This window comes from Beggiatoa leptomitoformis (assembly GCF_001305575.3).
GTDB classification, from domain to species: domain Bacteria; phylum Pseudomonadota; class Gammaproteobacteria; order Beggiatoales; family Beggiatoaceae; genus Beggiatoa; species Beggiatoa leptomitoformis.
Genome location: NZ_CP012373.2, coordinates 3,863,991 through 3,921,661, shown reverse-complemented (window position 1 = coordinate 3,921,661; position 57,671 = coordinate 3,863,991). Strand labels below are relative to the sequence as shown.

Genomic DNA, 57,671 nt, shown 5'->3' with positions numbered 1-57,671 from the left:
TTTTAAAATTTCGTGTTTATGGTAAATCGTTTCATCTATTTCTTCGTCTAAGCTGTCTTTTATCAGTTCTAACCATTGGCGATAGGGTTCGGGGGTGTTTTCATTAACATGTTTTGGCGAAATATAGAGAATGCGGTGATGAATTTTATTCAAGGCTTTTTTAGTAAAGCAATCAATAGGGTCAAAGTTGATTTCTGCCATCGCAACATCTTCTTTTGTGCCAGAGGTGGAAACAACGATGGTAAAAACAGTTAAGTTTGGAGAATAATTTTTTGCATTTTCCACTTGTTGTAATAGTGCCGCACAGTGGTAGTGTAAAAAACGGTCGTAATGGTCGGGATAACGCCGATGTTGAATATCGACGATGACACGATTTTCTAAATCTTCGGCGTGTAAGTCAAAACGCGAATCGACATTCCCTATCGGTTTTTCATATTTCTTTTCTGTTTCGACTTTGTCTATTTTTAAATCAATGCCCAGAAAATCTTTTACAAAGGCTTTAAACACTTCTACATCGCAAAAAGCTTTTTTAAAAATCACTTCGTAACGTAATGAGGCGACTTGCATGGTTTTTTCTCCATTAATCGGTTAAAAAAAGTTGCCGAGAAATCCCCGTGGTTTGTTCTATTAATTCAACTGGCAATCCTTGGGCTAGTAAGTTCTTGGCTATTTCTAGTTTCCCTTTTTCAATCCCTTTTTCAATTCCCTTTTCAATTCCGATTTCGATACCTTCGTCACGTCCTTCTTGTCGTCCTTTCTCCTGCCCTTTTTTGAAGTCTTCCGCTTTCTCTTTCTCGCGTAATTCTGCTTCTGAGTATTCATCTTTCATCCGTGCGCGGTCTTGCGGGGTTAAGCCGTCACGTTTGATTAAATCCACCACTTTTAAAATTTCGTGTTTATGGTAAATCGTTTCATCTATTTCTTCGTCTAAGCTGTCTTTTATCAGTTCTAACCATTGGCGATAGGGTTCGGGGGTGTTTTCATTAACATGTTTTGGCGAAATATAGAGAATACGGTGATGAATTTTATTCAAGGCTTTTTTAGTAAAGCAATCAATAGGGTCAAAGTTGATTTCTGCCATCGCAACATCTTCTTTTGTGCCAGAGGTGGAAACAACGATGGTAAAAACAGTTAAGTTTGGAGAATAATTTTTTGCATTTTCCACTTGTTGTAATAGTGCTGCACAGTGGTAGTGTAAAAAACGGTCATAATGGTCGGGATAACGCCGATGTTGAATATCAACGATGACGCGGTTTTCTAAATCTTCGGCGTGTAAGTCAAAACGCGAATCGACATTCCCTATCGGTTTTTCATATTTCTTTTCTGTTTCGACTTTATCTATCTTTAAATCAATCCCAAGAAAATCTTTTACAAAGGCTTTAAACACTTCTACATCGCAAAAGGCTTTTTTAAAAATCACTTCGTAACGTAATGAGGCGACTTGCATGGTTTTTTTCCTGTTGTCTGAACCACAATTACTTAATTATCTCAATTTTCATCATTATAAAAAATATTCTTTAAAATTTAGAAAATTAAGTTAATTGTGTAAATTGCGGTTCAGACAAAAAAGTATAAAGTGTAAAGAATCCTAGGGGAAAATAAGAACAACACGAAAACTTAAAGTGTAGTAATTAATCGTAGGTGCAATATTGTCACGGTTAGCAGAACGAGTGTAATCAGTACCGTACTCGTCAGCATAATCCGAACTCTATTATCTGCTGAACAATTTTGCCCTATACCAATAAAAGTGAAAATATCACCCTGATAATTTTAATCTATTTATAAAACTCAGCAAGTACAAACAAATAAGGATAGTGCTAAAAAAGAAGATGCAGAGATATGTTAAGCATATTTACGCAACATAATGCACTCTCAAATATTACATTCTAAACACACCAAACTGGGTTTTTTCTATGGGTGCATTCAGGCAGGCGGATAATCCTAAACCAAGTACCATGCGGGTATCTGTGGGGTCTATCACACCATCATCCCATAATCGCGCACTGGCATAATAAGGATGTCCTTGTGTTTCATACTGTGTGCGGATGGGGTCTTTAAAGCTTTGTTCTTCCGCGCTGGACCATGTTTTACCGTTGGCTTCCATATTGTCGCGACGAACTTGTGCTAACACATTAGCGGCTTGTTCGCCGCCCATGACTGAAATACGCGCATTAGGCCACATCCATAAAAAACGTGGACTATATGCCCGTCCGCACATGCCGTAATTGCCTGCACCAAAACTGCCGCCAATTAATACAGTTAATTTAGGTACTTGTGCGCAAGCGACGGCAGTGACCATTTTCGCGCCATCTTTGGCTATACCACCCGATTCGTATTTTTTCCCGACCATAAACCCTGTGATATTTTGTAAAAATATTAAGGGGATGCCACGTTGGCTACATAATTCAATAAAATGCGCGCCTTTTTGCGCTGATTCGGAAAATAAAATGCCATTATTCGCCACAATTCCAACAGGATAACCCCATAAATGGGCAAAGCCACACACAAGGGTTGCGCCATAAAGTTGTTTAAATTCGTCAAATTCTGAGCCATCAACTAAACGGGCGATAATTTCCCGAATATCAAATGGTTTACGAGGGTCTTTGGGAATAACGCCATAAATCTCTTGGGGGTCATATAAAGGTGGAATGACAGGACGTATGGCGAGCATTGGTTTTTTAACGCGATTTAAGTTACCAACAATTTGGCGGGCGATGGCGAGCGCGTGGCGGTCATCATGGGCATAATGGTCGGTTACGCCCGAGGTGCGACAGTGAACATCTGCACCGCCTAATTCTTCTGCACTGACAATTTCGCCAGTTGCTGCTTTTACTAAAGGAGGGCCTCCTAAAAATATTGTCCCTTGATTTTTAACGATAATGCTTTCGTCCGACATCGCGGGAACATACGCACCGCCTGCCGTACATGAACCCATAACAACGGCAATTTGGGGAATACCGCGTGCAGATAAAGTCGCTTGATTGAAGAAAATACGTCCGAAATCGTCTTTATCGGGAAAAACTTCATCTTGATGGGGTAAAAATGCACCGCCTGAATCGACGAGATATAGACAGGGTAACTGATTTTCTGTCGCAATTTCTTGGGCGCGTAAGTGTTTTTTAACTGTTAAGGGGTAGTATGTACCACCTTTAACGGTCGCATCATTCGCTACAATCATGCACTCGCACCCCATAATACGCCCAATGCCTGTAATAATGCCCGCAGCAGGAACATCATCATCGTAAACAGCATACGCGGCGAGTTGTGATAGTTCTAAAAAGGGTGAGCCAACATCAAGCAGGGCGCGTACGCGCTCACGGGGGAGCAGTTTTCCGCGTTCTAGGTGTTTTGCACGGGCGCGTTCACCACCGCCTTGTGTCACAACGGTAATTTTTGCGCGTAAATCTTGCACTAGCCCTTGCATGGCAAGGACATTTTCATGATAGCCTGCGGAACGGGTATCAATGGTTGTTTTTAATATGCTCATACATTGCCTTTGGTGGAGTTTTATGGATTTATTCGTGCGAATAGATTCGCATCTGTTTATCTAAAAAGCTTTTTATTTTTTAAAGCGGGTTAGTTTTGATTCAAATAAAAGCTGTGTGCTGATATGGCTTATTTTATCTGGGTTGACCGCGCTGGCGATACCTACGAATTATCAGGTATTTTATAATACAATTGTTTAAATCCATTTGCTGCTCTATTACCTTAACTTTTTGCCTTATGAATACTCTCGCCCCCACTATATTGCCATTTGCATTTGCAAAACGACATGGTGTTATTTTAAAACAGTTAATTGCTGAACAGGCTTATTTATATTGCCGTCCTGATTTTAGTTTACAAACATTAAATGAAGTACGACGATTTTTGGCGCGTCCTGTGCAACTAGAGACAATATCCAGTGAACAATTCGATATTTTATTGACGCGTCATTATGAGCAACAAGCCAATCAGTCTATGCAGATGATGGAGGGTATTGGTGATGAATTAGACTTGTTTCAGGTTGCACAGCAGTTGTCCTCAGAACCTGAGGATTTGTTAGAAAGCAGTGATGATGCGCCAATTATTCGATTAATTAATGCGTTATTATCTGAAGCAATTAAAGAAAATGCGTCAGATATTCATATTGAACCGTTTGAAAGTCGCTTAGTGGTACGGTTTCGTGTTGATGGTGTATTACGTGAGGTTTTACAGCCTAGACGAGTACTTGCACCGTTATTAGTCTCACGAATTAAGGTGATGGCAAAGTTGGACATTGCCGAAAAACGGTTGCCACAAGATGGGCGGATTTCTTTGCGTATTGCGGGGCGAGCGGTCGATGTGCGGGTCTCAACGATTCCTAGTGGACATGGTGAGCGGGTGGTATTGCGTTTGTTAGACAAACAGGCAGGACGATTAAATTTACAAGATATTGGTATGCCTGATGATATGTTAAGTCGTTTACAAGCACAGTTGATAAAACCGCATGGAATTATTTTAGTCACAGGCCCAACAGGCTCTGGCAAGACCACTAGTTTGTATGCAATGTTGAATTATTTAAATGACCATAGTCGTAATATTATGACGGTTGAAGACCCCATTGAATATTATTTGGATGGCATCGGACAAACACAAGTTAATACAAAGGTTAATATGACTTTTGCACGCGGATTGCGAGCAATTTTACGTCAAGACCCTGATGTTGTAATGGTTGGGGAAATTCGGGATGCAGAAACCGCCCAAATTGCGGTACAGGCAAGTTTAACAGGGCATTTAGTGTTATCCACTTTGCATACAAATACTGCTATTGGGGCGGTAACGCGCTTGCGTGATATGGGGATTGAACCGTTTTTGTTGTCCTCCAGTTTGTTGTCGGTGATGTCGCAACGCTTAGTGCGCTTGCTTTGTCCCGCGTGTAAAACGCCTTATTTAGCAAGTCTGACAGAAAAAGAGGCATTACAACGGGCAAATTTACCCCCCGATTTGACCTTGTATGCGGCAAATGGGTGTAAATCGTGCAACCATATTGGTTATAAAGGACGTACAGGTATTTATGAATTAATTGACGTGGATGGTTCGTTACGGACGATGATTCATGATCAAATAGGACAACATGAACTTGAAGCGTATGCGCATCAGCGACAAAGTAGTATGTTGCAGAATGGCACGCAACAGGTATTAGCAGGTGATAGTACGATTGAGGAATTATTACGAGTGACACGCGAGGGTTAGCGGATATAAGTGGATAAGAACTACTTATGTATTTATGGCAATGCCAATTTGTTTGTAGTGAGCCTATAAACATTCCCCTGTTTACGGGGGAATTTGGCGGAACATCTGCTTTATCCGTATTTGCTTATTACTATTTATTTTTAAACCGTTGATTTAAATTAATTATATTCAGATAGACTGTGTCGTATCGGGGAAGAATGATTGTGGCGATTAAAATTACTGAAAAATTACGTAATCGTTTAAAAGGCTTGGAAGTAGAGCAACAACGTCAAACTGTTGATTTAAAAAAATTACATGATTTTGAACGTATTGTGCATGATTTTGAAGCAGTACTGAATACAATTGATAAGTTTCAGGTAGATGCAATTGAAGAGATTGATTATGCATCATTACGTGATACGGATGAAATTAGCCGATTAGAAGCCCAGTTGCATAAATTCGAAGATGACTATGAAGCTGATGATTATAATGAAGAACGATATTTTGAAGAGATTAAGAAACTAAAACGCCAACTTTTAAAAGAGGATATACCCGCATCAATGGAGGCTAAAACGAATGAGGATGAACAATATGTTGCAGAGTTAAGCAAACTAAAATCGCGTTTATCCGATGAAACGTTAGAGAAAAAGATTGCTAAACCTGTAGTAACGGCAAAAGCTGCGCCTACCGTTACTAAAAAGCCTGTAACCGTGAATAAACCCGCCACTACAGTTGCTAAACCCGCCGCCACTCATGCAAATGCGACCGTTCGCGCAACGCCTGCACCTGTCAATAATATGGCTTATGTGATTTGCTTAATGTTTAACAAAGATCATCCTAAAGAATGGTCTGATGAGGCAGGTGGTGGATGGCGAGATACTGGATTGGGTATGCGTTATACCGATCAAGAACAAGTTAAAAAAGTATATAGAAAATTAAAACAACAATGGCCTGATTATCCTTTGCGCGTTATTAGACGTTAAATAATGTCGTATTTGGTTTCTGCACATAAATATTGTTCAATATCACTGAGTGGGCGAGGGCGGGAAAAGAGAAATCCTTGCACATGATGACAACCCGCCATTTTTAAAATAGAAAGTTGTTGTTGCGTTTCTACCCCTTCGGCGATGGTTTTTAAATTAAAGGCTTCTCCTAATGCAATAATTGCTTGTGCTATTTGGTGTGAGCGAGGGTCATTTTCTAAATCGCGAATAAAACTTTTATCTATTTTAAGGGCATCAATGGGAAATTTTTGTAAATAGCTCAGTGATGAATAGCCTGTTCCAAAATCATCTATATATAATTGAACTTCCAACTCTTTCAGTTCTTGCAATGTTTTCAGTGTTTCCTCTGGGTTATACATCATGGCACTTTCTGTGATTTCTAAACGGCAACTACGCGGGGAAATGCCCGCTCGTTCAATAATATCTTGAATCTCACGTACTAAACGCGGTTGTTTAAATTGGATAGGGGATACATTGATATTAATCCCTAAATTGGCATGTTGTGGATAACGTTGCTGCCATTGATAGAGCTGTACACAAGCCGTGCTAAAAACCCAGCGTCCTAATTCTTGAATTAATCCCGTTTCTTCAGCAAGGGGAATAAATTCATCGGGTGAAATTAACCCACGTTGTGGATGTTGCCAACGAATCAGGGCTTCTAATCCAACGGTGTGTTGTTTCTCTAGTGCAATAATGGGTTGATAATAAATACATAATTCGTTACGTTCAAAGGCTTTACGTAGGTCTGACTCCATGCGCATGATATGAACAATGTGTGTGTGCATACCCTGCTGAAAAAACGCATATTTCCCCAACCCTTGTTTTTTAGCGGCATACATAGCCGTGTCCGCATCGCGCAAAATCTCATTTGGACAGGTGTAATGTGATGCACTGAGGGCAATGCCAATACTTGCCGTTGTTATGAATATTTCCCCTTCTAATTCATAAGGCTGATTAAGTTGTTGCTGTACTTGTTCTATATAGGTTTCCAACGTCTCCAAATCGGGGATTTCTTCTATTAGCAAGGCAAATTCATCTCCCCCAAAACGTGCAATCATGGCAGTAAACTGTTGTATTGTCGTTGCTAATCGCTCAGCCATCTGTTTAAGCAGTTTATCCCCCATTAAATGCCCCATACTGTCATTGACGATTTTAAATCGGTCTAAATCAATAAAAAGTACGGCAAAGGGGATGTGATTGGCAGCAGAAAATTTATCCTGTTGTTGCTGTAGTACATAGGCAAGCCGTTCGGTAAATGCGTTGCGATTATAAAGCCCTGTAAGCAAGTCATGAGAGGCGGCATAGCGTAACTCTTCTTCTTGTTTTTTCCGCTCGGTAATATTTTCTATAATACCTTCATAATGTTGTAACTCGCCTGTCGCATTATAAACGGCTTTGGTGGTTTCACTAACCCAGACAATTTGTTTGGTAATGCAAATAGCTTGATACTCATAGTCTTTTACTTCACCTTGCTGAGTAAGGTGTATAATATATTCATTATAATCAGATGGATGTAGAAAAAAATTGTTTTTGCGATAATGTACTTGTGTGTCACCATTTACTGCTTGTGGTAAATCAAATAGACGGGCAAATGCTGGATTAATGCTTAAAAAATCGCCATCAGGGGTACATTGAAAAATACCTTCAATGGCATTTTCAAAAATAGCGCGGAACTTTTGTTCTGCGGCAATCAAAGCTGTAGTCATTTGTTCACGAACGAGCATTTCTTCATGCAGGGTTTGATTAACAGCAATTAATTTTTGTGTTCGTTGACTTACTAATATTTCTGTTTGCGCACTGTGGTTAAGCACAACGTACAAATAACGGGTTAAACCGATTGTAAATAATATGCCCATGAATAAAACCATCCACGCATAAGCGTAGTAAATGCTTGTTCCAGCAAGAAGATGGTGTAATTCAATGCGCCATTGTTGCCCTTCAAATTCTATAGGAACACTGAGAATAGTATTCTTTTCATTTTGTAAGGTCTTATCTTGTGCATACCAATCGGGGGCATAAATGATATTTTGTGGATTGGGTGAACGAGTGTCACGTATAACAAGAAAAACTTCATAGCGTTGTTTGGCAGGACGAAGCAGAACATCAATAAAAGTATTGAGTTGTAATATCGCCGTAAAAAAACCAATGGGTTTTAGTGCTTCGGTATAAATAGGTAGAAAAACATGTAGCTGTTTCTCTGCCCCATGTGGCATTTGAAAAGAGAGTAATACACTACTGCTGTGTAAAAAATTGAATGAATAAACTGTGTTTACATCAAAACCAATGAGTGTTTTAAAACGTTCTTTGGGTTCAGCAAAGAGAATCGGATAGTAATCTACCTGCGTTGGTGTAATAACCGCTTGTTGTTGGTTGTTATATTGCCAAAAAGAAGTCGTTAGTTGTTGTTCTATCTCGGCACGTTGCCCCTCTTTAATGTAGGGAGACCATGTAAAACCAACTATCCAATCCGTTAAAAGCTCTTGATTAACCAGTAAGGCAAAGTCTTCATGTTCTATTTTTTGTTTTATCGAATATAACCCGCGCAAAGAGCCGAGTAGCTGATCTACTGTTAATGAGGCTTGACGTAATAAACGAATATAGTGATCAAGTAGAGCCTCTTTTTCTTGCATAACTTGCTGTTCTTCCCATTTTTGTGTGTGATTAAAAGCAAAGAAAGACAAACCACAGCCAAGAATGGCAACGAATATTAAGGTTAGATAAGATTTTTTAAGCAAGAAAGTGGGCATAATGTATTTAAATAAATAGCACTGTTTAACGATATGATGAGTGTGTTAAGCAAGTTTCTTTCCATGACGATGTATAAGCCTTTTTTAACATTTATCATTGAAAAAAACGGCATTATTAATCACACAATGGCACATATACATAGTCCGTCTTCTAGCGCATACCCATCCAGCACCTTTATTGCTCAAATAAACAGTAAACTCCTGACAGAATATCAGTTCTCTTATAACCCGTTAAAAATATTTACTATTCTGAGAAAATTCTTTAAAGTAGAGCAATTATCTATGTTATGTGGAGCTAACCAGAATCTGTATCAGCCGAAAAACCAAAACTTACAAACTATCTAGCACACGACGTGCGCGAGTTGAAACACTTTAAGTTATGCTTTTTTATATACCTTGTTTTCCAACTGACTTGATGACAATGGTTGACCTTGCCAAATAAATACCTGCCTCGCACCAGCAGATAAAGCGGCTTCTCTCAAGATTCGTTCTTCAATTTCACAAAGCCCACCCTCTGAATTAAAAATTTGGTGCATGATTATTATGGGCGAAAGACGAAAAAACGATTTTGGATAAACTTCATAGATTCCTTGTTTAAGAGCCTTCTCTGCAACTATAAAATGAGCGATTGCAAGCCTTTGATTTGAGAAAAAACCCTGTATTTTTGCGGTTCTTCCGCTTTGCACATGCAGAAACCTAAATAAGTCTTTTTCTATCTGAATGTAAATAGTTTGCTCAGAAAACAACCTCGATTACTCCTTTAGCATAACGTCTAAGTTCAGCCGTACCCTGCTACCGCCACGAAACCTCAAATTGCCGCAAAACCGCCCAGTGGCAAAGTATTAGGCTGGAACACAACATTAGCTTGTTGCAAGTAACATAACGTCATTTAGTTACTTGAAAATAAATCATTATATTCTAGCAAGTATTAACTTGTTAGACTCTTTACTTGTTATTTTATATGAGTTTCTTATTTGGATAGTGCAAAAAAGCAGTGATATTAAAATTAAGAAAACTGAAAAAGTAAAAGAGTCCCTAATATGCTAAATTGCCCTAGCTACAACGTGACACATATCGTGAAATACGGAAAAATTTTAAGCAAGAAAGTAGGCATAATGTATTTAAATAAATAGCACTGTTTAACGATATGATGAGTGTGTTAAACAAGTTTCTTTCCATGACGATATATAGCCCTTTTTTAACATTTATCGTTCTATCTTGATTGAAAAAAACGGCATTATTAATCACATTACACTTTATTGCTTATGATGATGTGAAAAATATGTTTTATAAGACTAAAAGATTAATTAAAGGAAATAATTTTATGTCTGATGTTACTTTATTAAATAATCGTTTAGCTACGTTAGAAAAAACGCAATTGTGTTTATTAATAAATCAATTAGTTGAAAAATATCCGTTATTACAATCTGTTATTATTAAACAATTGGATACGTGGCAAGGGGAACAAGTACAAGAATCGCCACAATTGCCAGCCCATATTGATGTTCGTGCAGTCCAACAATTAGCCAGTCATGGCGGTGATTTAAGCGCATTATTAGCCACGATTCCGCATTATTTAGACACGCAACAAGGGCAGACTGCATTAGCTGTGTTAGAAGCGGTTACACTTGGCACGTTGGATATTGCAATTACAACTTTTCATAAAATTTCACAAGATAAAGCCAACCATACCGATTTTATCGCACAGGCAAATTATATTCGTTTGTTATCAGCCGTTAGCGAATTATGGGCAGACAGTTTTCTAAAAACCACGTTATCGGCGAAAAGTCGTCAAGCATGGCAAAATAAATTAACAGGTTGGCAAACACAATTGGTGCATTATATGGTTTATGTATTTGATACTGCTATTGATGCGCTTCGCTTTGGTTGGGATTATCCGCCGTTGCAACAGATTTTACAGGGTGAAACCACAACCCTTTTGTGGCAAGAGACAGAATTGGATATGTGGGATGAATCAACGACAGAGGAAACTAATCAACCTTATGATGCTGATGCGTTGATTAGTCGTTATTTGCGCATTTTAAAAGAAAAGGGAAATTATCAATCTTATCTATATCTTGCACAAGCAGATGGGCGGGATTATGAGCGGGTGATGATGTTGTTGCAATTAAATCGCGTAGCAGAAGCAATACAGCATTATCGTGAGGGATTGTATAACACAACGGAGATTGAACAATTGCGTGCAGCTTTTGCAGCAGTGGGCGAGACTATTTGACTAAATAAACTATTGTAGGCGCAATTTTATTCTCAATAAGAATTGTACGACCAAACGGAATAAGTATGCACCTACAAATTGTAAGCATTGAATTATCAGATTGTTTTTAAAGCTGTTTCAATAACGTTGCCAACAGAGAACGCACGTTTAAAATACCAACGCCAAGATTTGCCTCAATGTCTGCCATTGTTATTTCTTTTAATCCTCGTCCTGCCGCAGGATTGACAACAACAGCACAACTGGCGTAACACAAGGCGAGTTCTCGCGCTAACGCGGCTTCTGGCATACCTGTCATACCAACGATATCACAACCATCCCGTTCCATACGGTCAATTTCCGCACTGCTTTCTAAACGCGGTCCTTGTGTCGCGCCATAAACCCCTTGTGTATGTACTTTACATGCCAGTGATTGTGTAGCGGTTAATAATTGTTGCCGCAGTTGTTCACAATAAGGTTCGGTGAAATCAATATGGGTTACATGAGATAAATCGTCAGCAAAAAAAGTGTGTTCCCGTCCATAGGTGTAGTCAATCAGTTGATGTGGAATAACAATATCTGTTGCCTGCATTGCCTTATGAATAGAACCAACCGCCGCAACCGCAATAACCGCTTCTACCCCTAATTCTTTAAGTGTCCAAATATTTGCCCGATAATTAATTTTATGCGGTGGAATGTTATGCCGTGCGCCATGACGGGGTAGAAAGATAATTTTTTTACCTGCATAAATACCATGAATAATCGGGCTAGAGGCTTCCCCGTAAGGGGTGGACAACACTTGTCGATGGGTAATTTCTAAGCCCTCTAAAGCGGTTAAACCTGTGCCACCAATAATTGCAAGTTTTGTCATAATCCTTTTACCGCATAAATGCCTGAGGCGTTGCGTAACTGTTCTTTATAGTCCATTCCATAGCCAAAAATATAACGGTCTGGCGATTGTAATCCAACAAAATCAGCTTGTTGTAACCCTGTGCGCGAACGTTGTTTATCCACTAAAACAGCCGTTAATACTTGTTTTGCACCCGCCTGTTGACAATAAGCAATCAACGCTGACAATGTAACCCCTTCATCTAACACATCATCTATTAACAACACCGTTCTATCTTGCAATGAATGCTCAGGGGTTTTTAACCAATGTAGCTCATCCCCGCCTTGTGTTGCACCACGATAACGGGTGGCATGAATATAATCGGCCTCTAACAAAAAGGTTAAACGCGGTAATAGCTGCCCTCCCAATACCATACCGCCCAACATCACGGTTAAACATAAGGGATATTCATTTGCCAACTGTTGATTGATTTTTTTTGCCATTTCATCAATGGCACAATTAACGTCATCTGTTGAATAAAGTAAATCGGCTTCAGCAAGCACTTGTTTAATAGTTGAAAGGTCGGTCACACTCAAGATGATTTATCCTTGTTACGTTTAACAGTTTCATGCGGAGAGTCAGGCAAAGTGTTTATAACTTGACTAATCGCAAGCGATAAATTCTGGCTCTGTTGTTCAATACTTTCACTGATTTCATTAATTTGGTCGTCTAACTGTGTTAGTCTCGCGCGTTGCGAATACAACTCCACATTAGTATCTTGATTCTGCAATGCAATCTGTTTACTTAATGATTGAATATCGCGAATATGTCTATTCATCTGCTCATCAATCTTCCTGCGTTGCGCTTCGAGTTGTTCGGTAAGGTAATTTAGATGATATTCAACCATGCTGTCATCACCGTTGTTTGCATCCTCAGCCATTACAGTGATTCCTCCCATTATCAACGTTTGAATAACAGTATAAACCATCTATAAAATCATGCGGTCAGAAAGTCGCACCGCAGATTATGTTGATATTGACCTTTCTACACATACCTTAATGAAGGTGTGGCAAGCAAATCGACGCAACATAATCGGTTAAATAGATAGTAGAATAATAAACCTAATACTTATAATATATTGCACAATACTGCGCCAATGCAGCATTGAACCAAAGATAAGAAATTATACCTTTCCCCTTCCCTATTGACCATCTCTCGACTATAATTTTGAATTTTTCATTAACTTGTAGGCACTATTGCGTACTGCTCTTAAGGTGACAGAATAGCTATGGTTACAATCCGTTTATCCCGTGGTGGCTCTAAGAAACGTCCTTTTTATCATGTTGTCGTAACTGACTCACGCAGCCGCCGTGATGGTAATTACTTAGAAAGTATTGGCTTTTACAACCCCGTTGCAAAAGAAAAACAAGAAAGTATCCGTTTAGATGTTTCACGGATTAATTACTGGTTAAGTGTTGGCGCACAACCCTCTGAAGTTGTTGCTAAACTTATCAAAGATAACGCTAAGAATACAACCCCAGCGGCTTGCTAATAATGACATCACAGACGCGCGTGATGCTAGGACGCATTAACGGTCTGTATGGCGTTAGAGGCTGGGTTAAAGTGTATTCCTACACAGACCCGCTGGCTAATATCCTTACCTACACGCCTTGGCAAATTTGTCAACAAGGACAATGGCGTGAAGTTATCGTAGAAGATGGTAAAGAACACGGAAAAGGCATTGTAGCCAAACTGGTTGGTTATGATGACCGTGATCAGTCAATACACTTGTTAGGGGCTGATATCGCTATCGCCCAAACACAATTACATCTTTTAGAAAAGGATGAATATTACTGGTCTGACCTCATCGGTTTAAGCGTTATAAACCAAGAGGGAGTGTGTTTTGGAATAGTTGATTACCTTTTAGAAACAGGTGCACACGATGTACTGGTTATAAAAGGTGAACAAGAACGCCTTATTCCTTTTGTGTTGAACGTATTCATTAAAGCCATTGACTTACAAAATCGCACGATACAGGTTGAATGGGACACGGATTTTTAGTTCGTGCTACAAAAACAGTGACTAACGTGCAAATTGGTGTTATCACCCTGTTTCCTGAAATGTTTACCGCGCTAACCTGTGGTGGCATTACGGCGCGGGCTGTGCAAAATGGCTTATTGCGCCTTGCTTACTGGAATCCGCGTGATTTTGCTGATAACAAGCATCGACATGTAGATGACCGCCCCTACGGCGGCGGACCGGGCATGGTGATGCAAGTTCATCCATTACGAACAGCTATACAAACGGCAAAACACGAATTAGGTGAGAATACACGTGTTCTATACCTATCCCCGCAAGGACGACGACTAGACCAAGCAGGTGTGCAATACCTCTCACAATTCTCAAACCTCCTGTTGATTGCAGGACGTTATGAAGGCATTGATGAACGGGTTATTGAACGCGATGTTGATGAAGAATGGTCTATTGGTGATTACGTGTTAAGTGGTGGTGAACTAGCCGCAATGGTCATAATTGATGCCCTGACCCGTTGGCTACCGGGCGCGTTAGGACATGCCGATTCAGCAACAGAAGACTCCTTCTACGCGGGTCTGCTTGACTGTCCGCACTACACGCGCCCAGAAGTCATAGACACACAAAACGTTCCAACGGTATTACTAAATGGTCATCACGCTGACATTGCACGGTGGCGACACAAACAAGCCCTAGGACGTACTTGGTTAAAACGACCAGATTTACTTGCTAAACTCAATTTACAGCCTGAACAACAGGTGTTATTGAATGAATTTATTACTGAATATGACGGGAAAATAAAATGAATCCAATCATTGCAATGTTAGAAAATGAACAACTAAAACAAAATATCCCCTCCTTTGTTGCAGGCGATACAGTTATTGTCCAAGTAAAAGTAAAAGAAGGCGACCGTGAACGGTTACAAGCCTTTGAGGGCGTGGTTATTGCTAAACGTAATCGTGGCATGAACTCCGCATTCACCGTCCGTAAAATTTCCCACGGCGAAGGCGTAGAACGGGTTTTCCAAACCCACAGCCCCTTAGTTGCAGGCATTGAAGTCAAACGTAGAGGCGATGTACGTCGCGCCAAACTTTACTACATGCGCAACTTACGTGGTAAAGCTGCACGTATCAAAGAAAAAATCATTTCTAAGCGTGATAACAACAGCGCAGTTGCCCAAGCATAACCAACGCATTAACCAAATAACTTATCTAAACAGATTTAGTTATTTGCCTCTCGCGCCACTAAATATTGGTGCAGACTGCCAGTTTATCCGTATAACTGGCAGTTCTATCCCCCGCATAACACCGCTTGCCCCTTTTCCATCCGCAAGCTACCTTCAAATTGTCTATACTGATTACCTAAACGAATAGGACAGCAAAATGCCATCCTTTGATATTGTTTCTACAGTCGATATGCACGAATTATCAAACGCAGTTGACCAAACAAACCGCGAAATTGTCGCCCGTTTTGACTTTAAAGGCTCTGATGCCAATATAGAACAAACCGACGAATCACTCATCCTACATGCCGAAACTGAATTCCAACTTCAACAAATAGCCGACATCTTACACATTAAACTTGCGAAACGTGGGATTGATCTGGCCGCGTTAGACCCAAAAGAGGCAGAAATACAAAATCGTCGCGCTCGTCAGACATGGCTTATTAAACAAGGTATTCCTAGCGAACTAGCAAAAAAAATAGTTAAACTGATTAAAGATAAAAAAATCAAGGTACAAGCTGCTATACAAGGCGACGAGGTTCGTGTGACAGGCAAAAAAAGAGATGATTTACAAGAAGCCATCAGCCTTCTGAAAAGTCAAAATTTAGAACAACCCTTACAATTTACCAACTTTCGTGATTAAAACTATTGAGGTCTATCGTTATGCGTATTCGTTTTATATTGGCACTCCTTGCACTTTCTGCCAATAGTTGGGCAACCAGTGAATTAGCAACTCCAAGCACCAGCACAACGGCTGAACCCATTGCCATCCAACCCATGCAAGACCCTGTTGTAACCCCCGCAACACCTGCCGCCCCCCTTGAACAACACGCAGAGAAAAAAACAGACGCGACCATACCACCTGTTTTGCGTGAAGCACTCAAACGCCTTATCGGCGCAGAAAAACTAGACCAAGTTAAACTTGCACCCGCCCCCATAAAAAATATGTATGAAGTTACGGTCGGCTCAGAAGTTATTTATATCAGTGAAGACGGTGGTCACGTCATTGTCGGCGATATTCGTGATACAAAAACAGGCACAAATCTCACTGAACAAAAACGCAACAACCTACGTGCAACAGCTATTAACAGCCTTGATGAAAAAGACATGATTATCTTTACCCCTAAAGGTAAAACCCTCTTTACCATCAACGTATTTACCGATGTAGATTGCGGCTATTGCAGAAAATTACATCAAGAAGTTCCCAAACTTAACGAACTAGGTATCAAAGTACGTTATTTAGCATTCCCCCGCGCAGGCGTTGGCTCAGAAACGTATCAAACCATGGTCAGTGTTTGGTGTGCTGACGACAAAAATGCAGCCCTGACTGCTGCCAAAAACCAACAATCCGTAAAACCCGCACAATGCGACAACCCCATTGCCAAAGAATATGAACTTGGACAACAACTCGGCGTTAATGGCACACCTGCCCTTGTTCTCTCCGATGGCGAGCTTCTGCCGGGTTACGTTCCCGCTGACCGCTTAGTTGCCTACCTCATGCAAAAATCCGTACCCAGTTTAAGTAAAGCAAGCAGTAACTAAACCAACCTAAATGCGGCAAAATTTTACAAATAAATGCTGTAAATAAAACAGAGACCTGACAAGTTTTAAAAACCTGTCAGGTTTTTTTGCGTAGGGTACATGACGCTTAATCATATATTTTCATAGCATAATTTACTATAGTAACCGTATTTTAAAAAGAGAATAAGAAATGACCTATTCAATAGATTTCCGTAAAAAAGTATTATAAAGTGAAACAAGAAGAAAATCTCACCCTAGCAGCGGTAGCGAAACGCTTTCAAATAGCCATCGCAAGCGTCGTCAGGTGGAGCAAAGTATTGGAAGCCAAAGGGACACGTAACAGACCAACTAAAATAGATATGGAAGCCTTAAGACAAGATGTGGCGTTATATCCCGATGCTTACCATTATGAACGCGCAGCCCGTTTTGGGATTACGGAAGGCGGGATTCGCCATGCGTTAAAACGTCTAGGGATTAGCCGTAAAAAAAACCCTCAAACACCCCAAAGCCAACCCCGAAGCACGGCAAGTCTTTCAAGATAAAATGAACCGTTATAAACAATCTAATAGGCAAATTGTTTTCATCGATGAAAGTGGTTTTGCCCATGATATGCCACGCCGTTTTGGTTATGCACCTATCGGCAAACGTTGCTTTGGCACGCAAGACTGGAATGCAAAGGGACGTACCAATGTCATCGGGGCTTTGCTCAATTTTTGTTTATTAACGGTCTCTTTAGTTTCTGGCACGATTAATTCCGATGTCTTTTTCGCTTGGATAACCCAAGACTTACTTCCCAAACTCCCTCAGAATTCTGTGATTGTGATGGATAACGCCACTTTTCATAAACGTAGTGACATTCAGCAGGCTATTTTAGACGCTGGGCATCTCTTGGAATATTTACCGCCTTATTCGCCTGATTTAAATCCTATTGAGCATAAATGGGCTCAAGCTAAGACTCTCCGTAAACAACAACATTGTTCTATTGATGAGCTCTTTTTACTGAATTCTATTTAATCTTTTTATAGTACTGTTGCTATATTTCAAGGCGTTATAGTAAACGTATTATAAAAAGAGGATAAAAAATGACCTCTTCACTAGACTTCCGTCGTAAAGTGCTAGCAACTATAGCAAACGTACCATAAAGTGATTTAAATTTAGGATTAGCAGTCCTCACAGGACTGCTAATCCTCCGTATCGTTTTATAGTGCGTTTACTATACTTACCGCGTCATTTCTGACCACTTAGGCAGTCCGCGTTTAATTGTTGATGTGCAAATAGGCACAATCGCGCAACGCTTAGATTACGATGCGTTTGGCAATATCCTTGAAGATACAAACCCAGAGTTTCAACCATTTGGATTTGCAGGATGAATAAAATATTTCAAGCTGACTTTATTTGGATACCTCATTCTCTAGGTGGTTATAGAGGCCCACCATATGAAGGTATGCGTACAAATATACGCTGGCAAAAACACATTGAAGATTTTTTGCAATGTCTAAGAGATGTTCAGTGGGAAGAAATTAATTTCGATCCCAATATTTTACTTGGGAGTGCTACTGGTAAATTGATTAATTCTGTTCCAGCAGAGTGGTTAAAAGAAGGAGAATACATTGAGATTCTTAATGGTTATCATGTTCTAGCAGTAGGTCGAATTACAAGTAGGATACGTTAGGTGCGTCTTTTCACACCATAACGCCGATTGAACTATGCCGATAGCACACGCCTTATTCAAACAGATGACACAATTCTAACTCAAACGACTAATCCCGACCTTCGTTTTGGAATGCTCGCACCATTAAGTAAACCAACTGATAAAATGGTGTAACCCCACCTACACCATTTTAATCCCATGTGCCTCATACTCTTTGCCTACAATACTCATCCGCTTTACCCCCTTATTGTCGCAGCTAACCGTGACGAATTTCATGCACGTCCCACTGCACCCGCCCACTTTTGGGAAAGCTCCCCACAACTGCTTGCAGGACGTGATTTACAAAGTGGTGGAACATGGGTGGGCATCACCCAACAAGGACGCTTTGCCGCTGTTACCAACTACCGTGAACCCCAACAAACCCCTATAAACCCCAAATTTTCCCGTGGCGCGCTGGTCAGCAACTATCTACACAGCCAACAATCTACACCAACCTACCTACAAATCTGTCAACAACAATCCGCTGACTATCAAGGGTTTAATCTCATTGCTGGCAACATACAACAAGACCTGTACTACTACAGCAATCGACAAACCAGCCCACAAAAATTAATGGCAGGTATCTATGGACTCAGCAACCAATTCCTTGATACCCCATGGGTTAAAGTGCAAAAAGGCAAAGCACATTTACAATCCCTCATGCATCATGACTTTCAACTCACAGAACTGCTTGCCCTTCTTTCTGACAAAACCCTTGCAGAAGATGCACAACTCCCACAAACAGGCGTAAGTTTGGCATGGGAACGCCTACTCTCCCCCCTATTTATCACTAGCCCCGACTACGGCACACGGAGTTCAACCGTTTTACGTGTCAACACCAATGGCGCAGTAGAATTCTGCGAACAACGTTTTAATCCAATGGGCGACATTGATGGCACAACAACATACCGCTTTACACTGACAAGATGAGACTGTAACGGTGTTAGAGTAGAAGCAATCTATGCAATAATATTCTTTTCAGCGCGACGACAATTAACATGGAACTAGAAGTTATAAAACGATTACCTAAAACCCCCACCAATAAACCCCCCATTGTTTTTATACATGGTGCTTTTATTGGTGCGATTTGTTGGGATGTCCACTTCCTCTCCTACTTTGCCAAACAAGGCTATCCTGCGTATGCCGTGAGCCTACGAGGACATGGAAAAAGTGGCGGAAATTTGCGTAGTGCAGGAATTAATGATTATATTGAAGATGTTAAAAGTGTTACAGCCACATTAGAACAAGCCCCGATTATTGTAGGACACTCTATGGGTGGGATGGTTGCACAAAAGTATATGGAAAAACATCCTTGCCGTGCAGTAATACTCATGAACTCCGTATCACCTAACGGAATAGGCAGTTCCGCATTTTACATGTCATTGACTGACCCATTACTATTTCAACAATTTGGTGTTTTACAAAACTTTGGGACACATTTTGTTAACCCTGTTGCCATGAAACGCGCGCTTTTCTCCCCAGAAATGCCCGACAAAAAAGTCGAAGAATATTTCATGTACATGCAAAATGAATCACATCAAGCTGTTTTAGACATGATGAATTTAGACATGCCCCCACATCGTCCCGACAATGTACCCATGTTAGTATTGGGTGCGGAAAACGATGTATTTTTTCCCCCTGCAATAGTCCATTGGACAGCGTCATCCCATCGCGCCGATGTTCACGTTTTCCCAAAAACAGCACATGGCATGATGCTAGAACTGCATTGGCAAACCATCGCCGATTACATGTTAGATTGGTTGGGTAAAAAGCTAAAATAGAAAAACGATTGAATCTCTGTTTTTTAAAAACAGGGTTCAATCGCTAAGAAAGATAATGATGACTAATTTTATTAGACGTAAAAATAAGTTAGCATACTTAACTTATATACATCGATAATACGGCTTAAAACCGCTAAAAACTTAACCCAACTTCCTTTTCAGTAACTCATTCACCTGTGCAGGATTCGCTTTGCCTTTTGAGACTTTCATCACCTGTCCAACAAAAAAGGCGAATAATTTTTCTTTACCTGCTCGATAATCCGCTAGCTCTTTCGGATTTGCCGCAATAACCGCGTCAATAATCGGTTCAATTGCACCTGAATCCGTTACTTGTTTTAAACCTTGCGTTTCAATGATTTTATCCGCATTACCATCACACTCTCCCGCCCACATGGCTTCAAAGACCTGTTTGGCAATTTTGCCAGAAATTGTATTATCCGCAATTCGATTTAACAATACAGCTAAATATGCAGGGGAAACAGGCGATTGTGTAATATCTAAGTTATGTTTATTTAACACCGCAGAGAGTTCACCCATAACCCAGTTAGCACACATTTTCGCGTCAGTATTTGAGGCTTGCACAGTTTCTTCAAAATAATCAGCTAGCTCTCGTGAACTGGTTAAAATATCCGCATCGTACAAAGATAAGCCGTATTGACTGACAAAACGCTGTTTTTTCTCTTCAGGTAATTCAGGGAGTGTCGCTTTTAAGTCTTCTAAAAACGCTTTATCGACTACGACAGGAAGTAAATCAGGGTCGGGGAAGTAGCGGTAATCATTGGCTTCTTCTTTAGAACGCATAGGGCGCGTTTCGTTTTTATCAGGGTCGTACAAGCGGGTTTCTTGCGTGACTTTACCACCGCTTTCAATCAATTCAATTTGCCGTTCTACTTCGTAATTAATCGCTTTTTCAATAAAACGGAAGGAATTCAGGTTTTTCAGCTCAGCACGTGTGCCATAAGTGCTTGTGCCTGTTGGGCGGACGGAAACATTCGCATCGCAACGGAATGAGCCTTCTTGCATATTACCATCGCAAATATCTAGGTATCTGACGATAGAGTGAATTTTCTTCATATAGGCAACGGCTTCTTTTGCCGAACGCATGTCAGGTTCGGAAACGATTTCAATTAAGGGCGTGCCTGCACGATTTAAATCGATACCACTTAAGCCATGAAAATCTTCATGTAATGATTTACCTGCGTCCTCTTCTAAGTGGGCGCGGGTGATGCGGATGGTTTTTTCTTGCCCCTCTGTTTCAATATTGATGTGTCCTGCCTTGACGATGGGGAGTTCGTATTGGCTAATTTGGTAGCCTTTGGGTAAATCGGGATAAAAGTAGTTTTTACGTGCAAAAACAGAGCGTTCTGCAATTTCTGCATCTACCGCTAATCCGAACTTTATTGCCATTTTTACAGCTTCTTCATTCAGTACGGGTAAAACCCCCGGTAAGCCTAAATCAACCGCGCAGGCTTGGGTATTCGGTTCTGCACCGTAAGCAGTAGAAGCACCTGAAAATATTTTACTTTTTGTGGCGAGCTGGGCGTGAATTTCTAAACCAATAACGACTTCCCACGACATAAATCAATCCTCATTTAACAAATATTTTTACTGGGTATTTTTTGGAATAATGTCATTGAAACATGCTTACTTGATTGTCGCAAGTCAGTATAGTGAGGGTTTTACAGCTTATTAAAAAGAGTATCGACGCGATTAATCGCGTTTTTATCGGTGGTGTGAATGGTTCACATGATGGGTAGCAAGTCGTTTTTTCGTTTTTGTGTTATTGCAGGTACTTAGGTATTAACGGGCAGGTGTATTTTTTTCTACCCACCTACGGCTATCATTTTGTAATGTTTCTTGTTTCCAGAATGGTGCGCTTGCTTTGAGTGTTTCAATTAAAAACTGACAGGCGGCAAAAGCGGCTGCACGATGGGCTGACCATGCCGCCGTAAGGACAATCGTCTCTCCGGGTAAAATCTCACCAACACGATGAATAATAAGGGTATCTAGTATTGTGAAATCTGCATGGGCTTGGATGCTGATTTTTTGCAAGTATTTTTCTGTCATTTGGGGATAGTGTTCTAAAAACATGGATTTTACGTCGTCCCCTTCGTTGTAATCACGCATAGTGCCAACAAATACCGCGACAGCACCGCATTTGCCGTGTATGGTTTGCAATTGCTGTTCATACGTTTGCAGAGCTGTCCATGCGTTGAATATCTGGTTAGTTAATTCAACTTTTAATTGCGCACTCATTGAGTTATCCCCCTGTAACCGGTGGAAAAAAAGCCACTTCATCGCCTTCTTTCACGCAGGTTTCTGGGCTAACATATTCAAGATTGATGGCAATTAATGCGTGTGTGGGTAGCGGGTCGTTACAAACTTGCGCCCAAACATCGCTAGCGGTCAACGTATGAACAATGTCCAGTTGCACTTCTTTTTTGCCAACAAGTTGGCGTAAACTGGCGAAAAATTTAACCGTAATTGACATAAAAATATAACGTCCTTTGGTAAATAATTGGATAATGACTGATTGATTTTATCAATAACGGTGGTAGTCGTGTTGTTCTCGCATCCGTTCAAGACGGCGTTTTTCTCTCTTGATGGGGTCAGTTTCTCGCCATTGTTGCAATTGTGCTTCCCATGCTTGGCGGTCAAACTCTTCTGTTTCGCGGTTTATTCTGGCGGTTTCCGCCCGTTGTTTTCTGTCAACATTCCACTGCTCATAAAGGTCGGTAGGTGTCGCGCTGGATGATTCAATGGGGGCTTGGTGCAGGGATAAAAAGCGTTGTTTTGCCTGCATTGCACCCCATGACGATTGGCTGTCTGCGTCTGTGGGTTGTTGCGTGATGGCGGGAGATGAATGTTCTGACCGTTTTGTTGTGCGTGTTTGCCACCACTGGGTGTCTTGTTGCTGTTCTTGTTCGCGTGATTGATTATAGTTTTTATTTCTATCGTCTATTTGCCTAAACCAGTCGTTAGCCGTTTCATCTGCTCTCATGCCTTGCGAGGCACGCGGGAGATTTGTAGGCGAATAGGGGGTGCAGGCGGTGATAAATAGTAATGCTGTAATAATCGTACCGTGACAAAAAGACAGTAACATGTTGTAGTATCCTGCGTTTATTGATAGGCAATAAATCAATTTAAAAAGGTCGTTAGTTTATTAATGGTTTCTATCGCCTATATAATGGCTAAGTGCGATAATTATCGATTGAATTGTTTGTACTACATTATGTTAGTAAATGGCTTATAACTTGCTAAACCGACTATAAAACAAATTAACACGATTGCTTGTTTATTAATGATAGATGAGAGCGGGGGAGAATAAGAACAATGCTTACTCTACCGGGCTACCGGATTGACGATAAAATTTATGAAGGGACACAATCAATTGCTTACCGTGCAACGCGGGTGAGTGATGCGATGCCTGTTGTGTTAAAGCTTTTAAAATCAGATTACCCAAGTCCGACAGAATTAGCACAGTATCAACGTGAATATGACATTTTAAATCGATTACAAAAAAGCGCGCCTTCTTCAGAAAGTAATGTGATTCGTGTCTATGCGTTAGAAAAATATAAAAATACGCTGGTGATGGTGTTAGAAGATATTGCGGGTCTTTCCTTAAAAGAGTGGTTACGTCATCGTGAATTAAACATAACAACCTTTTTGTTTCTAGCGATTAAAATCACGCAAGCTATTGGTGAAATTCACGCCGAACATGTTATTCACAAAGACATTAACCCCAGTAACATTGTTTACAATCCTGCTTCTGGTGAATTAAAGCTCATAGACTTTGGCATTGCCAGTGTACTGCCTCGAGAAAATCCCTCATTAAAAAGTATCGAAAAATTAGAAGGAACGCTCCATTACTTATCCCCTGAACAAACGGGGCGGATGAGTCGTCCGCTGGATTATCGGACAGATTTTTACTCATTTGGTATTACCCTTTATGAAATGTTAGTGGGGCGATTACCGTTTGAAACCAGCGACCCGTTAGAGCTGGTACATTGTCATATTGCCAAACAACCTGCATTGCCACAGACCATCAGAGTAGATGTCCCGCCAATTTTATCCGCTATCATCTTCTGTTTATTAGAAAAAAATGCCGAGTTGCGCTATCAAAGTGCTTACGGCTTGCAAATGGATTTAACCCACTGTTTTGAACAATCAATCCGTGAACAACCCATTGAATTATTTATATTAAGACAAAATGATATTACCACAATTTTACAAATTCCAGATAAATTATATGGTAATAGCCGTGCTGTTATAGAACTACTGGATGCCTTTGAGCGGGTGAGTCAGGGTTGCACGGAAATGGTGTTAGTCTCAGGAGATGAGGGCATTGGTAAAACAACGGTTGTTCGGGAATTGTATAAACCTGTTTTGCAACAACAAGGACATTTTATCACAGGTAAATTTGGACAATTTCAAAGCACTACCCCTTACACGGCCATTTTAGATGTTTTTGGTGAATTAGTTCGTCAAGTCTTAACAGAAAGTGAAGCACAACTAGCCAAATGGAAAAAACGCTTATTAAGTGCTTTAGGCAGCAATGGACAATTGATTATTGATGTTATTCCAGAAGTTGCATTAATTATTGGCGAACAAGCGAATGCTGAACAAAATTTAGGTTTTTTAGAGGCTCAAAACCGATTTAACCGCGTGTTTTTGAGTTTTATGAAAGTATTTTGTCAACCATCACACCCCCTAGCCATTGTGCTGGACGATTTGCAATGGGCAGACAGTGCTTCATTAAAACTCCTCTCCATGTTGTTACGAGATGAAGAAACCCGTTATTTATTAGTGATTGGTGTTTACCGTCAGCACGAAGTGGACGAGTTACACCCACTGACATTAACGTTAGACGAATTACGTAAATCGATGACGATTACCCTGCAAATCACTTTGCAACCCTTAGATTTAGAAGCTATTACTCAATTATTAATCGATACTCTCCACGCCAAACGACAACAAATTCACCCCCTTGCTGAAGTTATATTACATAAAACTGATGGAAATCCATTATTTATCCAACAGTTCATTAAAACACTGTATGAAGAAAATTTACTCAACTTACATTTTCAACTACAAGAAAATGGACAACGACAACCACAGTGGCAATGGAATTTAGAAGCGATTGAAGAAGCCAGTATTACGGATAATGTGGCAGACTTATTAATTCATAAACTACAAAAATTACCTGAAGATACCCAATACTTGCTCTCTATTGCCGCCTGTTTGGGTAATCCATTTGATATACAAATTGTTGCGGATGTCTATGACAAATCAGTGATTGAAACGACACAAGAACTATTACCCGCCTTAGAAGCAAATCTTATCGCTCCCCTCCCTGATTCCGATGGCAATGTGTTTCGTTTTCTGCATAACCGTGTGCAAGAAACGGCTTATAATCTTTTGAATGAAATCAATAAGCAAAAAAATCATTTAAAAATTGGACGGTTACTAAATCAAAAAATTGGAGAAAACAAATCCATTGATGAATTGTTCGAAATCACCAACCATTTTAACTTAGGCATTCCCCTTGTCACTGAAACCAGTGATAAAATTCTAATTGCTAACTTAAACCTAGCCGCAGCACGTAAAGCAAAAGCCGCTGCAGCTTACGAATCCGCTTTTCGCTATCTTAGTGCGGCACTCAACCTATTTACCGTTCAATATTGGCAAACAGATTACGCCCTTATTTTAGCCGTCACTACTGAAGGGGCAGAAGTTGCCTACTACATTGGTGATGCCGATGAAATGGAACGATTAGCATTGCGTGTATTACGCAATGCCCGAAGTTTACTAGATAAAATCCGTATTTATGAAGTCCGTATTCAAGCTGCTCGCGCTCAAGGACGGTTTCGCGATGCCTTAAATATTGCCCGCCATGCCCTACGTAAATTGGGCATTCGTCTGCCAGATAACCCCAGTCGTTGGCATATTTGGTTAGGCGAGTTACGCATGAAATTTGCGTTAACCTCAGGCGATATGCCTAGCCTTTTAGAACTGCCCGAGATGACTAACCCCGAAAAACTCGCGGCAATGCAGATTTTAAATCACGCAACTTCTGCCGCGTATGCTGCCCAACCCAATTTAATGCCCCTAATCACTTTCCGCTTGATTCAATTATCGGTAGATTTTGGCAATACCCCTGTTTCAGCGTATGCCTACGCAACTTACGGACAACGGCTATGTGGCACGGGATTTATTGAAAGCGGTTATCAATTCGGTGAATTGGCGGTGCAATTAAGTGAACGCCTCAACAATCGTGAATTTCGAACCAAAACTTTTTTCATCGTCAACGCCTTCATTCGGCATTGGCGCAACCCTGTTCGCAGTATTTTAAACCCCTTGCGGGATGTGTGGCGACTTGGGTTAGAAATGGGCGAATTTGATTTTGCAAGCCTCAGCATGTTTGCCCGTCTTGCCTATGCCGCCCTGATTGGTGAACCCTTAGAAAATTTAGAAAAAGAAATGACCGCGTATAGCCAAGAAATTCGGCAACTACGCCAAGCAGCGGCTGTTAATTTAATTGAAATTTATCATCAAACTATCTTAAACCTACGGGGACAATCCCCAGAAAATCCTAGTCAACTGGTCGGCACGGCATACAATGAAGAAGAGTCGATAGTTATGTATAAAAAACATAACAATCGTACCGCTTTGTATCATAACTATTTCAACAAGGCTATTTTAGCTTATTACTTTCAAGAACCTTACAAAGCAAGGGACTATATTAATTGTGCAGCACAATATTTAAATGGCACGATTGGTTCAATACCATTTGCTTTTTTTCATTTTTATGAATCATTAATACTCTTAAGTATTTATCCACAAGTTACACCCCGTGAACAAAAACACATTTTACGCACAGTAGATAAAAATCAGAAAAAACTACAACTATGGGCAACTTTTTCACCAGATAACCAACAACATAAATATTACTTGGTTGCCGCAGAACGGGAACGTGCCTTAAAACATGATAAAGAAGCCCGTGAATATTACGACCAAGCAATTCATCTTGCGCATGAACAAGGCTATTTAAACGAAGAAGCCATTGCTTGCGAATTAGCAGGACAATTTTATTTACAGCGCGGTTTAGTTAAATACGCATACGCCTGTTTACGTGATGCCCATTACGCCTATATCCGCTGGGGAGCCATAGCAAAGGCCAAAGAATTAGAAATTCGCCACAGCAATTTATTTTCGCAACGAGACAGTTCCGCCCAAACAACAACCATTACAACCTTAATAACCCAACAAGGGCTACCCAACATGCTAGATTTTGCTAGCATTTTAAAAGCCTCGCAAGCCACCACTAGCGAATTAGACTTAGGCAAATTGCTCAAAAAACTCATGCAAATTGTCTTAGAAAATGCAGGCGCGCAACGTAGCTTATTAGTGCTAGAACAAAATGGACATTGGGTTATTGAAGCCGAAGGTGCATTGAATGCAGAACATGTCGAAATTTTACAAGATTTACCTTTAGAAAACGCCGCATTATCGCTGCCTATCACCCTCGTTAATTATGTCATTCGCGTACAAGATTGTGTCGTATTAAACGATGCGTGCAATATGGGCAAGTTTACCCGCGACCCCTATGTTGCCAGCCAACAAATTAAATCCATCTTATGTATGCCCATGTTAAATAAGGGTAAACTAAGCGGTATTTTATACCTAGAAAACAATCTTGCGACCAGTGTATTCACCCCAGAACGGGTAGAAATCCTAAGTCTATTATCTAATCAAATGGCCATCTCTTTAGATAATGCGCGTTTATATAAAACATTAGGCGAAAATGAAGAACGATTACGGATTATTACCGAAACCACACCGATAGCCCTATCCATCAGCCGTGCAGAAGATGGACTCATTTTATACGCAAATCCTCGCATTGAATCTATTTTCGGCTTACCACCCAGTACCCTGATTAATCAATATCGTACGCTTGATTTTTATCGCAACCCTGATGACCGCGAAAAAGTGGTGGGCGCATTCCGACGTTTTGGCTCAGTCAGCAATTATGAAATTGAATTTCGTAATGTTTACAACCAATCCGTATGGGTCGCGCTTTTTGTGCATCCTATTCGCTTTGTTAATCAAAACGTACTTCTCAGCGCGTACTATGACATCACCGACATTAAAAATGCCGAAGTAGAACGTCAAGGCTTTACCCGTGCATTACAAGAAAGTGAAGAACGTTTCCGCGTGATTGCTGAAACCATGCCCGTGCCTATTTTTATCATCAAACCCGAATCAGGCATGATTTTGTATGCGAATCCACAAAGTAGCCAAACCTTTGGATATAGCATTCCCGATTTAGTGGAACGCACGATAGGCGAATTGTACCGCTACACAACAGACCAGCAAAAATATGTCTCTTTATACAAACAAAATAAAGGCAAAGTAAAAGATTATGAAGTTGAACTACTCAAAGCCGACGGCTCGCCCGTTTGGGTAGCGATTTCAACCCAACAAGCAACCTATGCAGATGAACGCGTCATTCTCACCGCATTACATGATATTACCGACCGTAAACGCGCAGAACAAGAACACATGCGCCTAATTAAAACCTTACAACACAACGAACAATTAGCCTCAGAAAATGCGCGTATGGGGGCAGAATTATCCGTTTCTCGCCAACTACAACGCATGTTATTACCGACAGAGACAGAATTAACCCAAGTGAGAGGCCTAGACGTTGCCGCCTTTATGGAACCTGCCGACGAAGTAGGGGGGGATTACTATGATATTTTACAATGTGCAGAACATACTCTTATTGGAATTGGTGATGTAACAGGACATGGGTTAGAAAGTGGCGTGATTATGCTCATGATACAAATGGCCGTTCGCACCTTACTAGAAACACAACTAGCCACCCCAGAAGCCTTTTTACCCATTATTAACCGTGCGGTTTATGCCAATATTCAACGAATGGGTTCAGACAAAAGTTTAACCTTAAGCCTCATTGATTGTTATCCCTCCCCCCTAGATAGTTCATTAACCGTTTTACGCATGACAGGACAACACGAAGAAATACTCGTTGTACGACAAGATGGACAAGTTGAACGTATTAATACAACCGCTTTGGGTTTTCCCATAGGATTAGAAGAAGAGATTAACGACTTGATTAACTATCAAGAAGTTATATTACAAGTAGGGGATGGTATTGTGCTTTATACTGACGGCATAACTGAAGCCTTAAATCCTGAAAAACACCAATACGGCGTAAAACGTTTATGTGATGTAGTCAGTCATTTTTGGTCAAAATCGGTAGCAGAAATTAACCATGCTGTTATCGCCGATGTGCGAGCGCATCTCAGTGGGGATAAATTAAAAGATGATATTACACTGCTGGTTTTAAAAAAACGGCACTAATGCTAGTGCCTGCCTGAACCAGAATTAGCTGAACTACTAGAATGTAATTGATGAGGATGAAAAACACTATTAACATTAAGGGTATAAATCTACCTGTTTACCATCAACTCCAATCGGGTCTGTCATTATCCACCGCCCGATTTCCGCCTCATAATCCCGCGTCCCAAACTGCGTCAGTTTTGTATCTTTAGCATTACCAATGAAAGAAACAATAGCCACTATGTGGTTTTGCAATTTCTTAGAGAATGATAAAGTTTTACCAATCGACTAACTTGCTGTTTCAATGCATTGTTAAGACGTTTGCTAACCCTCTTTGACGCTTCCAAAAAACTCGCATAACGCACTGCGCATTAAAGATAAACCACTGAAATGGGTTTCCATAATATTGCTATACCACTCGTATCACGTTTTCCAACCAAAAAGCCTACTATTTCTCTAACCATATTTAAAGAAAATAAAGTTTCTTAAGCAAAAACCATTTATGTTAGTAAACATAGACAAATTATTGACAATAGTTATTTTATTTTTAAATTTTTCTGCTGTTTGAGAATTCATGGTTTACAAATTAGGATAAAAAAACACTATCACTTTACAATAAAGTAAAAAGTTGTCTAATTTATTGTAAATTGATATTTTTTATATTTTATTATACTTTACGTAGTGCTATTTAAAAATGGCATTAATACTCTTACTTGGTTCAACTTTAGTACCAGTTCTAGTTGTCAATGTAGTTCAAGCGGTAACTTCAGTTGTCAAAATAAGTAACAACAACATACTTTTCCTTTAGTTTTTGGGTATTTCTCGTTACCAATTTTTTGGTAACGGGATATCGTGAGGTGTCTTATGTTCAGGATTCAAACAAAGAATGACCTTCGTTATATTTTTTTAAAACTGCTCATCCTAACTTTATGGCTAGTAGGATTTTTACTCCAACCCAGTTTTGCTACGGACAGTTTAACAGTTGGTAATGTCAAATTTAGCAATATTCGTACTTCTATTCCCAGTGGAAGCACTGTTGCTAATGGGCAAAAAATCACAATTCATTTTAATTACGAGGTTACAGATTCTAATTGTAGCAGTTTTTGGATTCGGCTTCTTACTGATGGACTGGCAGTTTACGACGAAAGTTCCCCTCTAATGTGTGGTAGTGGTGATTACTCTTGGTCTTTCATGCTGACAAATAATTCCAGTGTTAATGGTTTCTATTTTGCGAAAAGAGACGACACTTTTACTTGGTCAGAAAAAACGGGAATAATATTTCCTGTTACATATGTCTGTTGTTCTACAACCCTAGCTCTAGAGAATCTAACATTTGTTACAATACCAAACCTAGTTGCTAATGAAGCAAAAGCATTTTCAATTCCCATTGAAGCAGAAACTATAAGTCAATCTGTAAACCTTGAGGTTTCAGCATCCATTTTTAATTTTGAAACAACTACTATCAATATAGATAATATTATTAATATTAGTGCATTAGCCATCAAAATTAGATTAATGCTAAATATTATAGACACAATATTTTCAGGAGTCGGCGGAATAGATACTTCTGCCTTTGTTCGAGTGGTATTAATTGATAACGAGACAAAAAGGGAGTATCTGGTATATCAAAAGAGTTATCAGGAATTAACAGAAGAAGAAAAATTTAACTGGTTGTCAGATTATTTAGTTTTTAACGCTGTTTGCCAAGAGAGTTGTGTTTTACCAAAAACAATTCACACTTTTTCACTACGTCTTGAAGCGAAAAGTGCTGTACTTAGCATTCCTGAGATTTACTACGTTAATACCCCGTTATCTTCTAGTACAGAAACAGTAATAAAACAACAAAATACTGTTATTGTCCAAAAGCTTAACGAACAACAAGATATTGGATGGATTGCCGGGGAAACCGCTGTTTCTAATTTAACTTATGCAGAAAAAAAACATTTAACTGGTGCATTAGCTGATGATGAAACTGAAGTTGGAGAACTTAATTTGCAGGGTTTTGAATATTACCGAGGTGGTATATTTGATTTAAAATCTAAAAACCCAAATGATACACGCAATTTGAGAAAAACTCGGCGACAAAGTGCTTTGGTCGACAGTTTTGATTGGCGGAATAGACATGGAGAAAATTGGGTTACTGCTGTAAAGGATCAAGGTAATTGTGGAAGTTGTTGGGCCTTTGCTGATACAGGCACTTTAGAAGCAGTTACCAACCTTTATTTTAATCAACAGCTAAGTTTGGATTTATCTGAGCAAGATGTATTGTCTTGTAATCCTGAAATCGAGTTTACAGATGAAAACGGAAAACTTGTAAAAAGAAAACTAGGTTCTTGCAACGGCGGACCAATGTTTACTATTCCTCAGAAATATCTCACTTTAGGTATTGTTGACGAGAATGCCTTCCCTTATAAAGCAACAGATTTACTAGCCTGCTCTGATAAACAATCTATTTTTAGTGAAAAAGTTAGTATAAATAAAGCAGGTTCATATTTTGATTTAAGTGAAGATAATGAAGATGATATAAAGAAATTGCTCATCGAAAAAGGTCCTTTAGTCGCGGCTGTTTGGAGTCTTAGTCATGCCATGATATTAGTTGGTTTCGAAACTGATTTAGATGGAAGAACTATTTGGATTTTTAAAAATAGTTGGAGTGGAGGTTGGGGAGGAGCTGGAGCTATGGGCGATATTGTCAATGAGAAGACAGGGAAAATATCGCATTGGGGTAAATATAAATCCGAAGGCTCTGCTGAAAATGGTTTTGCTTATATCAAACTAGAACCTAAAAACTTAAGTGTCATGGCTATCGAACCACCAATTAATAGTCTTGCTAAAGCACGCCAGATTGTTTGTGTTGATAAAGATAATGATAATTATTGCAACTGGGGAATATCTGAGGAAAAACCCTCAACTTGTCCATTATCTTGTAAAGCTGAGAAAGATTGCGATGATTCTGACGCTAATTTAGGAACTTTCAACGCAAAATACGAATGTGAAGTAACTGGTGAAACACCAGCTAAACCGCCAATTGCCAGTTTTAGTTTATCCCCAAATAAGGGCGCAAGTCCTTTAACAACAACACTAGATGCAAGTGATTCAAGCGATTCTGATGGTTCTATCGTTTCCTACTCGTGGAAATACTCACCGTTAGATGATGATAGTGAAGAAACTTCTATCACAACATCAAATAGTCCAATAGTGACACATACTTTTACAAATATTGGTCAATATGTTGTTACTCTGACGGTAAAAGACTCTCAAGGTTTAGAAAGTGTTTTTAAAAAAGTAGTAAGTATTACATCTGTTCGTTCTTCCTCAAGTTACCCCAACTTAGGCAAGAGCTTCAGCTTTACGAGTGCAGGACAAGCTTCTATCGCAAATGCAATATTTTCTGGTGGACTAATTACAGTAAATAATACAACGCCAAGAAAGGAATCAACCATTACACTGGCTGATACAATAAATATTTCAGGAGAAATCAACGTAGCACCCGAACACACCAACCAAAAAGCGGATATTGTTGTTGTTGGTTTTTATGCCCGTGAAGGACACTTAAAAAACGACGATCCTAGCCTAGAAAACTGCGACCCTGCTATTTTGAATGAAACACCACGAGCAGACAGTGCATTTAATGCAAATAGTGGCTATTACACTCGTACTAAAAAAAGTGCAGGGGAAACTGAAACAGGGGACAATTGGTATTGCTCTTGGGTAACAGACGCGCTAAAAGATAAAATGACGATTGATAGCAAATGGTGTAAGCCTTCAGTGGCGGAAACAGACCCACGAGCAACGCCGACAACCCCGCAGGAATATTGGCAGGCATGGAAAGGGGGATTAGCTGATTTAATTCAAAATCCTTTGGAAACGGTTGATGCATTACCTGCAACGCAACCCGTTACCTTATATGCAGGTCAGTTCGATGCAGTGGGACACTTATGCTTATATTTTGGCTATCGCTTGCATAATTCAGGGTTATTAGTCTTCAATGGTGAAACACCTATCCTAGTTCGTGTTCGTCAATAGGTTTGTTAAGTCTTGCTTTAAGGTAGAGGTATTGTGATTGCCTCTACCATTATTTATCTCACACGCTATCTATTCATTTATCCACAGTTAGTGCGAGATAACCCGCAAATGTTTGTAATAAATAGTCAGTTTTTTTCCAATAAGTAAACTTTCTAAATGCTCTCCCCTTAAAAAGCCTTGTGTAATAGTTTGTTATAGAAATTTTATTTTGAGTGAATCATTACAACAAATCACTACTTCTTTAACACTACCAAAACTCAAATGCCTAACCCATCCCGTATTGACTGATACAATCAAAAATTAAAACTGTCATCAACATGTCATACACAAAATAGACAATAATGGTTGCTTTAAAACTTACCACAGGAGTTGTATTTGATGAAAAAATTACTTACGGCAGCATTATTTAGCGTTAGTTGCGTAATTGCTGCACCCGTATCTGCTATAGATGATTTGCATGAGTACAAAGGTGGTGCCAGTGGCGTTTCTGGTAATCTGTCCAGCGTTGGCTCAGACACCATGAACAACCTCATGACCCTGTGGGCAGAAGAATTTAAAAAATTCTACCCCAACGTAAATATTCAAATACAAGGTGCTGGTTCTTCCACCGCGCCCCCTGCTTTAACAGAAGGTACGGCACATACAGGCCCAATGAGCCGTTCTATGAAGCCTGGCGAAATTGAAGCGTTTGAAAAGAAATTTGGTTATCCCCCAACTGAAGTTCGCGTAGCTATCGATGCACTCGCTGTTTATGTGCATAAAGACAACCCTCTTGATGGTTTGACCATACAACAAGTTGACGCGATTTTCTCCTCAACTAGAAAATGTGGTGGTGCAGAAGACATCATTAAATGGGGTCAAGTTGGTTTAAAAGGCTCTTTAGCCGAACAATCCATACAATTATTTGGTCGTAACTCCGTTTCTGGCACGTATGGCTATTTTAAAGAACACGCCTTATGTAAAGGCGACTTTAAAAACAATGTGAATGAACAACCGGGTTCTGCTTCTGTTGTCCAATCCATCAGTGCTTCTTTAAATGGCATTGGTTACTCAGGCATTGGTTATTTGACCTCTGGCGTAAAAGTGCTTGCTATTTCTCCTAAAACTGGCGCATCAACCGTACCTGCCTTAGTTGGCGATGGTGCAGACAAATACAAGAACGTCATCAGCGGCACATATCCGTTATCCCGTTTCTTATACGTTTATGTCAACAAAGACCCAAGCAAGCCTTTATCTCCACTGGTTAAAGAGTTTTTAACCATGATGTTGAGCAAAGAAGGTCAAGCCGTGGTACAAAAAGATGGTTATGTTCCATTACCTATCTCTGTTGTAGAAAAAGAGTTAGCAAAGTTAAAGTAAGCTAGACGCTTGTCTAATCAAACAAAAACCCCGCCCTTGTGCGGGGTTTTTATTTGTGTAAATAATGATGAATCGAGTTGCAGCATGTTTGATGTTTTATAATTATAATTCAACGCTAAACTCCTTCATTAGAAAAACACCATGCGCGTCAAAGACAAATACATTAACCCTTTTACCGATTTTGGGTTTAAAAAACTTTTTGGAAGTGAACCCAATAAAGATTTACTCATCGATTTTCTCAACGAACTCCTGAAAAAAGAAACAGGACGTATTCTCGACCTAACCTACCTGCCGCCCGAACAACTCGGACGACACAACGATGCACGCAAAGCGATTTTCGACATTTACTGTGAAAATGAACACGGCGAGAAATTCATCGTTGAACTCCAAAAGGCAAAACAAAACTATTTTAAAGACCGCAGTATTTACTATTCTACGTTTCCTATTCAGCAACAGGCTGAAAAAGGGGAATGGAGTTTTAAACTCAATGCGATTTATACCATTGGTATTTTAGATTTTGTGTTTGATGAAGATAAAGAAGACCACGATGTCTTTCATCATGAAGTACAATTAATTGATAAAAGCACACAAAAAGTGTTTTATGATAAATTGACTTACATTTACCTAGAAATGCCGAAGTTTAAAAAGAAAGAAGATGAATTAGAAACGCATTTCGACAAATGGCTATATATTATCCGCAATCTGGAAAATCTGACTAATCGCCCGCCAAAATTGCAGGAAAAAGTGTTTAGTAAATTATTTGAACAAGCAGAAATTGCAAACTACACCGAGCAAGAATATGCCGACTATGAAGAAAGTTTAAAAGTTTACCGTGATTTGAAGAATGTCATCGATACGGCTTTTGAGGAAGGTGTCGCAGAAGGTATCGAAAAAGGCAAAGTAGCAGGTTTAGCGGAAGGTATTGAGAAAGGTAAAGCAGAAGGCTTAGCTGAAGGCATAGAGAAAGGCAAAGCAGAAACTATTCGCCTCACGGCATTACAACTCAAACAAGCAGGGGTTGCTATTGACGTTATTGCCAAAGTAATGGGATTAACGGTTGATGAGTTAGACAACTTACCATGAGTATAAGGTGTGTTGGTTAGCGTGTTTTTTCGCACTGTAGCAGTGAATGTATAAGATACATACTTTTTCGCTTACGTAAATATTGGTAAAAACCTGACAGCAGATAAAAACGTTCTTGGTTACAATAAGTCAATTTTTTAACTCGAGTAATGGAAATGCCGTATCAATCAACATTAATAACCCAAGGCACAGAAACTTTTATCACGGTTAAGTCTTTAACTATTACAATGTGTTGGACAAGTGCTGTCGATCTTGACTTGGCCGCCGCATATCAAACTAAAACGGGTAGGCAAGGATTGGTTCACTTTGCCGAGTTGGGCAGTACCGATAAGTTTCCCTTTATTAAGCTGAGTGGTGACCAAGGTATCGGCGATAGACAGGGTAATAACTCAGAAACCTTGTGGATTAATGCGTTAGATGACATGGATTATGTTTGGATTTTCTGTTGGGATTATGGCATGGTACAAACGGGTAGTCATGGACGGTTTAATGATTGTGATATAACCTTACAACTTATTGATGAAAAAGATAAGTCTATCCAAGTGAAAGTAGATACCAGCGAAATGGGGAATGTCTGTTGTATTGCAACGTTGGATAATAGCCAACAGGAGACAAAACTGATTAATCTTAGTAAGGTAGGAACATTACGAGGTTTATCTAAGTTGGAACAATTATTGAATATTTTGAAATAACTATTTTATCATTTTATGTCATAACCACTTGAGTCTATGTAGTTTGGTAATGTTAGCTTAAGTTATAAATGCAGGAACACGTCCCTACTCCTGCATTTCTCTCATGTGACGTGGCTATTATTTCAATAAATAACAAGAGAATAATGATTATGCCGATTTCCACCAGCGAGCAATTAACTACGTTAGTTAATCATTTGCTTGATAAATATAAGAATATAGAGGCGGATGACCAGCAAGCACTACGTCTTCTTTGTCAATCAGTCTGCGATGTCGAACAGGGTAAAACAGATTTAGAAATTTCCCTAGAAACGATGACGGAACATGCAGATACATTTGAACGACAATTAGTTGCTGCACGGGATAATTTAGAAGCTGAGGTTGTGGTTAGAACCCGTGAATTAGCTGAAAAAAATGAGCATTTGAAAAAAGAAATTAAAGAAAGACAACGAATTGAGGAAGCACAACGTAATAATTTAATTTTTCTCCAAACCTTATTAGACAGTATCCCTAGTCCTATTTTCTTTAAAAACCTAGCAGGTCAGTATTTAGGTTGTAATTCTGCATTTGCAGAAACGGTGGGTTTGCCAGAAGAGGATATCGTCGGACGTACCGTTTATGATATTTTTGTTAAAGCACGCGCCGATAAGGATGATGAGGTTGACCATCTATTACTAGAAACGCAAGTCGGACAAGTTTATGAAATAGTAGCTGAATTACCAGACCATACGATGCACGATTATATTATTCATAAAACCCGCTTTTGCAGTGCTGATGGCAAACCTGCGGGTATTGTTGGCATTATGGTTGATATTACTGAGCGTAAACGTTCAGAAGCCGCATTATTTAAAGCAAAAGAAGAGGCCGAGCAAGCCAACCGCGCAAAAAGTGCATTTTTGGCGAATATGAGCCATGAACTCCGCACACCACTCAACGCAATTATTGGTTATAGCGAGATTTTACAAGAAGATTTGGTCGACATGGAGGGGGAAGCCTTAATCCCTGATGTGAAAAAAATCCATGCCGCAGGTAAACATTTACTCGGATTAATCAATGATGTGCTGGATTTATCAAAAATTGAAGCGGGAAAAATGGATATTTTTACCGAAACCTTCGATTTAAACGGACTTATTCAAGAAGTCGTTGCCACCATCAGCCCCCTGATTCAGAAAAAAGAAAATACCCTTAAGGTTAATACCTCTAATCCGCTTGGAAATTTACATGCTGATTTAACAAAAGTCAGACAGATGTTGTTTAACTTACTAAGTAATGCAGCAAAATTTACCGAACAAGGACAAATTGGTTTAACGGTTAAGCGCGAAAGTCGCGATGATTTAGATTGGGTCGTGTTCAGCGTTACTGACCAAGGCATTGGCATGACCCCTGAACAGATTGATAAACTCTTTCAACCATTTACCCAAGCAGATAACTCCACCACTCGCAAATATGGCGGTACAGGCTTAGGTTTAACCATTACCAAACGCTTTGCTGAAATGATGGGCGGAAACGTCATTGTTGACAGCAACTATGGTAAAGGCAGCACTTTTTCCATCCATTTACCTGCTTATGTGATTACCCATGTTAGCGAAAAACTCTTAGGTATTAATCCAAAAACCATCAACAAAACAGGAGGAAATCGTGTTTTAGTAATAGATGACGATGCCGTTGTTCGTGAATTATTACAAAACTACATCGGAAAATTAGGCTATCAAGTAACCACTGCTGACAGTGGTGACCAAGGACTAAAACTGGCTCGCGAATCAAAACCTGATGCAATCACCCTAGACGTTATGATGCCGGGCATGGATGGCTGGATGGTACTGTCTGCATTAAAAAATGACCCCGCCTTAACCAATATTCCCGTTATTGTCCTTTCCATGGTAGAAGAAAAAAGCATAGGCTACTCACTCGGCGCGACAGAATACATCACCAAACCCATAGACCGCGACCAACTAGGACAAGTACTGGGTAAATATCTTAAAGACCAACGTCAACAATGGCTGTTACTGGTTGAAGATGATAAAGTAACTCAAGATATGATTAGTAGCCAACTCAGAAAAGCAGGTTGGCAAGTAGAAACCGCTGATAATGGAAAAATTGCACTAGAATTACTGGCAATACGGAAACCTAATCTAATCTTGTCGGATTTGATGATGCCTGAAATGGATGGTTTCGAACTCATCAAGCGTATTCGGGAAAACGTACAATGGGCTGATATACCCATTATTGTTCTAACTGCCAAAGATATAACCCCAGAAGACCGACAACAATTAAATAATCGCGTAGAAAAAATCTTCCAAAAAAGCAGTTATCAACGCGAAGACCTACTCAATGAACTACGCTTTTGCTTAATGAAAATAACTACCCCATAAGTAGTTAGAACGTATCTAAACCAACAATAAAATAACAAACTGACATGATTTAATTAATAAAAGAGATAACGACAAGTCAGTTATTTTCATACAAAGAGAGGATAATTATGATTTACAAAAACTTATCGGCTACAAAACTCATAGAACTTTCCCTAAAACGCTATGAAACATCCCTTTCAAAAGATGGCGCACTCGTCGCCATGTCAGGACGTTTCACAGGACGTGCCGCTAAAGACAAATACATCGTCCGCGATGCAAACAGCGAAAAACAAGTCGACTGGGGAACAGTCAACCAACCTATCAACAGTCAACAATTTACCCAACTGAAAACGAAAGTATTAGAAATTTTAGACGGTAACGACCGTGATAGCTTTGAGGTAGAATCCTCTGTTGGTGCAGACCCCCGCTATGCCATGCCCCTCGTGGTTCGAACAGAATTAGCCTATCAAGCACTATTCTCACAAATCATGTTCCGCGAGCCGATACCCCAATATTCAGGCAATCCCCTGTTAGAACCCTTCTACGTCTATGTGGCCCCCTCGGCTAAAGCTGACCCTGATGCAGACGGTACTCATTCAGAAACCTTTATCGGCATCAACTTTACCACCCGTGAAATCGTCATCGGGGGAACAAAATATTGTGGTGAAATCAAAAAATCGATTTTTACCGTTATGAATTATTACCTCCCACAACTCAACGTCATGACCATGCACGCCTCTGCCAATACAGGCGACAATGGCAAATCCGCCGTCTTTTTTGGACTCTCAGGCACAGGCAAGACAACCTTATCTGCTGATGCAACTCGCCATCTTATTGGTGATGATGAACACGGCTGGAGTGATGAGGGCGTATTCAATTTTGAAGGCGGTTGCTATGCCAAGGCCATCAAACTATCCCCTAAAGCGGAACCTGAAATCTGGGCAGCCTGCCACCAATTCGGCACAGTTTTAGAAAATGTCGTGATGGATACCGACACCCACACCATCGACTTTGATTCTGAAAAAATTACCGAAAATACCCGCGCCGCCTACCCCATTGCAACAATCGCCAATCATCACCCTACCGCCTGTGCAGGCGAACCGACAGCAATTGTCATGCTTGCCTGCGATGCCTTTGGCGTATTACCCCCTGTTGCCAAATTAAGCCCTGAACAAGCTATGTTTTATTTCCTCAGTGGTTACACTGCAAAAGTGGCTGGCACAGAAGCGGGAATTACAGAACCCCAAAGCACATTTAGTGCGTGTTTTGGAGGCCCCTTTATGGTGTTACACCCTACCCGTTACGCAGAACTACTTGCCGAACGGATAAGACGCTCAGGTGCAGACTGCTATCTCGTCAATACAGGCTGGTGGAAAGGGGCTTACGGCGTTGGTGAACGGATGCCAATTGCCATGTCCCGCCGTATTGTCAACGCCGCAATTTCTGGTGAACTCGCCAGCGTCCCCTTTGAAACTGACCCCGTGTTTGGTTTCCAAGTGCCTACCGCACTATCAGGCATAGACAGTGCGAATTTAAAAATGGTGAATACTTGGCAAGATAAAAACGCCTACAATACACAATTGTTAAAACTGGCAAAAATGTTTTTGGACAACTTCAAAAAATATGAAGGCAAAGTCAGCGACAGCTTGAAACAAGCAGGGCCTAAATTACCTGAAATGGTGCAAAGTGGGGAAAAACTAGCCGTAGTCTGATAAATACAAGTAACGGGCTATCTGCTTATACTTAAAGGGGCGAATTTATTCGCCCTTTTTTATTTAAAAAATAACGGCATTGTGCTTGCAATGCAACATAATGATTTATATAAAAATTTTAATAAACAGGATATGGGGGATGTAGCAATATTACGGGAATCCTTTAAGGAAGGATTTACGCTATAGTTTATATAGTTATCGGTCAACATAGATTGTAGGTTTTCTGTAGATCAGGGTTTACAAGTATATCTTTGATAGTAAAAAATTATTATGATATTACTTCGTTTTAAAAACCCTGATTGGTCATGCTGTTGAGAAGGATATATTTTCATGAGTTTATTAATGGATGCATTGCATCAAGTTGAACATATTAAGTTAGGCAAACCTACCTATGGTTCACATGAAAATACAGATACTTTACAATGGGATGATTCCATTTTTAATGTTGTGCCTTCCCCAACAACAGAAGATATTCCACCCGTCGCATTAGCGTCCACACTGACCGATGAAACACATGTATTAGAATGGAATCAAGATATTATTCCATCCGCTGCGTCTTTGGTGATTCAGGTAGATCATGAACCTTATTCTAGTATCCCGCCAGTTAAGCAAGCTATTGATGATAAATCTGATTTAGATTTAATATGGGATGAGCATTTAACCACCACGATATTTGAAGAACAACAAGTGTTGAATGATTGGCAAATGCCTTTTGACGCGCCTGTAACCACAACAAATAATTCACTTAGCACACAGCAACAAGTTAAAAATATTGAAGAAAATGAGGATGTGTTATTTCTAACAGATGATGATGACGAACTCTCTTTGCCTGTATCAGAGACAGTTACATATCAACCAGAAAACGCATCATCATCGGAACAAGTGACAGAAACATTGTTGTGGGATATAGCATTATTACCGCCCAAAACGAATACGACAGATACACATTTAGCCAATACATCACAAACATTTGATGAATCTGTTGAAGCAGAAGACGAACTGTTTTTAGTCGATGAGAATAGTGAATCTACTTTATCAGAACCTATTGTTTCTACACAGCAATCAGAAAAAACATCACTACCTGAATTCGAACAGACCGCAGATACTTTATTGTGGGATGCCGCATTATTAACAGCAGTAACACCGACTGAAATTAAACCAAATGCAACGGATTTAACTTGGGATGAAGCCCTATTTGCCCACGAAAATGCGACTATTGCAGATAAACAACACAGTGTACATCGGATTTTATCCGCAACTGCTCAGCCACGCTCAACACAGCATTACGGATTATTTGCTGTTTTAGGTTGTTTGTTAGCGGTAGGCGGTGGTATCGCGTATTATAACAATATGTTACACTTTAATCTTCCAAGCCTACAAGCAGACACGACACACACATCGATTCCACTACAAGCACATGCGCGAAGCAATTTCCCCTTACCGTCAACACAAACAACAATAACAACAGAATCAATCATAACTGAACAGCCACTCATTCAACCAGCCACCGCGCAACTTAACACACATACTGCCTTAGCCTCGCTAGAAAAAGTGATTAAATTCACAACAAGCCCTTTAAACTTATTTGCTCCCAAAGCAGATAAACCCGCAAAAAAACCGCCAGTATCAGAAGCTATTTATAAACCCAGTGAGCCACCTAGACAAATTGCGGTTGAAACAGATACGATTAAAATTCGGCGCAGTGTTGCGAATAAGTCTAATATTTCAACTGATTTAACAAATGGTTATACTGCTTTTAAACAAGGCAATGATAATGCTGCTTATCAATATTATCGTACTGTCTTACAACAAGATGAAAACAATCGCGATGCTTTATTGGGTATGGCGGCTATTGCCAGTAAGCAAGCCCAACCTGCACTTGCTCGCCAATATTACCAACGGATTTTGCGCCAATACCCACAAGACCGTATCGCACAAGCAGGCTTGATTGCAGTTTTGCCCGAACAAGATATTGAACAGCAAAAAAATCAGCTCAATTTATTATTACGCGAAACACCACAATCGGCTTATTTGCATTTCAGTTTAGGCAATTTATATGTAAAACAAGGACAATGGCGTACTGCACAAGAATCTTATTTTGAGGCGTATCGATATGATAAAAAACAAGCGGATTATGCATATAACTTGGCAGTCAGCCTAGAACATATTAATCAACCTGCATTAGCACTTTCTTACTATATGCAAGCAGTTGCACTGGCAGCACAACAATCCGTCAGTTTTGACATACAAACAACGCAACAGCATATTATTGAATTAAATACTTATGCGGCAACACAACAAACCAGTGCATTATCAGAACTCGCTACGCAACAATAAGGCGTTTATCAGGAACAATCATTGCCTTTTCCTCATGATATTCAGCATTGAGATAGTGCTGAATATCACTTAAGTTTCACCCGCAAAAACCTTTCTTTATTGGCTAACCCACGTTTATGAATCAAGTTGTCATGCCTAGTCATAGTATTAACCATGAATCTATTCGCCCGCGTTTAGGTGAAATTCTTATTACACAACAGATTATTAGTACAGATCAGCTAAAAGTTGCACTGACTGAGCAGAAAAAAACCCAAGAACAATTGGGTAATATCTTGGTTAAACTTGGATTTGTTTCCGAAGCGGTCATGCGTGACTTATTAGGACAAACACTAGGACAAAGTAGTATTGAACTGTCGAAACTGGTTGTTGACCATGAAAGTTTAAGCCTCGTACCTAAACAGTTAGCCCGTCGTCATTGCTTAATCCCCATTAGTTTTGATAAAAAAAATAATTTATTGCGGGTTGCAATGGCCGATGTTTTTAATGTGTTAGCCATTGACCAGTTGGTTGCATTGTTAGGTGGAAATATTCGTGTAGAACCCCTATTGGCAGGGGAAGCCGAAATCTTGGCAGCGATAGACCATTTTTATGGCTATAACCTATCACTTGACGGCATTTTGCATGAAATAGAAACGGGAGAAGTGGATTATCAAAGTCTAGCACCGAACCGTGAGGAATACAGCCAACCACTGGTTCGTCTAGTAGATGCATTATTATCTGATGCGGTTAAACGCGGTGCATCGGATATTCACTTTGAACCTGAAAAGGGTTTTTTACGAGTGCGCTACCGTTTAGATGGCGTATTACAACAAATCCGCAGCTTACACAAAAGTTATTGGTCGGCTATTGCAGTACGTATCAAAGTGTTAGCAGGATTAAATATTGCAGAAAATCGTATCCCACAAGATGGCCGCATCAGCTTAACGCTTTCTGGACGGTTGATTGATTTTCGTGTGTCCGTACAACCAACAATTTACGGAGAAAATATTGTATTACGTATTTTAGACAGTCAACGCGGTTTATTAGCTCTTAATCAATTAGGTCTAATGGAAGACAGTTTAAATGTCTTAAAACTCATGATTGCACGTCCTGAAGGGCTGATTCTAATGACGGGCCCAACAGGGAGTGGCAAAACCACAACACTTTATTCTCTTCTCAATCATCTTAATAATGAAAGCGTCAATATTATGACGTTAGAAGACCCCGTTGAATATGCGTTAGGTCGTGTGCGACAAACAACCGTTAATGAAGGCGTAAAACTTGATTTTGCAACGGGTGTGCGCTCTATTTTACGGCAAGACCCTGATATTATTCTGATTGGGGAAATACGTGATGAAGAAACAGCAGAAATGGCATTTCGGGCAGCAATGACAGGGCATCAAGTGTATTCCACCTTACACACTAACTCTGCAATCGGCGCAATTCCCCGTTTATTAGATATAGGCATTCAGCCCGATTTAATGGCAGATAACATTATCGGTGTTATCGGACAACGCCTTATTCGCCGATTATGTCCACATTGCAAACAACCCTATACACCTAACGAAATGCACCGCCGTTTATTGGGATTATCGGCTAATCAAAACATAACCTTGTACCGTCCAACAGGATGCGAACAGTGCGAACAACGGGGTTATAAAGGGCGATTAGCCTTGATGGAACTGCTACGGTTAGATGATGGTTTACAAGAACTGATTGCACACCGTGCAACCACTTATGATATTAAACACCACACCCAACGGGCAGGTTTTCGCGCCCTAGCACAAGAAGGGATTCGGCGAATTTTAGACGGAATTACCAGTTTAGAGGAAGTTGCGCGGGTGGTGGATTTAACCAGTCAATTATGAGGCGTAACAAACAATGCGTGAAAACGCCTCAGCATTTAACAGGTAAATTATATTTAAAAACATATAGTTATCTCGCTATACGCCATTAATCCAACCAATTAAATACCCGACGTGGCGCAATTCGTCCGTCAGCTAAGACCTCACCTAATCCTAAAAAATCCGTTTTATCACAACGGGGTGTAGGTGTTGTCAACAACTTTACCCATGTTTGCACAGGTATATCATGCGCTAAACTGACTGCCTGCCCATGCTGAATAGCCGCTGCCTGTTGTGCAGATAAACAGACCGTTGACCACCATGGCAACGCACTGTACAAAGGCTGTAAACATGCGTCTAACGCCGTTTGCCCCTGTGCGGCGGCCTCTGTTAGTGTGTCCATATCGAGCATTGTTTGATATTGCCCTACGCCGATACGGTGTAACGCACTGATATACGCACCACAACCCAACGCCTCCCCCATATCCTCTGCAAGTGTGCGAATATACGTGCCTTTAGAACAACGGATTTCTATTGTCAGGCGATTTTCTTGAAAAGAAATAATCTCAATCGCATAAATCGTGACCGCTCGTGCTGGTCGCTCAATACTGATTCCCTGTCGTGCCAAACGATACAGCGGTTGCCCCTGATGTTTTAATGCAGAATACATTGGCGGTACTTGCTGAATTTCGCCTAAAAACTGCGGGATAATGGTTTGAATACGTGCCAAATCAAGCGTATCTATTGAACGCTCTTGTAAAATATCGCCTTCAGCATCGCCTGTCGTGGTGGTTTTACCCAAAGTACATTCCGCGCGATAGCTTTTATCCGCTTCTAATAAAAAGCTCGATAACTTTGTGGCCTCGCCTAAACAAATCGGTAATAACCCTGTGGCTAAATTATCTAAGCTTCCTGTATGTCCTGCTTTTTCTGCTTGGAATAAATGTTTAACCCGCTGTAACGCATGGTTAGAACTGATACCTAAAGGCTTATTTAACAAAATAATGCCATGTACAGGACGGCGGGGTCTGCGGGGTTTGCTCATGTTGCGGGCTTTATATCATGCTCATCATCTGTAGGACTGGTGTCATCCGCAGGTAAAACGGAATCAATAAGTTGGGACAATTGAATTGCATATTCAACAGACCCATCATGCAAAAAGTGCAATTTTGGTGTAACACGTGTTGTTAAACGTTGTGCTAATTCATGGCGTAAACCACTCGCTGCTTGGTTTAACAACGTCACAACTTCCGCAGGTTCGCGTTTATTTGCTAATAAACTGACATACACTTTTGCGGATTTTAAATCGGGAGATACATCAACACTTGCAACCGTAATCATGCCTAAACTCGCATCATTAATGTCACGGCGGATTATATCAGATAACTCGCGTTGGATAAGCTCGCCAACACGTTGATTACGCTTATATTCTTTTGGCATATTCTAACTATTTTAACTCTTGCGTCATGTTCTTAAAACTTTTAGGGATTGAACATTTACCCAATCATGTGATAACAGATTCATTTCCCAGAAAACAAAAACCCGTCAAGTTTATCACTCGACAGGTTCGTGATTCACTAACACAGAAAACACATTGCTGTATTCGTTGTCAGCCTAACAAAATTACAATTTCCGTTGAATCGTAACCTTGTCATAAACTTCAATCTGGTCGCCTTCTTTCAAATCATTGAAGTTTTTCACACCAATACCGCATTCCGTTCCTGCTTTCACTTCATTGACATCATCTTTAAAGCGACGGAGTGAGTCTAACTCGCCTTCAAAAACGACAACGTTATTTCGCAATACACGGATAGGACATTGGCGTTTAATAATACCTTCAGTGACTAAACACCCTGCAATTGTGCCAATTTTAGACACACGGAAGACTTGACGAGCCTCAGCCAGACCAATAATAACTTCTTTTACCTCAGGGGCTAACATACCACCTAAGGCTTTCTTCACTTCATCTATGGCTTCGTAAATCACACTGTAATAGTGTAAATCAACTTCTTCTTCGTTAATAATGCGTCGCGCTGTATTATCCGCACGGACATTAAAGCCGATAAGAATTGCATTTGATGCAATCGCCAAGTTCACGTCAGATTCAGTAATTGCCCCCACGCCACTGCCAATAATATTAACCTTCACCTCATCAGTAGAAAGTTTAATTAACGAATCTTGCAACGCTTCTAATGAACCACCGACATCGGTTTTAAGGACGATATTGAGGGTATTAACCTGTCCCGTTTGCATTTGCGAGAACATATTTTCAAGCTTCGCAGCTTGCTGACGGGCAAGTTTAACCTCGCGGAATTTTCCTTGACGGAAAAGGGCAATTTCACGGGCTTTACGCTCATCAGTAACGACAATCGCTTCATCCCCCGCGCTAGGTATTCCTGATAACCCTAAGACTTCTACAGGCATAGAAGGACCAGCAGAGTCGGTAGGTTTGCCATTTTCGTCAATCAAAGCGCGAACTTTACCAAACTCGTGCCCTGTTAAGAGGATATCGCCACGGCGTAATGTGCCATTTTGGACAAGAACCGTTGCAACAACACCGCGTCCTTTGTCTAAACGGGATTCAATCACCACACCACGCGCAGAGCCTTCCGTTACTGTCGTCAGTTCTAAGACTTCCGCTTGTAACAGAATAGCTTCAAGTAATCCATCGATACCTTCTCCTGTTTTTGCAGAAACATGGACAAACATGGTATCGCCACCCCATTCTTCGGTAACGACTTCATATCCAGACAATTCTTGCTTAACACGGTCAGGGTCTGCTTGGGGTTTGTCAATTTTGTTAATAGCGACAACAATTGGCACTTTCGCCGCTTTAGCATGTTGAACGGCTTCAATGGTTTGTGGCATCACACCATCATCTGCTGCAACCACAAGGACTACAATATCAGTCGCTTTTGCTCCCCGTGCGCGCATGGCGGTAAAAGCGGAGTGTCCCGGTGTGTCTAAAAAGCAAATTGTACCGCGTGGGGTATCTACATGATACGCGCCGATGTGCTGGGTAATCCCGCCTGCTTCCCCTGCTGCAACTTTAGCTACACGAATGTAGTCCAGTAAGGAGGTTTTCCCATGGTCAACGTGTCCCATGATGGTAACAACAGGTGCGCGAGTAGCACGGTGTCCTTCTTGCTGAGTTTGCATGACCTCTTCTTCAAGGGCATTTTCTTTCAGCAATTTGGGCACATGTCCCATTTCTTCCACTAAAACGGCGGCGGTTGCTTGGTCTAAAACTTGGTTAATAGTGACCATGCTGCCCATCTTTATCATAATTTTGATAACTTCGGCCGCTTTAATGGACATTTTTTGAGCTAAGTCAGCAACGGTAATGGTTTCAGGAATGCTGACATCGTGAACCATTGGGGTGGTAGGCTTATTAAACCCGTGTAAGGGTTGGTCAAACTTACCGCCTTTTTTCTGCTTTTTCCGATGCTTCCCACCAGTATCATCTTGTTGACGCTCGTGTTTTGTTGGGCGATCATCACGTTCGCGCCCACTGACAGGCGCTTTACCGTCGCGTCCTTTTTCTTTAGCAACCGCTTTACCGGGGCGAGCAACTTTCGCTTGTTTGCCCCCTTTACCTAAACGGTCTTCGTCCACTGCGAGGCTTAGAATTTCATCATCATCGCCTTCATCCACTACAACAGGTGTAGCAGGTGCCATTGGCTTACGTTTTACGTCGGGCTTTTTGGTTGCTTGTGCAGGCGGTTGTTGGGGGTTGCTACGTTGTTGCTGTGCTTGTTGTGGGCGGTTATTTGTGCGTTGCCCTTGGGGTTTATTATCTGAACGTGTGGGTCTTTCTGTTCTGGATGGCTCTGCGTTGTTTCTGACGGCGACTTGCGCATTGCTAGGCATTGCAGAGGTGGCTTGAGCGGTGACAGGATGAGACGTTGTCGCTTCGGCTTGTGCTTGCTTGCGTTGTGCTTCTTGTTGTCTTCGTTCTGCTTCAAGACGATTTTTTTCTTCACTTTCTTGTTGCAGACGGCGGGCTTCTTCTTCCTGACGACGAATTTCCGCTTCTACTTCGCGCTGGGCAGCTTCTAATTTATCTTTTTGGATAAATTGTGTGATTTTAACTTCTTCTTCACCTGTCGGACGTTTAACGTAGGTGCGTTTTTTGCGAACTTCTACGCTCACCGTTTTTGCGCGTCCGCCTTGTGTACTGGGTACACGGATTTCACTTACAGTTTTACGGGTAAGGGTGATTTTGTTAGGTTCACTGCTATTTCCCCCGCTACTGTTGGTCGCAACGGGTTTTTCAACATCTTTGCCGTGTAACTGGCGCAAATGGGTTAGCAGTTGCAATTTTTCACGGTCGTTAATATTGTCGTCGGCATTTTTCGCAGGTAATCCCGCTTCGCCTAATTGGTTTAATAGACGTTCTAGCGGAATTCCCACCACATCTGCAAATTGTTTTACTGTCACTTCAGCCATACTACTCTCAGTTACCGGGTTTAGTTATTCGTTGTGCTTGAATCGTTAGCCGTTGGTACACAAGCGGATGAACAGGTGAGTGTGAGGAATCACACTCATGTCGGGGTTTTCTTTGTTATAAAATGAGGAAGATGCAAGCCTTACGGTTGTTTGGATTAGTCTTGCATACTGCATATTGTGCAGATTGTATAATTCCTCAGCCATTAATTACCCTTGTTGTTTTTCCTGTTCGAACCAAGGCGCACGGGCTTGCATGATTAACGTGCTGGCACGGGCTTTGTCGAGTCCGCCGACGCTTATCAAGTCGTCAACCGATTGCTCGGCTAAATCATCCATACTGATAATGCCGTGACTGGCTAAACGTCGTGCAAGTTCGCTGTCCATGCCTTCCATATTGGAGAGGTCTTCTGCGGGTTGCGCGTCGCTTAAGGCTTCTTCTTCGGCGATAGCGTTGGTTACGAGCGCGTCTTTTGCCCGATTTCGCAGTTCTTTAACCATTTCTTCATCGAATTCTTCGATTTCTAGCATTTCGCTCAGGGGTACGTAGGCTACTTCTTCAAGACTTGAGAAGCCTTCTCGTACTAGTATGTCGGCGATTTCTCCTTCTATATCTAATTTTTGTACAAACATATCACGGAGGGCTTGTATCTCGGCTTCATTTTTTTGTTCAGCTTGAGATTCCGTCATGACATTTAGTGTCCAACCTGTCAGAAGACTAGCAAGTTTAACGTTTTGTCCCCCTTTGCCTATCGCTTGTGATAGTTGTTCTTCTTTAACTGCGACATCCATGCTGTGTGCGTCTTCATCAACAATAATGGATACAACTTCAGCAGGTGACATAGCATTAATTACGAATTGTGCAGGATTTTCATCCCACAGAATAATATCTATTTTTTCGCCACAAAGTTCGTTCATCACGGCTTGTACACGAGAACGGCGCATTCCAATACAAGCACCAACAGGATCAAGTCTTGCGTCTTTGCTGCGTACCGCAATTTTAGCACGTAAACCGGGGTCACGGGCGGCACTAATAATTTCAATGAGTCCTTCACCAATTTCAGGAACTTCTACAGTGAAGAGTGCTTTTAAAAATTCAGGCGATGTACGGTTTAAGAAGAGTTGGGGGCCTCGTTGTTCAAAACGGACGCTCTTGAGAAAACCTCTCAGTCGGTCATTGGTTCTGATAGCTTCACGCGGAATAATTTCTTCACGGGGTATCATTGCTTCTGTGTTGCCACCCACATCGACGATAATATTACCTTTTTCAATGCGTTTCACAATACCACTGACAATCTCACCTTGTCGACTGGCATAGGCATCGATAATTAGTGCGCGTTCTGCTTCTCGAATCTTTTGTACAATAACTTGTTTGGCGGTTTGCGCACCAATACGGTCAAAACCAACGGATTCTATTTGTTCTTCCCAGTAATCACCAACAGCAAGTGAGCTTTCTTTATTTTGTGCTTCTACTAGGCTAATTTGTTTTGCAAGTTGTTCAGGACGTTGGATATCACCTTCGACAACCAGCCAACGGCGAACTGTTTGGTAATCACCTGTTTGACGGTTAATGGTGACGCGCACGTCAATTTCGTTACTGTATCGTTTTTTTGTTGCACTGGCTAACGCACATTCTAATGCTTCAAAAATTGTATTTTTACTAACGCCCTTTTCGTTAGAAACGACATCAACGACAAGGAGTATTTCTTTATTCATAGCCATTCCCTCTATCCAGAAGACTTAATGTTTTGCAAAGTCGAGTTCTTCAGGCACTAGGCGTGCTTTGTCTATCTGTTCATAAGGCAGGCTGTACTCTGTCCCTTCTACTACCAACAAAATATGTTGGTCTTGTACACCTTGCAAAAGACCTGCAAAGTTTCGTCGTGTTCCTAGTGGTTTATTTAAACGAATATTCACTTGGCGACCAATAAAACGGCTAAATTGTTCGAGCATAAATAGTGGTCTGTCTAAACCGGGCGAGGATATTTCTAAGGTGTAATGACTTTTAATAGGGTCTTCAACATCTAATACACCACTGACTTGTCTGCTCACACGTTCACAATCGTCTAAGGTAATGCCCGTTGGGCTGTCAATATAGACACGTAGTAAAATACCGCGTAGCCCTTGTGAAAGACGATCTATACCAACCAATTCGTAGCCAAGTGCAGTAACTGTTGGTTCTAATAAGGATTGTAACTTCGTATCAAACATGATTCCACTTTAAACATCAGTTTTGCAGGTGATGTGTTTATTGACCCGTCTATAAAAATAAAAAATGGGCATATTGCCCACTCCTAAGTTTGCTCGTCATTTCACATTAGACAATTTTGTACAACAGATGCGTTGTTACAATTGCTTAAGCCTCATGCCTCGCCTCATTTCAATGCTAGGGATATACAAAGCCGTCGCCTTATTCAGCAAAAACCCCCTAAAAAGGGGGTTTCGGTTCAATGCGAAATTTTCTGCATAGTATAGATGACGTTATGCACACCTGCAACCACAACTCAACACTTGTTCGCTTGATTTTTTAGAAAAAATAGTTAGTTGGCTGTTAAGGTTAGCTTTAATTCATGATGCCAACGGCTTGATAAGGCATGTTATTAAATACTTCGATGGGTATTTGTTTTTCTTCAGCAAGATATTGAATTGGCACAAGGTCTGTTGCATTAGGCCATTTAACCAGAATTTTTTTGGGTGCATCGCGTAATAATACTCGAATTGTTTCACCAATGCTGGGATAAAGATAGTTACTATGTGCAATTTGTGCTTGACGCATGAAATGCTCCATAAAACTAGCATTATCTTGTTGCCGTTGGTTTTTTGCTTCCGTACTCACTGTTGCATAACTAATTGGATTTTTAGCCAATTTATAAACTTCGTTCATCACTTGTTCAATATACCAAAGCGATACATCTTGTTCCCTGTAATGCTGATAAAATTGACAGCCAAAGAAATCTTCTAAGCCTATGTAGCGACGGTGTAAAATAGTATGGCTGGTGAGTCCGCTTACGGTTGCATTGAGTAAAGCTGAAGGAATTACATAATCTTCTAAAGTCACTGCATTCACTGTGCTACTGCCCGAAACATTGGCAATAACCCAAAGTTTTGTGGGGATACAGGTATTAAAATGATGATTAAATAATGATACCCATTTATGCAGTTCGCGGGTTAAAATCCCTTTTCCTGTCCACGCATCAATAAAAGCAATATCACTTCCATTTGTTTCTTCTACTTCAAGAATATAACGCAACGCATTTTCATCTATTCCTTTTTCACGGAGCAAGGCTAATGAATAATGCGGAACAGTGCGTTGAAAAATGTCTTGTAATGTTCGTTTTAACAAAACACCTATCGGCGTACCCGCACGTGCTAAGGAAACCAAGGTTAATTTTTCTTTTGTTGTATGAAGTAAATACGCCAAACTAAGCACATGATAGGCTAATTTTTGTTTATTATGCTGAACCGTTTGAAAAAAAATATCTACATATTTTGCGCTAGGTAAAGGCTCTACAGTCAGTAATTCATGTAAACATCGCATACCTGATAAGTTTTGTCTATTATTATCAAATAAATTAACAGGTTCAACAGGAATCAGCTTAAATAATAAAGTTACATCAGTGGGAGGATAACTCCCAGAAAACGGGGTGTAATGAATCATATTTAGAAATGTGGTATCAAGTTGGCTGTTTTTAGAGAAATAAGTATCTAGCTAAAAATCAGCGGTGAAAACCGCGTGATTAGCAGCATCATTTACTGTACAAAGATTGTTTTTATAGAGAATGCAGAATTTACGCCACGTTAGGATATTTTCATGAATGATGTTTAAATATGGATATATTACAAGCACAACACGCCAGCATCACAGTTGCCCAATCACAACTCTTACAAGATATCACCCTGACTTTACACAGTGGACAACTCATTGCCCTTTTGGGGCTTAATGGGGCGGGCAAAACCACCTTGTTAAAGCTACTTGCAGGATTGTGGCAAGCCAATACAGGAAAAGTACTACTAAATAATGTAGAACTTAATCTTTTTCGCCGTCAGACCCTTGCAATACAGATTAGTTATGTTCCACAACAAACTCATTTTGAATTTGCATTTACCGTCTGGGATATTGTCATGATGGGGCGCAATCCCTATTTAGGACGGTTTCGCCCAGAAACGGTTAAGGATAAACAAGCTGTAACGCGAGCATTAGAGCGAACAGATATTACACATCTAGCTCAACGCTGGTTTCACGAACTTTCGGGTGGGGAAAAACAGCGCGTCATTATCGCCCGTAGTCTTGCAACACAAGCAAATATTATTTTGCTAGATGAACCTATCGCAAGCCTTGATATTGCCCATGCCCTAGCAATTTTGCAACTTTGTCGTCAATTAGCCGATGAGGGACATTTGATATTGTTATCCTTACACGATATTAACGCGGCTTTACGCTATGCCGACCAAGTGATACTGCTTCATGCAGGACAATTAAAAGCCATCGGTACACCGCAACAGGTTTTAACCACACAAGCCTTACAAACCCATTTTCACCTTCTCGGCGAACCATTATCCACCCATTGCGGCCAATCTTTGTTTTATTTTGAACATTGCTTACCCGCTACAAAATAGCTTGATACGCTTAAAACAACAAAGGGTAAACGCAAGTATTCTCCAATTTAAAAAATTCTCCTCATGAAAAAGGGGTATTTAACCGCTTTTCAGGAAATCCCCCTCAACAAGGATGGTTCTCTAACTACACTAATTATAAAGGTTTTTATTAAAAAGAATCGTATTTATTTAACATGCCTAAAACTTTATTATTCAGAATGACACTGAAAAACTTATAATAACGTGTTGAACATCCCGTTTTAATGGATTTATCCATACTGTTTAATATAAATGAAACTCCATACAAGGTAGGTTCTGAGGTGCATGAGTGAACATTCTTTCTCTCAATTTCGTTTTAATTATTCCTCTTATTGGCATGTTATTACTCGCAATAATGGGACATATTCGAGGTGCAGGATGGCTTAATATTCTGGTCTCTGCCGCCAACTTTCTCGCTTCGCTATGGCTGGGCGCAGATGTTTTAAAATTTGGCGGCTTAGTGACACAAAACCAGTTTTTTTTCGTCGATGCCTTTAACATCTATCTTGTCGCGCTCACTACCTTTATTGGTATGAATACCGCCATTTTTTCCCGTCCTTACATGCGTTACGAAGTCAATAAAGGGCGAATTACACCGCTACGTATGCGCCTGTATCATACTATGTATCAAGCCTTTATTTTTGCAATGTTACTTGCGCTCACAACCAATAATTTAGGTTTACTCTGGGTTGCAATGGAAGCGGCAACCTTATCAACGGTTTTACTCGTTAGCCTTTACCGCACCCCAGAATCTATTGAAGCCGCTTGGAAATATTTTATTTTATGTGGTGTAGGAATCGCACAAGCCCTGTTTGGCACCATGCTACTCTATTTTGCCGCAGAAAAAGTGATTGCAAATCATCATGACGCACTTTCATGGACCGTGTTACAAGGCTATTCATCGCAACTAGAACCAACCGTTTTAAGCATTGCTTTCGTCTTTCTACTGGTGGGATATGGAACTAAAGTCGGACTTGTTCCACTACATAACTGGCTACCCGATGCCCATTCTGAAGGGCCAACTCCAATGTCAGCCGTTTTATCGGGCCTACTCCTTAACGTTGCGCTCTATGCACTGGTGCGTGTAAAAATACTCGTAGATGGTTCTTTACAAAACCAAATGGCAAGCCATTTAATGATGGGATTTGGTCTGCTATCTTTTCTCGTCGCCGCTTTTTTCCTACACCGACAACGCGATATAAAACGCCTATACAGCTATTCATCCATAGAACACATGGGATTGATGACCTTTGCTTTCGGGTTAGGCACTCCTTTGGCTACGTTTGGCGCGTTGCTGCACATGACCGTTCACGCACTGACTAAATCCGCTATTTTTATCACTGTTGGACATGCCTCTCATGTTGCAGGCACACAAAAAATAGATAAAATTCGAGGACTTATGCGGACACAACCCAGCATTGCATGGGGATTATTACTTGGCACTGCAGCCATTGCAGGTTTTCCCCCTTTTGGAGTGTTTGTGAGCGAATTTCTTCTTATTACGGCAACCATGAAAAGTTATCCTTGGTTGACTCCCTTACTCTTACTCGGATTAGGAATTGCTTTTGCGGGTTTATTCAAACATGTTCAACCCATGATTTATGGCGAAGCCCCTGCGGGACAAGTTGCTGTTCGTGCAAACATGCTTCCTGTCATGATACAACTCGGGTTAGTGCTGTGGTTAGGCTTATCTATTCCCTACTTTCTTGCGCAATGGTTTGAACAAACCATCGTCCTCATTACAGGTCAACCCCTGTGGAGTTTTTTATAAAGATAAAGACGTTAAGGATGATAGAACGTTCAATATCAACAAATTTTTTGCAAAAATAGCAATAAAACAGATAATACCGCTCGAAACCCAAAAAAAAACCTACAACGGGCTAACCCATGTAGGTTTTTATAACTTAAGGACTTATCCTAGTTTTTTACCAAAGAAGGATAAGCGTCGGCATTATCCTTAATTGTTTTTTCAGTTAAATCAACGAACTGATTTTTAATATCCAACATCAATTCAACAGTAACACGATAATTGCTCAACAACCGTTTGCTAAAATCCTCAACCAAACCAGATTGTGAGGAAACCACCGCTTGTATATCTTTCGCATCACTTAAAGATTTTAACTGTTTACTACCAACTTCCGTGTAAATACCAAGCAATTCAATTTGCTGTTGTGTTAAATGAACAATCAAATCATTATTAATTGCGGCGAATTTTTGTGCAGTTGCAAAAGCCTTATTGCTCAGTTCAGACCACTTCTGGATTTGTTCTTGCATTTGAATCACCTCGTATGAGCGAGAAGTTGAAAAGGGTTTGTCCTTTGAAATTACTTCACTAACTTAATTGCAGGATTAAGTTCTACCACTTCTTTTGTACTTTTTTCCGCAAGAGAAACTAATTGACCTTTAACACCCACCATCATTTCCATTGTAGAACGAAAATTTTCTAATACTTTCCGATTAAACTCTTCAAACGTGCGAGATTGCGCACTTAACACATCCTGAAAATCCTTCGCTTTGCTAACGGCTTCCATATACTTCGTACCACTTTCAACATAAATCCCTACTAAACTCATCTGCTGTTGGGCCAAACTCATAAATAAATTACGATTAATATCAGCAAATTGTTGAAAAGAAGCCATTGCACCTTTATTTAAATCTGACCATTGTTGCAGTTGTTCTGACATAATAAATTCCTTGTAGTATTCGGATAAAATTAATATTTCAGTTGTTTTGAAGGAGCAGGACGCTTTCTTGCGGGTGATTTAGCGGCATTGCTAATTTTCTTTGGAGGCGTTGTTGCCTCAACAGTGGTTACTGCCGCTAATACTTCTTCAGCAGGCGCGATGATATCCTCGACAACTGCGATGGGTTCTTCTAAGACAACCGACACAGGTTCAATAACTGGTGTTGCTTGAATCGTTTCCGTCATAACGGCTGCTGCCTGTTGAACAGTCTCAGTTGTTTGTGCTGCAATTTCGTCTGCAACAACAAGCACTTCTTTGATTTTTTCTTCGGCTAATGCACTAGATTGCTTATAGTTTTGTTCGGCTAATTGACTAAAATCCGATTGTAAATCCACAATCATTTTTAAAATAGATTGATAATGTCCTAAAAGACTTTGATTGACTTCCTTTAACACGCCTAATTGTGCTGTAAAAACATTTGAAAAATCTTTCACTTCACTAAAAGCACGCAGTTGTTTAACACCACTCTCCATGTATAGTCCAACCATATCGAGTTGTTTCTGCGTTAAGTTTTTTAAAAACGCATTTTGCAAATCAGCAAATTGTTGTGCTGAGGCAAACGCATTTTTGTTAAGTTCAGACCAGTTTTTGAACTGAGTTTGCATGGATAAAAAAACCTCATTAAATAGCATGTAACCAAATTTTGGTATAAATTCTTATGTCATAATTCACTATCGCGCCATTCACACACAATAATTATCACCGTTATTTATGACATAACAATTTACATCAATAAAAAACACCCACTACATCGTGTTAATAAACCATTTGAAATAACTAGACTAATTCTTAATTGTGCAATGCAACAATACCTTGTATTGAACAATAATAAATCAAGCCCGACTTGTCAAGTTTTTTTTCCTTGTAATCAGGTTA

At 40.4% G+C, this 57,671-nt stretch carries 49 protein-coding genes (1 of these 49 only partly in view); 27 read left to right on the top strand and 22 right to left on the bottom strand.

The window, feature by feature from the left end:
* From AL038_RS16720 to AL038_RS16710, 3 genes are all read right to left on the bottom strand, one after another.
* Positions 1-567, bottom strand: partial view of an Rpn family recombination-promoting nuclease/putative transposase gene (locus AL038_RS16720; protein WP_062154751.1) — the 5' portion only. Its footprint begins 264 nt before the window's first position; only the first 567 of its 831 coding nucleotides appear in the window; its start codon is at positions 565-567; its stop codon lies beyond the left edge, outside the window.
* Between the two features lie 13 nt (positions 568-580).
* Complete coding sequence (locus AL038_RS16715) at positions 581-1,447, bottom strand: PD-(D/E)XK nuclease family transposase (protein ID WP_062154749.1); 867 nt, start codon at positions 1,445-1,447, stop codon at positions 581-583.
* A 432-nt stretch (positions 1,448-1,879) separates the two neighbouring features.
* Positions 1,880-3,487: a carboxyl transferase domain-containing protein gene (locus tag AL038_RS16710; protein WP_062154747.1), complete on the bottom strand. Its 1,608-nt coding sequence runs from the start codon at positions 3,485-3,487 to the stop codon at positions 1,880-1,882.
* A 236-nt stretch (positions 3,488-3,723) separates the two neighbouring features.
* Between AL038_RS16710 and gspE the strand changes: the two genes are divergently transcribed.
* Together gspE and AL038_RS16700 are read left to right on the top strand one after the other, a co-directional pair.
* Positions 3,724-5,211 carry a type II secretion system ATPase GspE gene (gene gspE, locus AL038_RS16705; protein ID WP_062154745.1) on the top strand — a complete coding sequence of 496 codons (1,488 nt, stop codon included), beginning with the start codon at positions 3,724-3,726 and terminating at the stop codon, positions 5,209-5,211.
* A gap of 203 nt (positions 5,212-5,414) precedes the next feature.
* Positions 5,415-6,173, top strand: coding sequence for a hypothetical protein (locus tag AL038_RS16700; protein WP_145917125.1), 759 nt, complete (start codon positions 5,415-5,417; stop codon positions 6,171-6,173).
* On the opposite strand, the gene AL038_RS16695 is transcribed toward AL038_RS16700, so the two are convergent.
* Together AL038_RS16695 and AL038_RS16690 are read right to left on the bottom strand one after the other, a co-directional pair.
* Positions 6,170-8,929: a bifunctional diguanylate cyclase/phosphodiesterase gene (locus AL038_RS16695; protein WP_161575476.1), complete on the bottom strand. Its 2,760-nt coding sequence runs from the start codon at positions 8,927-8,929 to the stop codon at positions 6,170-6,172. The genes AL038_RS16700 and AL038_RS16695 overlap by 4 nt on opposite strands.
* Positions 8,930-9,318: 389 nt before the next feature.
* A complete protein-coding gene (locus tag AL038_RS16690; RefSeq protein ID WP_062154736.1) occupies positions 9,319-9,687 on the bottom strand; it encodes a hypothetical protein in 369 nt (122 codons plus the stop codon).
* 578 nt (positions 9,688-10,265) lie between these two features.
* On the opposite strand from AL038_RS16690, the gene AL038_RS16685 reads away from it, so the two are divergent.
* Entirely contained in the window at positions 10,266-11,177 is a 912-nt protein-coding gene (locus tag AL038_RS16685) for a hypothetical protein (protein WP_062154734.1), read from the top strand.
* A gap of 106 nt (positions 11,178-11,283) precedes the next feature.
* Here AL038_RS16685 and AL038_RS16680 read toward each other — a convergent pair whose 3' ends face one another.
* The 3 genes from AL038_RS16680 to AL038_RS16670 are packed head-to-tail and all read right to left on the bottom strand — an operon-like array spanning position 11,284 to position 12,922.
* The gene (locus AL038_RS16680; RefSeq protein ID WP_062154733.1) at positions 11,284-12,024 is read right to left on the bottom strand and encodes an S-methyl-5'-thioinosine phosphorylase; all 741 of its coding nucleotides are present in this window, start codon (positions 12,022-12,024) and stop codon (positions 11,284-11,286) included.
* Positions 12,021-12,572 carry a hypoxanthine-guanine phosphoribosyltransferase gene (locus AL038_RS16675; RefSeq protein ID WP_201800184.1) on the bottom strand — a complete coding sequence of 184 codons (552 nt, stop codon included), beginning with the start codon at positions 12,570-12,572 and terminating at the stop codon, positions 12,021-12,023. The genes AL038_RS16680 and AL038_RS16675 overlap by 4 nt, the downstream gene beginning before the upstream one ends.
* A 2-nt stretch (positions 12,573-12,574) precedes the next feature.
* Positions 12,575-12,922, bottom strand: a complete 348-nt coding sequence (locus AL038_RS16670) for a DUF342 domain-containing protein (protein WP_145917124.1) — start codon at positions 12,920-12,922, stop codon at positions 12,575-12,577.
* Positions 12,923-13,270: 348 nt separating this feature from the next.
* Here AL038_RS16670 and rpsP point away from each other — a divergent pair, with 348 nt between their 5' ends.
* From rpsP to AL038_RS16615, 13 genes are all read left to right on the top strand, one after another.
* On the top strand, positions 13,271-13,534 hold the full coding sequence (rpsP, locus tag AL038_RS16665; RefSeq protein ID WP_062154730.1) for a 30S ribosomal protein S16: 264 nt from the start codon (positions 13,271-13,273) through the stop codon (positions 13,532-13,534).
* A 2-nt stretch (positions 13,535-13,536) separates the two neighbouring features.
* Positions 13,537-14,043 (top strand): ribosome maturation factor RimM, encoded by a 507-nt coding sequence (rimM, locus tag AL038_RS16660; protein ID WP_062154728.1) that lies wholly within the window; start codon positions 13,537-13,539, stop codon positions 14,041-14,043.
* A gap of 26 nt (positions 14,044-14,069) precedes the next feature.
* The gene (gene trmD, locus AL038_RS16655; RefSeq protein WP_062155594.1) at positions 14,070-14,819 is read left to right on the top strand and encodes a tRNA (guanosine(37)-N1)-methyltransferase TrmD; all 750 of its coding nucleotides are present in this window, start codon (positions 14,070-14,072) and stop codon (positions 14,817-14,819) included.
* A complete protein-coding gene (rplS, locus tag AL038_RS16650; protein WP_062154726.1) occupies positions 14,816-15,199 on the top strand; it encodes a 50S ribosomal protein L19 in 384 nt (127 codons plus the stop codon). Before trmD ends, rplS begins: the two co-directional genes overlap by 4 nt.
* 196 nt (positions 15,200-15,395) lie before the next feature.
* Complete coding sequence (locus AL038_RS16645) at positions 15,396-15,878, top strand: YajQ family cyclic di-GMP-binding protein (RefSeq protein WP_062154724.1); 483 nt, start codon at positions 15,396-15,398, stop codon at positions 15,876-15,878.
* A 20-nt stretch (positions 15,879-15,898) separates the two neighbouring features.
* Positions 15,899-16,777 carry a thioredoxin fold domain-containing protein gene (locus tag AL038_RS16640; RefSeq protein WP_062154722.1) on the top strand — a complete coding sequence of 293 codons (879 nt, stop codon included), beginning with the start codon at positions 15,899-15,901 and terminating at the stop codon, positions 16,775-16,777.
* Positions 16,778-16,986: 209 nt separating this feature from the next.
* A complete protein-coding gene (locus tag AL038_RS16635; protein WP_236839419.1) occupies positions 16,987-17,298 on the top strand; it encodes an IS630 transposase-related protein in 312 nt (103 codons plus the stop codon).
* 1 nt (position 17,299) lies between these two features.
* Positions 17,300-17,770, top strand: a complete 471-nt coding sequence (locus AL038_RS16630; protein WP_106405029.1) for an IS630 family transposase — start codon at positions 17,300-17,302, stop codon at positions 17,768-17,770.
* Positions 17,771-18,024: 254 nt separating this feature from the next.
* Positions 18,025-18,126, top strand: coding sequence for a hypothetical protein (locus tag AL038_RS19035; protein WP_474117480.1), 102 nt, complete (start codon positions 18,025-18,027; stop codon positions 18,124-18,126).
* Complete coding sequence (locus AL038_RS16625) at positions 18,123-18,428, top strand: hypothetical protein (protein WP_062154720.1); 306 nt, start codon at positions 18,123-18,125, stop codon at positions 18,426-18,428. The genes AL038_RS19035 and AL038_RS16625 overlap by 4 nt, the downstream gene beginning before the upstream one ends.
* A gap of 27 nt (positions 18,429-18,455) precedes the next feature.
* The gene (locus AL038_RS18845; protein ID WP_272898029.1) at positions 18,456-18,581 is read left to right on the top strand and encodes a hypothetical protein; all 126 of its coding nucleotides are present in this window, start codon (positions 18,456-18,458) and stop codon (positions 18,579-18,581) included.
* A gap of 24 nt (positions 18,582-18,605) precedes the next feature.
* Positions 18,606-19,376 carry an NRDE family protein gene (locus AL038_RS16620; RefSeq protein ID WP_101539149.1) on the top strand — a complete coding sequence of 257 codons (771 nt, stop codon included), beginning with the start codon at positions 18,606-18,608 and terminating at the stop codon, positions 19,374-19,376.
* A 68-nt stretch (positions 19,377-19,444) separates the two neighbouring features.
* Positions 19,445-20,227, top strand: a complete 783-nt coding sequence (locus tag AL038_RS16615; protein WP_062154718.1) for an alpha/beta hydrolase — start codon at positions 19,445-19,447, stop codon at positions 20,225-20,227.
* A gap of 141 nt (positions 20,228-20,368) precedes the next feature.
* Here AL038_RS16615 and gatB read toward each other — a convergent pair whose 3' ends face one another.
* From gatB to AL038_RS16595, 4 genes are all read right to left on the bottom strand, one after another.
* A complete protein-coding gene (gatB, locus tag AL038_RS16610) occupies positions 20,369-21,805 on the bottom strand; it encodes an Asp-tRNA(Asn)/Glu-tRNA(Gln) amidotransferase subunit GatB (protein WP_062154716.1) in 1,437 nt (478 codons plus the stop codon).
* 222 nt (positions 21,806-22,027) lie between these two features.
* A complete protein-coding gene (locus AL038_RS16605) occupies positions 22,028-22,483 on the bottom strand; it encodes a molybdenum cofactor biosynthesis protein MoaE (protein ID WP_062154714.1) in 456 nt (151 codons plus the stop codon).
* A gap of 4 nt (positions 22,484-22,487) precedes the next feature.
* Entirely contained in the window at positions 22,488-22,718 is a 231-nt protein-coding gene (locus AL038_RS16600) for a MoaD/ThiS family protein (protein ID WP_062154712.1), read from the bottom strand.
* Positions 22,719-22,769: 51 nt separating this feature from the next.
* Positions 22,770-23,330: a hypothetical protein gene (locus AL038_RS16595; protein ID WP_062154710.1), complete on the bottom strand. Its 561-nt coding sequence runs from the start codon at positions 23,328-23,330 to the stop codon at positions 22,770-22,772.
* Positions 23,331-23,560: 230 nt separating this feature from the next.
* Here AL038_RS16595 and AL038_RS16590 point away from each other — a divergent pair, with 230 nt between their 5' ends.
* Positions 23,561-29,611, top strand: coding sequence for an AAA family ATPase (locus AL038_RS16590; protein ID WP_062154708.1), 6,051 nt, complete (start codon positions 23,561-23,563; stop codon positions 29,609-29,611).
* Positions 29,612-29,686: 75 nt separating this feature from the next.
* On the opposite strand, the gene AL038_RS16585 is transcribed toward AL038_RS16590, so the two are convergent.
* Complete coding sequence (locus AL038_RS16585) at positions 29,687-29,830, bottom strand: RHS repeat-associated core domain-containing protein (protein WP_161575475.1); 144 nt, start codon at positions 29,828-29,830, stop codon at positions 29,687-29,689.
* Positions 29,831-30,454: 624 nt separating this feature from the next.
* On the opposite strand from AL038_RS16585, the gene AL038_RS16580 reads away from it, so the two are divergent.
* The 8 genes from AL038_RS16580 (at position 30,455) to AL038_RS16545 (ending at position 44,994) form a co-directional block, all read left to right on the top strand.
* Positions 30,455-33,616 carry a C1 family peptidase gene (locus AL038_RS16580; protein ID WP_062154706.1) on the top strand — a complete coding sequence of 1,054 codons (3,162 nt, stop codon included), beginning with the start codon at positions 30,455-30,457 and terminating at the stop codon, positions 33,614-33,616.
* Positions 33,617-33,994: 378 nt separating this feature from the next.
* Positions 33,995-34,975 carry a PstS family phosphate ABC transporter substrate-binding protein gene (locus tag AL038_RS16575; protein ID WP_062154704.1) on the top strand — a complete coding sequence of 327 codons (981 nt, stop codon included), beginning with the start codon at positions 33,995-33,997 and terminating at the stop codon, positions 34,973-34,975.
* A gap of 141 nt (positions 34,976-35,116) precedes the next feature.
* Complete coding sequence (locus AL038_RS16570; protein WP_062154702.1) at positions 35,117-36,058, top strand: Rpn family recombination-promoting nuclease/putative transposase; 942 nt, start codon at positions 35,117-35,119, stop codon at positions 36,056-36,058.
* A gap of 155 nt (positions 36,059-36,213) precedes the next feature.
* Complete coding sequence (locus tag AL038_RS16565; RefSeq protein WP_062154700.1) at positions 36,214-36,750, top strand: hypothetical protein; 537 nt, start codon at positions 36,214-36,216, stop codon at positions 36,748-36,750.
* Positions 36,751-36,899: 149 nt separating this feature from the next.
* Complete coding sequence (locus AL038_RS16560; RefSeq protein WP_236839417.1) at positions 36,900-39,119, top strand: response regulator; 2,220 nt, start codon at positions 36,900-36,902, stop codon at positions 39,117-39,119.
* Positions 39,120-39,226: 107 nt separating this feature from the next.
* Complete coding sequence (gene pckA / locus AL038_RS16555) at positions 39,227-40,810, top strand: phosphoenolpyruvate carboxykinase (ATP) (protein ID WP_062154696.1); 1,584 nt, start codon at positions 39,227-39,229, stop codon at positions 40,808-40,810.
* Between the two features lie 330 nt (positions 40,811-41,140).
* A complete protein-coding gene (locus AL038_RS16550; protein ID WP_062154695.1) occupies positions 41,141-43,147 on the top strand; it encodes a tetratricopeptide repeat protein in 2,007 nt (668 codons plus the stop codon).
* Positions 43,148-43,263: 116 nt separating this feature from the next.
* Positions 43,264-44,994 carry a GspE/PulE family protein gene (locus AL038_RS16545; RefSeq protein WP_236839415.1) on the top strand — a complete coding sequence of 577 codons (1,731 nt, stop codon included), beginning with the start codon at positions 43,264-43,266 and terminating at the stop codon, positions 44,992-44,994.
* Positions 44,995-45,079: 85 nt separating this feature from the next.
* Here the strand turns inward: AL038_RS16545 and truB are convergent, their stop codons facing one another.
* The 6 genes from truB to AL038_RS16515 all read right to left on the bottom strand — a co-directional run bounded on the left by truB (position 45,080) and on the right by AL038_RS16515 (position 53,074).
* Complete coding sequence (gene truB, locus AL038_RS16540) at positions 45,080-46,015, bottom strand: tRNA pseudouridine(55) synthase TruB (protein ID WP_062154694.1); 936 nt, start codon at positions 46,013-46,015, stop codon at positions 45,080-45,082.
* Positions 46,012-46,410 (bottom strand): 30S ribosome-binding factor RbfA, encoded by a 399-nt coding sequence (rbfA, locus tag AL038_RS16535; protein WP_062154693.1) that lies wholly within the window; start codon positions 46,408-46,410, stop codon positions 46,012-46,014. The genes truB and rbfA overlap by 4 nt, the downstream gene beginning before the upstream one ends.
* 183 nt (positions 46,411-46,593) lie before the next feature.
* A complete protein-coding gene (gene infB, locus AL038_RS16530; protein WP_062154692.1) occupies positions 46,594-49,419 on the bottom strand; it encodes a translation initiation factor IF-2 in 2,826 nt (941 codons plus the stop codon).
* 207 nt (positions 49,420-49,626) lie between these two features.
* Entirely contained in the window at positions 49,627-51,132 is a 1,506-nt protein-coding gene (gene nusA, locus AL038_RS16525; RefSeq protein WP_062155588.1) for a transcription termination factor NusA, read from the bottom strand.
* Positions 51,133-51,156: 24 nt separating this feature from the next.
* Complete coding sequence (gene rimP, locus AL038_RS16520) at positions 51,157-51,627, bottom strand: ribosome maturation factor RimP (protein ID WP_062154691.1); 471 nt, start codon at positions 51,625-51,627, stop codon at positions 51,157-51,159.
* A gap of 352 nt (positions 51,628-51,979) precedes the next feature.
* Positions 51,980-53,074, bottom strand: a complete 1,095-nt coding sequence (locus AL038_RS16515) for a cysteine protease StiP domain-containing protein (RefSeq protein WP_062154690.1) — start codon at positions 53,072-53,074, stop codon at positions 51,980-51,982.
* Between the two features lie 170 nt (positions 53,075-53,244).
* Between AL038_RS16515 and AL038_RS16510 the strand changes: the two genes are divergently transcribed.
* Positions 53,245-54,033: an ABC transporter ATP-binding protein gene (locus AL038_RS16510; protein ID WP_062154689.1), complete on the top strand. Its 789-nt coding sequence runs from the start codon at positions 53,245-53,247 to the stop codon at positions 54,031-54,033.
* 307 nt (positions 54,034-54,340) lie between these two features.
* Positions 54,341-55,822, top strand: coding sequence for a hydrogenase 4 subunit F (locus tag AL038_RS16505; protein WP_201800104.1), 1,482 nt, complete (start codon positions 54,341-54,343; stop codon positions 55,820-55,822).
* A gap of 146 nt (positions 55,823-55,968) precedes the next feature.
* Here the strand turns inward: AL038_RS16505 and AL038_RS16500 are convergent, their stop codons facing one another.
* From AL038_RS16500 to AL038_RS16490, 3 genes are read right to left on the bottom strand one after another with little or no spacing between them, the layout of a single operon-like run.
* A complete protein-coding gene (locus AL038_RS16500; RefSeq protein ID WP_062154688.1) occupies positions 55,969-56,325 on the bottom strand; it encodes a phasin family protein in 357 nt (118 codons plus the stop codon).
* A 50-nt stretch (positions 56,326-56,375) separates the two neighbouring features.
* Positions 56,376-56,735, bottom strand: coding sequence for a phasin family protein (locus tag AL038_RS16495; RefSeq protein ID WP_062154687.1), 360 nt, complete (start codon positions 56,733-56,735; stop codon positions 56,376-56,378).
* Positions 56,736-56,764: 29 nt separating this feature from the next.
* Positions 56,765-57,400: a phasin family protein gene (locus AL038_RS16490; RefSeq protein WP_062154686.1), complete on the bottom strand. Its 636-nt coding sequence runs from the start codon at positions 57,398-57,400 to the stop codon at positions 56,765-56,767.
* Between the last annotated feature and the right edge of the window lie 271 nt (positions 57,401-57,671).

Bases quoted from the DNA above. Each gene is read 5' to 3' on its own strand.
- AL038_RS16715 (WP_062154749.1), bottom strand. From the start codon at position 1,447: ATGCAAGTCGCCTCATTACGTTACGAAGTGATTTTTAAAAAAGCCTTT.
- AL038_RS16710 (WP_062154747.1), bottom strand. From the start codon at position 3,487: ATGAGCATATTAAAAACAACCATTGATACCCGTTCCGCAGGCTATCAT.
- gspE (WP_062154745.1), top strand. From the start codon at position 3,724: ATGAATACTCTCGCCCCCACTATATTGCCATTTGCATTTGCAAAACGA.
- AL038_RS16685 (WP_062154734.1), top strand. From the start codon at position 10,266: ATGTCTGATGTTACTTTATTAAATAATCGTTTAGCTACGTTAGAAAAA.
- AL038_RS16680 (WP_062154733.1), bottom strand. From the start codon at position 12,024: ATGACAAAACTTGCAATTATTGGTGGCACAGGTTTAACCGCTTTAGAG.
- AL038_RS16670 (WP_145917124.1), bottom strand. From the start codon at position 12,922: ATGGCTGAGGATGCAAACAACGGTGATGACAGCATGGTTGAATATCAT.
- rpsP (WP_062154730.1), top strand. From the start codon at position 13,271: ATGGTTACAATCCGTTTATCCCGTGGTGGCTCTAAGAAACGTCCTTTT.
- rimM (WP_062154728.1), top strand. From the start codon at position 13,537: ATGACATCACAGACGCGCGTGATGCTAGGACGCATTAACGGTCTGTAT.
- rplS (WP_062154726.1), top strand. From the start codon at position 14,816: ATGAATCCAATCATTGCAATGTTAGAAAATGAACAACTAAAACAAAAT.
- AL038_RS16645 (WP_062154724.1), top strand. From the start codon at position 15,396: ATGCCATCCTTTGATATTGTTTCTACAGTCGATATGCACGAATTATCA.
- AL038_RS16640 (WP_062154722.1), top strand. From the start codon at position 15,899: ATGCGTATTCGTTTTATATTGGCACTCCTTGCACTTTCTGCCAATAGT.
- AL038_RS16630 (WP_106405029.1), top strand. From the start codon at position 17,300: ATGAACCGTTATAAACAATCTAATAGGCAAATTGTTTTCATCGATGAA.
- AL038_RS16625 (WP_062154720.1), top strand. From the start codon at position 18,123: ATGAATAAAATATTTCAAGCTGACTTTATTTGGATACCTCATTCTCTA.
- AL038_RS16620 (WP_101539149.1), top strand. From the start codon at position 18,606: ATGTGCCTCATACTCTTTGCCTACAATACTCATCCGCTTTACCCCCTT.
- AL038_RS16615 (WP_062154718.1), top strand. From the start codon at position 19,445: ATGGAACTAGAAGTTATAAAACGATTACCTAAAACCCCCACCAATAAA.
- gatB (WP_062154716.1), bottom strand. From the start codon at position 21,805: ATGTCGTGGGAAGTCGTTATTGGTTTAGAAATTCACGCCCAGCTCGCC.
- AL038_RS16605 (WP_062154714.1), bottom strand. From the start codon at position 22,483: ATGAGTGCGCAATTAAAAGTTGAATTAACTAACCAGATATTCAACGCA.
- AL038_RS16600 (WP_062154712.1), bottom strand. From the start codon at position 22,718: ATGTCAATTACGGTTAAATTTTTCGCCAGTTTACGCCAACTTGTTGGC.
- AL038_RS16595 (WP_062154710.1), bottom strand. From the start codon at position 23,330: ATGTTACTGTCTTTTTGTCACGGTACGATTATTACAGCATTACTATTT.
- AL038_RS16590 (WP_062154708.1), top strand. From the start codon at position 23,561: ATGCTTACTCTACCGGGCTACCGGATTGACGATAAAATTTATGAAGGG.
- AL038_RS16580 (WP_062154706.1), top strand. From the start codon at position 30,455: ATGTTCAGGATTCAAACAAAGAATGACCTTCGTTATATTTTTTTAAAA.
- AL038_RS16575 (WP_062154704.1), top strand. From the start codon at position 33,995: ATGAAAAAATTACTTACGGCAGCATTATTTAGCGTTAGTTGCGTAATT.
- AL038_RS16570 (WP_062154702.1), top strand. From the start codon at position 35,117: ATGCGCGTCAAAGACAAATACATTAACCCTTTTACCGATTTTGGGTTT.
- AL038_RS16565 (WP_062154700.1), top strand. From the start codon at position 36,214: ATGCCGTATCAATCAACATTAATAACCCAAGGCACAGAAACTTTTATC.
- AL038_RS16560 (WP_236839417.1), top strand. From the start codon at position 36,900: ATGCCGATTTCCACCAGCGAGCAATTAACTACGTTAGTTAATCATTTG.
- pckA (WP_062154696.1), top strand. From the start codon at position 39,227: ATGATTTACAAAAACTTATCGGCTACAAAACTCATAGAACTTTCCCTA.
- AL038_RS16550 (WP_062154695.1), top strand. From the start codon at position 41,141: ATGAGTTTATTAATGGATGCATTGCATCAAGTTGAACATATTAAGTTA.
- AL038_RS16545 (WP_236839415.1), top strand. From the start codon at position 43,264: ATGAATCAAGTTGTCATGCCTAGTCATAGTATTAACCATGAATCTATT.
- truB (WP_062154694.1), bottom strand. From the start codon at position 46,015: ATGAGCAAACCCCGCAGACCCCGCCGTCCTGTACATGGCATTATTTTG.
- rbfA (WP_062154693.1), bottom strand. From the start codon at position 46,410: ATGCCAAAAGAATATAAGCGTAATCAACGTGTTGGCGAGCTTATCCAA.
- infB (WP_062154692.1), bottom strand. From the start codon at position 49,419: ATGGCTGAAGTGACAGTAAAACAATTTGCAGATGTGGTGGGAATTCCG.
- nusA (WP_062155588.1), bottom strand. From the start codon at position 51,132: ATGAATAAAGAAATACTCCTTGTCGTTGATGTCGTTTCTAACGAAAAG.
- rimP (WP_062154691.1), bottom strand. From the start codon at position 51,627: ATGTTTGATACGAAGTTACAATCCTTATTAGAACCAACAGTTACTGCA.
- AL038_RS16515 (WP_062154690.1), bottom strand. From the start codon at position 53,074: ATGATTCATTACACCCCGTTTTCTGGGAGTTATCCTCCCACTGATGTA.
- AL038_RS16510 (WP_062154689.1), top strand. From the start codon at position 53,245: ATGGATATATTACAAGCACAACACGCCAGCATCACAGTTGCCCAATCA.
- AL038_RS16500 (WP_062154688.1), bottom strand. From the start codon at position 56,325: ATGCAAGAACAAATCCAGAAGTGGTCTGAACTGAGCAATAAGGCTTTT.
- AL038_RS16495 (WP_062154687.1), bottom strand. From the start codon at position 56,735: ATGTCAGAACAACTGCAACAATGGTCAGATTTAAATAAAGGTGCAATG.
- AL038_RS16490 (WP_062154686.1), bottom strand. From the start codon at position 57,400: ATGCAAACTCAGTTCAAAAACTGGTCTGAACTTAACAAAAATGCGTTT.